Source organism: Streptomyces sp. NPDC059092 (assembly GCF_042756365.1).
Classification (GTDB): Bacteria; Actinomycetota; Actinomycetes; order Streptomycetales; family Streptomycetaceae; genus Streptomyces.
Map to the genome: position 1 here is coordinate 1 of NZ_JBHZEJ010000054.1, position 57,463 is coordinate 57,463.

The window sequence follows — 57,463 nt, forward strand, 5'->3', positions numbered from 1 at the left end:
CGTACGGCCCGTACGCGCCGCAGGCGCCTCTCGTACGCACGGGAAACCGGTGCCCGGGCATGCGGGAGAATGGCGGCATGAGTCTGTTCCGGGACGACGGCGTCGTGCTGCGCACCCAGAAGCTCGGTGAGGCCGACCGCATCATCACGCTTCTGACCCGCGGCCACGGCCGCGTCCGCGCCGTCGCCCGGGGGGTGCGCAGGACCAAGTCCAAGTTCGGGGCGAGGCTGGAGCCGTTCTCCCATGTCGACGTGCAGTTCTTCGCGCGCGGCAGCGAGCTGATCGGGCGCGGCCTGCCGCTGTGCACCCAGAGCGAGACCATCGCTCCGTACGGTGGCGGCATCGTCTCCGACTACGCCCGCTACACCGCCGGCACCGCGATGCTGGAGACCGCGGAGCGGTTCACCGACCACGAGGGTGAGCCGGCCGTCCAGCAGTACCTGCTGCTCGTCGGCGGGCTGCGGACCCTCGCCAGGGGGGAGCACGCGCCCCATCTCATCCTGGACGCCTTCCTGCTCCGTTCCCTCGCCGTCAACGGGTACGCGCCGAGCTTCGACGACTGCGCGAAGTGCGGGCTGCACGGTCCCAACCGGTTCTTCTCCGTCGCGGCGGGCGGGATCATCTGCGGCGACTGCCGGGTGCCCGGCAGCGTCGTACCCTCTGCTGAGGCCGTCGGGCTGCTCAGCGCGCTGCTGACCGGGGACTGGGCGACGGCCGACGCGTGCGAGGCGCGCCACGTCAGGGAGGGCAGCGGGCTGGTGTCCGCCTATCTGCACTGGCATCTGGAGCGCGGCCTGCGCTCCCTCAGGTACGTGGAGAAGAACTAGCTCGGACAGCGAAGAGCTGAGCGAGGAACGAGGAGACGAGAAGCGCATGGCACGACGCGGAATCCTGGGACGCTCCCGCCGCGAGTACAAGACGCCGGAGCCGCATCCGTCGGGGGCGGTGCCGCCGAAGATCCCCGGCGATCTGGTGCCGAAGCACGTGGCCTGCGTCATGGACGGGAACGGCCGCTGGGCCAAGGAGCGCGGGCTGCCGCGCACCGAGGGCCACAAGGTGGGCGAGGGCGTCGTCCTCGACGTGCTCAAGGGCTGCCTGGAGATGGGGGTCAAGAACCTCTCCCTGTTCGCCTTCTCGACCGAGAACTGGAAGCGCACGCCCGACGAGGTGCGCTTCCTGATGAACTTCAACCGCGATGTCATCCGGCGCCGCCGCGACGAGATGGACGAGCTGGGGATCCGGATCCGCTGGGTCGGCCGGATGCCCAAGATGTGGAAGTCGGTCGTCCAGGAGCTCCAGGTCGCGCAGGAGCAGACCAAGGACAACGACGCCATGACGCTCTACTTCTGCGTCAACTACGGTGGCCGCGCGGAGATCGCCGACGCGGCGCAGGCGCTCGCGGCCGATGTCGCGGCCGGCAAGCTCGACCCGTCCAAGGTCAACGAGAAGACCTTCGCCAAGTACCTGTACTACCCGGACATGCCGGACGTGGATGTCTTCCTGCGGCCGAGCGGTGAGCAGCGTACGTCCAACTACCTGATCTGGCAGAGCAGTTACGCGGAGATGGTCTTCCAGGACGTGCTGTGGCCGGACTTCGACCGGCGCGACCTGTGGCGCGCCTGCCTGGAGTACGCCTCCCGGGACCGCCGCTTCGGCGGGGCGCTGCCCAACGCGGGGGCCGACGCGGACATTCCGGTCCAGGCCGAGCAGGTTTAGCGGCTGCGGCGGACGGACGGACGGGTGGGGCTCCGGTGACCACCGGAGCCCCACCCGTCCGCGCGGTTCAGTTCTTGGCGGCGGCTGCCGCGCACTCCGCGCAGGTGCCGAAGATCTCCACCGTGTGCGCCACGCTCACATAGCCGTGCTGGGCCGCGATCGTCTCCGCCCACTGCTCGACGGCGGGCCCCTCGACCTCGACCGCCTTGCCGCAGATCCGGCAGACGAGATGGTGGTGGTGGTCGCCGGTCGAGCAGCGCCGGTAGACCGATTCGCCGTCGTTCGTGCGCAGCACGTCGACCTCGCCCGCGTCGGCGAGCGACTGGAGTGTGCGGTAGACGGTGGTCAGTCCCACCGAGTCGCCCCGGTGTTTGAGCATGTCGTGGAGATCCTGAGCGCTGCGGAACTCGTCCACCTCGTCGAGCGCCGCCGCCACCGCGGCGCGCTGGCGGGTCGATCGGCCGCGCACGGGGGCCGCGCTCGGTCCGCCGCTGGGCGCAGTCGTCACAGGTGCCTCCTTGCCTCTGCCCGTGTCCTCCGGGCGTTGCCCGCTTGTCTACGGGCCCCATTCTGCCAGTCCGGTCACCGGCTCGCGGTCACGCCGTGGCGTCCTCCGCGGGCCGCCGGGCGCCGGGAACGTTCCGTACGTCCGTCGTCGCCGGTCCGGCTCCGTCCGCCTGTACGAGGTCCGCCTCCGCGTTCCTCGGCGCGCGGGCCCGGCGTCTGGCCAGCGGTGTCGCGAGCGCGGTCAGGAGCACGAAGACCCCGATCGCGATCAGCACGATCGTCGCGCCCGGCGGTACGTCCTGGTAGTACGAGGTGACCGTGCCGGCCAGCGTCACCGCCGTACCGATCACGACGGAGAGCACGAACGTGACCACGAACGAACGCGTGACCTGCTGCGCCGCCGCCACCGGCACCACCATCAGCGCGCTGACCAGCAGCAGCCCCACCACCCGCATGGCGACCGTGACCGTCACGGCGGCGGTCACCGCGATCAGCAGGTTCAGGGCGCGTACGGGCAGCCCGGTGACCCGGGCGAACTCCTCGTCCTGGCTGACGGCGAAGAGCTGCCGCCGCAGACCCACGGTGACCAGCACCACGAAACCGGCGAGTACGGAGATCGCGGTGATGTCGGAGGGCGAGACCGTCGAGAGCGAGCCGAAGAGGTACGAACTGAGGTTGGCGTTGGAACCGTTCGGCGCGAGGTTGATCAGCAGCACGCCGCCCGCCATGCCCCCGTAGAAGAGCATCGCCAGCGCGATGTCGCCGCGGGTGCGGCCGTACGCCCTGATCAGCTCCATCGTGACGGCGCCGATGACCGCGACGAGCGTGGCCATCCACACGGGGCTGGTGGAGAGCAGGAAGCCGAGGCCGACCCCGGTCATCGCCACATGGCCGATTCCGTCGCCCATCAGGGCCTGGCGGCGCTGGACGAGGTAGATGCCGACGGCGGGCGCGGTGACGCCGACCAGGACGGCGGCGAGCAGCGCCCGCTGCATGAGGGCGGTCTCAAGGATTTCCATGGTCAGGTCAGCAGTCCTGTACGGAGCGGCTCGCCGGCCGCGTGGGGGTGGACGTGGTCGTGGCCGGGCAGGGCGTGCTGGCCGACGGCCTTGGGCGGCGGTCCGTCGTGCATCACGCAGCCGTCGCGCAGCACCACCGCGCGGTCGATCAGCGGCTCCAGCGGGCCGAGTTCGTGCAGCACGAGCAGGACGGTCGCGCCGGCCGCGACCTGCTCGCGCAGGGTCGCCGCGAGGATGTCCTGACTGGCCAGGTCGACGCCCGCCATCGGCTCGTCCATGATCAGCAGCTCGGGCTCGGAGGCGAGCGCCCTGGCGATCAGTACGCGCTGGTGCTGGCCGCCCGACAGGGCGCCCACGGAGTCCTTGGCGCGGTCAGCGAGGCCCACCAGCTCGATGGCCCGCTGAACGGCCGCACGATCGGCCTTGGTGGGCCATCCCAGCCGCAGGGGGCTCGTACGGGAGAGCCGGCCGGAGGAGACGACCTCGCGGACGGTCGCGGGCACGCCGCTCGCGGCGGTGGTGCGCTGCGGTACGTAGCCGACGCGCCGCCAGTCGCGGAAGCGGCGCAGCGGGGTGCCGAAGAGCGATATCTCGCCGTCGCCCAGGGGTACCTGGCCGATCACGGAGCGTACGGCGGTGGACTTGCCGGAGCCGTTGGCGCCGAGCAGGGCGACGACCTCACCGCGGCGCACGGTGAGGTCGATGCCGCGCAGCACGGGGCGTGAGCCGAGCGTGGCGGTGGCGCCGCGGACGGTGATGACGGGCGGCGGTCCGCCGTCGGTACCGGGGTGCGCCCCGGCGCGCTCCGCCGCCCTGGCGTGATCGCTCTCCACCGTCGCCATGTCAGGCGCCTCCGTTGCTGGTCTCGTCGCTGTCGCCGCTGTCAGGGGAATCGTTTCGCCCGCTCCGTGTCACGTCACCTCATTTCGCGCCGAGCGCGGTGCGCAGGGCGTCGAGGTTGGACCGCATGACCTCGATGTAGTCACGGCCCTTGGTCTTGTCCGTGATTCCCTCGATCGGGTCGAGGACGTCCGTCTTGAGCCCGGAGTCCCCGGCCACCGTCCTGGCGGTCTTGTCGCTGGCGAGTGTCTCGAAGAATACGGTGGTGACCTTGTCCCGCTTCGCGATGGTCTCCAGTTCCTTCACCCGGGCGGGGCTCGGCTCCGACTCGGGGTCGATGCCGGCGATGGCCTCCTGCTCCAGACCGTAGCGCTCGGCGAGGTAGCCGAAGGCGGCGTGGGTGGTGATGAACGTCCTGGTGCCGGTGTCGGCGAGGCCCTCCTTGAACGACGTGTTCAGGCCGTCCAGCTTGGTGACCAGCGCGCTGGTGTTCTTCTTGTACGCGGCGGCGTGGTCGGGGTCGGCCTTCTCCAGGGAGGCGCCGACGCCCTTGGCGACCTCGGCGAACCGCACCGGGTCGAGCCAGATGTGCGGGTCCTTGCCGTCGGTGGTGGACTCCTCGTGTGCGTGGTCCGCGTCGTCGGCGGCCTCACCGGCGTGGTCGTCGTGACCGTGGTCGTGGCCGGTCTCCGTGCCGTGGTTCTCCAGGGTCGTGAGGGTCGTCGCGTCGATGACCGTCTTCGCCCCGGACTGGCCGATGGCCTTGTCCACGGCGGGCTGGATGCCCTTGAGGTAGAGGATGACGCCGGCCTCGCCGAGCTGGGCGGCCTGCCGGGGCTTCAGCTCCAGGTCGTGCGGCTCGACGCCGGGCTTGGTGAGGGTGGTGACGGAGACGTGGTCGCCGCCGATCTGCCGGGCCAGGTATTCCATGGGGTAGAACGACGCGACCACCGCGAGCTTGCCGTCAGCGCTCTTCCCCGTGGCGTCGGTGGAGGAAGAGCAGGCGGACAGCGCGACCATGCCGAGGGTGACGGTACCGGCGAGAGTGGCGGTGGGTATGAGGCGTCGTACGTTCATGACACTCATTTTCAACAAAAGTGGAAACGATTGTCAACAAGGGTCGGGTAACGGGTCGGAATGTCGCTTGCTCCGCACCGATTTGATCGAAGGGGTGCGCGCGCCGCTAATCTGAAGCATTCGCCGTTCGTCGTCGTCGTAATGAAGAGAGACCCGTGGCCGCCGACAAGATCGACAGCATCGTCAACCTGAGCAAGCGCCGTGGCTTCGTCTACCCGTGCAGTGAGATCTACGGTGGTCAGCGAGCCGCCTGGGACTACGGGCCGCTCGGAGTCGAGCTGAAGGAAAACCTCAAGCGTCAGTGGTGGCGCTACATGGTCACCTCGCGCGAGGACGTTGTCGGCATCGACTCGTCGGTGATCCTCGCCACGGAGGTCTGGGAGGCGTCCGGCCACGTCGCGACCTTCACCGACCCGCTCACCGAGTGCACCTCCTGCCACAAGCGCTTCCGCGCCGACCACCTGGAGGAGGCGTACGAGGCGAAGCACGGCAAGGCCCCCGCGAGCCTCGCGGAGCTGAACTGCCCGAACTGCGGAAACAAGGGCACCTTCACCGAGCCCAAGCAGTTCTCCGGTCTGCTCTCCACCCACCTCGGCCCGACGCAGGACTCCGGTTCGGTCGCCTACCTGCGCCCCGAGACCGCGCAGGGCATCTTCACCAACTTCGCCCAGGTGCAGCAGACCTCGCGCAAGAAGCCGCCGTTCGGCATCGCGCAGATGGGCAAGTCCTTCCGGAACGAGATCACTCCGGGCAACTTCATCTTCCGCACGCGTGAGTTCGAGCAGATGGAGATGGAGTTCTTCGTCAAGCCGGGCGAGGACGAGGAGTGGCAGGAATACTGGATGGAGCAGCGCTGGAACTGGTACCGCGACCTGGGTCTCCGTGAGGAGAACATGCGCTGGTACGACCACCCGGCCGAGAAGCTCTCGCACTACTCCAAGCGCACCGCCGACATCGAGTACCGCTTCCAGTTCGGCGGCAGCGAGTGGGGCGAGCTGGAGGGTGTCGCCAACCGCACGGACTACGACCTCTCCGCGCACTCCAAGGCGTCGGGCCACGACCTGTCGTACTTCGACCAGGAGGCCGGCGAGCGCTGGACCCCGTACGTCATCGAGCCCGCCGCCGGTGTCGGCCGCGCGATGCTCGCCTTCCTCCTCGACGCGTACAACGAGGACGAGGCGCCCAACGCGAAGGGCGTGCTGGAGAAGCGCACCGTGATGCGGCTCGACCCGCGCCTCGCGCCGGTCAAGGTCGCCGTGCTGCCGCTCTCCCGCAACCCGCAGCTCTCGCCGAAGGCCAAGGGCCTCGCGACGGACCTGCGGCGCAACTGGAACATCGAGTTCGACGACGCGGGCGCCATCGGCCGCCGTTACCGCCGCCAGGACGAGATCGGCACGCCGTTCTGCGTGACCGTCGACTTCGACACCCTGGACGACAACGCGGTGACGGTGCGCGAGCGCGACACGATGAAGCAGGAGCGCGTCTCGCTGGACCGGATCCAGAGCTACCTGGGTGAGCACCTGCTCGGCTGCTGAACCCCGAAGTACCCGATAATCCAAGAGAGTTACGGGCAGGCCCCCGGTTCCGAGGCGGAACCGGGGGCCTGCCCGCGCTCCACGGCGGATCCTTGCGGCACACTGGGCGCTCCCCGACAAGAGAGGAACGGATCATGCCGTCCTCCACCACCAGCAAGGTCAGCCGATGGGATCAGCACGGACGGGAACATGTCGTCCGTGTGCAGAAGACAGGTGTGCAGCGGTCGTTGATATGTGACACCTGCGGCTGGCGGAAGGGGGCCCAGTTCCTCCCCTGGCTCAAGGCCGAGGAACACCTCACCGAGGCCCACCAGGCCACGGTGGACCCGGCGACGAGCTGACATCGGCAGGCCGGCAGGCAGCCGGGCGGGCAGCCGCGCGGGAGGGACGGAGGCGGGCGCCGTCTCCAGCCGTCAGGGCTTCAGGCCACGCAGCAGCAGATCGGACACGGCGGTGAACTCGGCGTCGATCGTGGGCTTCCGCCACTCCGGGGCGTAGCACGGATCGTGGAAGCGCGCCGTCGCCACGAAGAGCGCCCCGGCCGCGCCCGCCGGGTCGGGCGCCACGAACTCGCCCGCCCGCACGCCCTCTTCGACGATCCGCGTGAGCTGTCCGGTCAGCTTCGTCAGATGCGCGTCCACCGCGTCGCTCTGCTCCTCGGCGAGCACGGAGTACGTGGCGAACAGCTCGGGGTCGCCCCCCGCCTTGAGGCGCTTGGCGTCGAACAGCGCCAGCAGCCAGCCGCGCAGCTTCTCCGGGCCCGGCTCTCCGGCCCCGTCGGCGATCTCCTGGAGCACCCGCTCCGTACCGCTCAGCCAGCGCGCCGTGACCGCCTCGCGCAGCACCGCCTTCGTCCTGAAGTGCCGGTAGACACTGCCGTGACTGACCCCGAGCAGCCGTGCCACATCGACCACCGTCGCCTTCGCCGGCCCGTAACGGCGCAGCACCTCCTCGGTGGCTTCGAGGATGCGCTCGGCGGTCAGGGGCTCGGGGGACATGGATGCCCGACCTCTCATGGCTCATGCGGCTCGTGCGGCTCCTGGGGCCCGTACGGCGGTACGTGGCCCGGCGTGCCTGGTGACACTACCTGTCACGCCAGGCGTGGCGACCCGACGGGTGAGCCGCCCGTGCCGCCCGCCAGGGCCGTGCGCGGTCCTGCCGCGCCGCCGTCACCGCTCGCTGTCCAGGGACGACATCTGCGCGGCCGGATAGCGGTCGCCCGCCGCGACGCCCGCAGGGAAGGCCCGGTCGAGGGCGGTGAGATCGGCGGCGTCGAGCGTGACGTCCAGGGCGCCCAGGGCCTCGCTCAGCCGGTCACGGCGCCGGGCGCCGATGAGCGGGACGATGTCCTCGCCCTGGGCGAGCACCCAGGCGATGGCGATCTGCGCGACCGTGACGCCCTTCTGCTCGGCGATCTCGCGCAGGGACTCGACCAGCGCCAGGTTGTGGTCGAGGTTCTCCCCCTGGAAGCGCGGGCTGGCCGCCCGGAAGTCGCCCGGGCTCAGCTCGCGGTCACGGGTGAAGTGGCCGCTGATCAGCCCGCGCGAGAGCACCCCGTACGCCGTGATGCCGATGCCCAGCTCGCGGACCGTCGCCAGGATGTTGTCCTCGATGGAGCGCGAGATCAGTCCGTACTCGATCTGGAGGTCCGCGATCGGGGCGACGGAAGCGGCCCGCCGGATGGTGTCGCTGCCCGCCTCGGAGAGGCCGATGTGGCGTACGTGGCCGGCCTGGACCAGCTCGGCGATGGCGCCGACGGTCTCCTCGATCGGGACGCCGGGGTCGACGCGGGCGATCCGGTAGATGTCGATGTGGTCGGTGCCCAGCCGCTGGAGGGAGTACGCGGCGAAGTTCTTGACGGCGGCCGGGCGTCCGTCGTACCCGCTCCAGCCGTTGTCGGGGTCGCGCAGAGCGCCGAACTTGACGCTGGTGAGCGCCCGTTCGCGGGCCGCCGCGGGCGCGGTGCGCAGCGCCTCCGCGATCAGCAGCTCGTTGTGCCCCATCGCGTAGAAGTCGCCGGTGTCGAGCAGGGTGACGCCCGCGTCGAGCGCGGCGTGCAGGGTGGCGATGGACTCGGCGCGGTCCACCTCTCCGTACAGCGGGGACATGCCCATGCAGCCGAGGCCGAGGGCGGAGACCTGGGGGCCGGTGGCGCCGAGGCGGCGGGCGGGGATGGCGTGGGTGGTCATGGCGGCTTCCTCCGTACGTGAATCCGGACATCTCAACGATGGCATGACGGATGACAGATTTCAATATCTGTCATCCGTTCGGGTGTTCGGCGAGTCGTCCGCCGCCCCAGGGCCGCCCGGGCCCACGGAAAACGCGTTACCTCCCGGTCGCGGCCGGTGGTAGCGTCACGGGCATGTTCTTCCAGATCTACGAGTGAGAGCGCGGCGGTCACCGCACCGCCCCCCACCGACGATTCCGCAGATCACTTCTCATCACTTCGGGAGAACCCCGTGGCAAAGAGCCGCAACAACCTTCTCGGCGTGGGCGGACAGCGCACGAAGCTGAGCCGCACGGACCCGCAGTCCAGCGGCCCCGCCCGCGACGCCAACCGCAAGGCCGCCGCCGACCAGAAGCAGGAGCTGCTGCGCAAGATGCGGGAGCGCGCGGGAGCCCAGGAGCAGGGCGACCACGACGGCACGACCCCGGCGGGCGACACGGCCCCGGCGGCCGGCGAGGGCACGCCGCAGGCCTGACGGCGCCCGCACCCCTCCGCCACGGAACAGCGCGTGTGGGCCCGGATCACGAGGTGATCCGGGCCCACACCCATGTCTGCCTCGGTCCCGGCGACCGGCTCATGTCTCCCGGGACCCGGTGGGCGACTGGCTCATGTCTCCCGGGACCCGGTGGGCGACTGGCTCATGTCTCCCCGGACCCGGTGCGCGACCGGGCCAAGCGGTTCGTCGCCGCGTGGCCGTCGGCTCAGGAGTCGGCTCTCGTCTCCGCCCGCGTCCGCGCCCCGGACGTCGCCAGGCCCGCCGCAGGGGAGGGCTCGGACTCCAGACGTCGCGCCGTACGCAGCGCCGTTCCGCGCGCCCACGCGCCGCTGGTCAGCGCGCCCACCAGCAGGACGCAGAGCCCGCACGCCGTGATGATCCACCACGCGGTGCCGCTCACGTCGTCGAACCCGGTACGGTACGCGGCCGAACCGGCCCCGCCCGCCGCCGCGCTCGCGGCCACCCCGCCCGCCAGGACCGCGCCGATCACCGCGACCCCCAGCGTCTGGCCGATCTGGCGACTCGTGGAGGCGACGGCCGCCGCCACACCCGCCTGGGCACGGGGCATCCCGGAGACGGCGGTGTTGGTGATGGGGGCGTTCAGCATGCCGAAGCCGAGCCCGAAGAGCACGTACCCGGTGAACATCAGCCCGGTCGTCGCCTCGGCGTCCAGCGCGGCGAAGAGCAGCCCGCTCGCCGTCATCGCCGTACCCGCGGCCAGCAGGGACAGCCGGGGGCCACGGCTGCCGACCAGCCGGCCCGACAGCGGGGCGCAGAGGAAGGTCAGGGCCGCCATGGGCAGCATGTAGAGGCCCGCGTGGAGTGCGGACAGGCCACGCACGTTCTGGAGGTAGAGCGTGTTCAGGAAGAGGAAACCGCCCAGCGCGGCGAAGCCGCACACGGCGATCACGGTCGCCCCGCTGAACGGCGCGCTGTGGAAGAAGCGCAGGTCGATCAGGGGTTCGGCACGCCTCGGCTCGTACAGGACCAGCCCCACCAGACAGAGCGCGGAGAAGGCGGCGAACGACACGATCAGCGGCGAGGTCCACCCCTTCGCGGGCGCCTCGATGATCGCGTACGTCAGCGCCCCGAGGACGCCCATGACCAGGAGCTGCCCCACGGGGTCGGGGCGACGCGGCTTCGGCGCCCGGGACTCGGGGACGTACCGCCAGGTCAGCAGCAGCGCCGCCAGCCCGATCGGCAGGTTGACCCAGAAGATGGACCGCCAGCCGACCGTGTCCACCAGCACCCCGCCGACCAGCGGCCCCGCCGCCATCGAGATGCCCACGACGGCGCCCCAGACGCCGATGGCGCGGGCGCGCTCGCGCGGTCCCGTGAACGTGTTGGTGATGATCGACATCGCGACGGGGTTGAGCATCGAGCCGCCGATGGCCTGAACCATCCGGAACGCGACGAGCGAGGTGAGGTTCGGGGCGAGGGAGCAGAGCGCCGAACCGAGCGTGAAGAGGACGAGCCCGGTCTGGAAGACCCGGCGGCGGCCGATCCGGTCGGCGGTGGAGCCCGAGAGCATCAGCAGCGAGGCGAGGACGAGGGTGTAGGCGTCGATCGTCCACTGCATCCCGGAGACCGAGGCGTGGAGCTCTCGCTGCATGGAGGGGAGGGCGACATTGAGGACGGTGTTGTCCAGGCTGACGATCAGAAGACTCATGCAACAGATCGCCAGCACCAGTATTTTCCGCCTGGGGCTCAGCTCGGGCATACCTCCGATGGTACGACTGACTAGTACGGCTAACTAATGAATGTCTCCGTGCGCGACAATGGCCGGATGACCGCCCCACTCGCCATCGGCCCGTACCCCGTGACCCCGCCCGTCGTGCTCGCCCCCATGGCCGGAATCACCAACGCCCCCTTCCGCACGCTGTGCCGGGAATTCAGCGGAGGGAAGGGGCTGTTCGTCAGCGAGATGATCACGACCAGGGCCCTGGTCGAGCGCAACGAGAAGACCATGCAGCTCATCCACTTCGACGCGACCGAGACACCGCGCTCGATCCAGCTCTACGGAGTGGACCCGGTCACCGTCGGCAAGGCGGTCCGCATGATCGTGGACGAGGATCTGGCCGACCACATCGACCTCAACTTCGGCTGCCCGGTGCCCAAGGTGACCCGCAGGGGCGGCGGCTCCGCCCTGCCGTACAAGCGGCCCCTGCTGCGCGCGATCCTGCGCGAGGCCGTCTCCAACGCGGGCGATCTGCCCGTCACGATGAAGATGCGCAAGGGCATCGACGATGACCACCTCACCTGCATGGACGCGGGGCGGATCGCTGTCGAGGAGGGCGTGACAGCCATCGCGCTGCACGGCAGGACCGCCGCGCAGCACTACGGCGGCACCGCCGACTGGGAGGCGATCGCGCGCCTCAAGGAGCACGTACCGGAGATCCCGGTGCTCGGCAACGGCGACATCTGGTCGGCCGAGGACGCGCTGCGCATGGTGCGCGAGACCGGCTGTGACGGGGTGGTCGTGGGGCGCGGCTGCCTGGGGCGGCCGTGGCTCTTCGGCGACCTGGTGGCCGCGTTCGAGGGCACCGGGACGGTCGCGGCGCCGACACTGCGCGAGGTGGGGACCGTCATGCGGCGCCACGCCCAGCTCCTGGGGGAGTGGATCGGCGACGAGGCCCGCGGGGTGATCGACTTCCGCAAGCACGTGGCCTGGTACCTGAAGGGATTCTCGGTCGGCTCGCAGCTGCGCAAGCAGCTCGCGATCACCTCGTCGCTCGCGGAGCTGGACGAGCTGATGGCAGGGCTCGACCTGGAGCAGCCGTGGCCGGACGGCGCGGACGGGCCGCGCGGGCGTACGTCGGGGAACAACCGGGTCGTCCTGCCGGACGGCTGGCTGAAGGACCCGTACGACCGCGCGGGCATCGGCGCGGACGCGGAGCTGGACACCTCCGGCGGCTGACCGACCGCACAGGGTCCGGCGCGTGCCCGGAACGCGTTATGGAAACGTTGTCCTACGGTCCTCCGGTGATCACACCGGCGCAGCAGCGTTCGTCTTTCTCTGACTCTCCGACGAGAAGGATGGGCAGCTTCGATGCGCAGACCCAGCAGACCCGCTGGATACAGGACGGGCGCCGTCGCCGTCGCGGTGGCGCTCGCCGCCGGGCTGGCGACCACGGCCGGCGCCGCGACACCGGGGGCACCGGGAACACCCGGCGGGGGCCAGGCCTTAGGCCCGGATTCCGCGCCCCGCGCGGCCACGGTCACGCTGATCACCGGTGACCGGGTCGACGTGGACGGCCGTGGCGACGTGGCCCGGGTGCGTCCCGCCGCGGGCCGCGAGCACCTCCGGATGTCGGTCCGCCGGGAGGGCGACCGTACGTACGTGATCCCGACCGACGCCCTGCGGCTCGTCGGGCAGGGCACGGTGGACCGGCGGCTGTTCGACGTGACCGGCCTGGTCCGGGCCGAGTACGACGACGCCCACCGCGACACGCTCCCGCTGATCGTCTCCTACCGGAGCGCGGGCGCCGGTACGGCGAAGTCGCGCGTCGCCGCGTCGGGCGCGAAGGCCGGGCGGAACCTCCCCGCCGTCGACGGTCAGGCCGTCTCGGCGGCCAAGGACGGCACCGACGACGTGTGGCAGGCACTGACCGCCGACGCGGGCAGGTCCGAGGCCCGCGTCGCGGCCTCCGGCATCAGCCGCGTGTGGCTCGACGGCAAGCGCCGGGTGGACCTGGACAGGAGCGTCCCTCAGATCGGCGCGCCCACCGCCTGGGAGGCCGGGTACGAGGGCGACGGGGTGAAGGTCGCCGTCATCGACACCGGCGTGGACCAGACCCACCCGGATCTGGCGGGCGTGGAGGTCGAGGAGAAGGACTTCTCCGGCTCCGTCGACGCCGTGGACCGCGTCGGGCACGGCACCCACGTGGCCTCGACCATCGCCGGCAGCGGCGCCAAGGCGGGCGGGAAGTACCGGGGCGTCGCCCCCAAGGCCCGGATCCTGGACGCCAAGGTCTTCGACGACGACGGGTACGGCTCCGACTCGGCCATCCTGGGCGCGATGCAGTGGGCGGCCGACGAGGGCGCCAAGGTCGCGAACATGAGCCTCGGCGGCTACGACGGCGCCGAGATCGACCCGCTGGAGGAGGCCGTCGACTCGCTCTCCGAGAGCAGCGGCATCCTCTTCGTCGTCTCGGCGGGCAACGCGGGACCCGGCGCGGGCACCATCGGATCGCCCGGCAGCGCGGCGTCGGCCCTCACGGTCGGGGCGGTGGACCGGGAGGACGCCCTCGCCGGCTTCTCCTCCGTGGGACCGTCCGCCGACGGATCGCTGAAGCCCGACATCACCGCGCCCGGCGTGGACATCGTCGCGGCCGAGGCGGCCGAGGGCACCCTCGGCTCCCCGGCGGGCGACGGCTACGTCGCCATGAGCGGTACGTCGATGGCGGCGCCGCACGTCGCGGGCGCCGCGGCGATCCTCGCGCAGCGGCACCCGGACTGGAGCGGCGAGCGGCTCAAGCGGGCCCTCACCGCCTCGGCCGTCGCCACCGAGGGGCTGACGGCGTTCCAGCAGGGCACGGGCCGTACCGACGTGGCGAAGGCGATCACCCAGACCGTCGTCACCGAGGAGACCTCGATCGGCTTCGGCACCCAGCGCTGGTCGGCGGAGGGCGCGGAACCCGTCACCAAGGAGGTCACGTACCGCAACGAGGGGACCGAGGCCGTCACCCTCGATGTGGCGACGGAGGCCGTCGCCCCCGACGGGAAGCCCGCACCCGGCGGCCTGGCCACGACCGGGACGCGGCGGGTCACCGTGCCCGCCGGTGGCACGGCGAAGGTCGCGCTGACCCTGGACACCCGCGTCAGCGACGCGTACGGCGCCTTCTCCGGCGCGCTGGTGGCGACGGAGGCCGGGGCTGCGAAGGGCGGTGGGGCGAAGGCGGGCGGTCAGAGCCTGCGGACGGCCTTCGGCATCACACGCGAGGCCGAGTCGTACGACGTCACGGTGAACCTGCTGAACAGGAACGGTGACCCGGGCGAGGCATTCGTCGCGTTCGTCGACCGTGCCACCGGCGCGCAGTCTTCGCAGTGGACCGGCGACGGCAAGGTCACGGTCCGCCTGCCCAAGGGCGACTACCTGGTGGACGCGCCGATCATCACCCCCAAGGGCGGCCAGGAGAGCGAATTCTCGCAGTTGGTCCAGCAGAAGCTGAGCGTCACCGAGGACCTGAGCGTCGTCTTCGACGGGCGCGACGCCAAGCCGCTCGCCGTCACGGCCCCCGTGGCCGCGGAGCCGACGCACGCGTCGGTGTCGTGGAAACTCGCCATCGGCGACGGAGGCGCCTACGGCCTCTTCCACATGGACTCGCTGGACGGCTTCTCGACCGGCTCGGTCGGCGGGACGGTGTCGGGCAAGGAGTTCCAGGCCCAGGTCAGCACCACGCTGGCGGCCGGCGGGGACACGTACAGCCTGCTCTACACGCGTGACGGCAGCATGTACGACGGCTTCACCCACCGGGCCGACCGGAGTGAACTCGCCGAGATCGAGGCGCGGGTGGGCGCCCCGGCGCCGGGCAAGCTGGGCTCGGTCCACCCCATGTGGTGGAACGACTTCATGGGGGTCGGCGGAGGCGGCAACGAGGTTCCCCTCCCCAACACCTCGAAGCAGTACGTCACCACGCCGCCCGGCTACCGCTGGTCCTTCGGCATGGGGCAGACGCCCGCCGACGTGCCTTTCGAGGGCTGGTACGAGGTGCTCTTCGACCGGAACGAGGGCCTGCGGTACGAGGCGGGCCGGAACTACGGCGTCACCCTGAACGTCGGCGTCTTCGCCCCGGACATCCGGGCCGGGGATCTGGCGCGCGTCCAGGACTTCGCGGTCGTGTGCCAGCCGGTGTTCTCCGACACCTCGGGCCGTCCCGGCCACACGGCGGGGGCCGTGGTGAAGGCGAAGGTGACGGTGGACGGGAAGACGTTCCAGGAGCAGGACAACCCCTGCATCCAGGTCTCCGGGCTGCCGGCGAAGGAGTCCGCGTACACGGTGAGCATCGACGCGTCGCGCGAGCCCGGGGTCGCCCGGGTCTCCACGCACGTCAGCGCCGAGTGGACGTTCACCTCGGCCTCGCCCGGCGATGAGGTGGTCGTACTGCCGCTGTCCACCCTCGGCTTCGCCCCGGAGCTGAGTCTGGCCAGCACCGCCGAGGCGGGCACGACGCTGAGGGTCCCGCTCGTCGTCAAGGGCAACGCGGCCGAGAAGGGCGTCGCGTCCCTGACGGTCGAGGCGTCCTACGACGGCGGTGCCACCTGGCGGAAGGCGCCCGTCACCACCGAGAACGGTGAGCGCGGCGTCACGCTGGACCACCCCGCTTCGGCCACATCGGTCTCGCTCAAGGGCGCGCTGAAGGACACCGAGGGCAACGGTTACCAGGTGACGGTCACGGACGCGTACCTGCTGACCCCGCAGGCTTCCTGACACCCTGTCCGCACCATCCTTGTGCCCCCGGAGCCCCTTCACCTCCGGGGGCACATCCATCACATCCGTCATGCGCGTCACGCCCGCCCGGCCCGCCGCCGTGCCGCGCGGCACGGCGCGCCGAAGGGGTGATTCTCGCCACGTTTGATGATGGAGAAGCTCAGATGAGCGGATCTTGCGTGGTTGTACCTCTGGAAGGGTGGCACGCCGTGCCACCCCTTCCGGCCTTCAAGAAGTGAACTCAGACGTCGATGTCATTGCTCATGTGAGCGCAAGAGGTCATGCTCGGGTCATGCCCGCTTCGAGGCGTGAAGGAGCGGCGCGCGCCCCGTCGCCGCCGGGGTGCTTTCGATCCGGTGGCGGACGGGCGGTTAAGGCCGTATGACAGTTAAGTGGCCGTACCCAGGCACCTTCGATCTGGGTATGTTCCTCGCCAGCCAGGTCAGCCACCGCGTCGTCGAGGAGTCGAGACCGTGCCGGAAAACAGTGATTCCCACGTAGCCGTCCCCGAGGGAAACTCCGGGAAGACCTCCGAGCCGCACGTCAAGTACGTCTACGACTTCACCGAGGGCAACAAAGACCTGAAGCATCTCCTCGGCGGCAAGGGCGCCAACCTCGCCGAGATGACCAACCTCGGGCTGCCCGTCCCGCCCGGCTTCACCATCACCACGGAAGCCTGCAACATCTACCTCGGCAGCGGTACGGAACCGGCCGCCCTGCGCGACGAGGTCGGCGTCCATCTCGACGCCCTCGAAACCCGGATGGGCAAGAAGCTCGGCCAGTCCGACGACCCGCTGCTCGTCTCCGTACGCTCCGGCGCCAAGTTCTCCATGCCCGGCATGATGGACACCGTCCTCAACGTCGGCCTCTCCGACGCCTCGGTCACCGGGCTCGCCGCGCAGGCGGGCGACGAGCGCTTCGCCTGGGACTCGTACCGCAGGCTGATCCAGATGTTCGGCAGGACCGTGCTCGGTGTCGACGGCGCGCTCTTCGAGGACGCGCTCGACGAGGCCAAGCGGGCCAGGCGGGCCGCCACCGACGTCGATCTGCCCGTGGCCGACCTGAAGAAGCTGGTCGAGCACTTCAAGAAGATCGTCACGCGCGAGGCGGGCCGCGACTTCCCGCAGGACCCGCGCGAGCAGATGGACCTCGCGATCCGCTCGGTCTTCGAGTCCTGGAACACCGACCGCGCCAAGCTCTACCGCCGCCAGGAGCGCATCCCCGGCGACCTCGGCACGGCCGTCACCATCTGCTCCATGGTCTTCGGCAACCTCGGCCCGACGGAGACGTCCAAAGGCGGGGGCACCGGCGTCGCCTTCACCCGCGACCCGGCCACCGGCCGCCAGGGCGTGTACGGCGACTACCTCCAGAACGCGCAGGGCGAGGACGTCGTCGCGGGCATCCGCAACACCGTCCCCCTCGCCGAACTCGCCACCATCGACAAGGAGTCGTACGACCGGCTCCTGGCCATCATGGAGACCCTGGAGACCCACTACCGGGACCTGTGCGACATCGAGTTCACCATCGAGCGCGGCCAGTTGTGGATGCTCCAGACCCGCGTCGGCAAGCGCACCGCCGGCGCCGCCTTCCGGATCGCCACCCAGCTCGTGGACCAGGGGCTGATCGACGAGGCCGAGGCGCTCCAGCGCGTCACCGGTGCCCAGCTCGCGCAGCTCATGTTCCCGCGCTTCGACGAGGACGCCAAGCGCGAGCTGCTGGGCCGGGGCATCGCCGCCTCGCCGGGCGCCGCCGTGGGCAAGGCGGTCTTCGACTCGTACACCGCCATCAAGTGGTCGCGCTCCGGCGAGAAGGTCATCCTCATCCGCCGCGAGACCAACCCCGACGACCTCGAAGGCATGATCGCCGCCGAGGGCATCCTCACCTCGCGCGGCGGCAAGACCTCGCACGCCGCCGTCGTCGCCCGCGGCATGGGCAAGACCTGTGTCTGCGGCGCCGAGGAACTGGAGGTCGACACGAAGGCGCGCCGGCTGACCACGGGCTCCACGGTCATCGAGGAGGGCGACATCGTCTCCATCGACGGCTCGACCGGCAAGGTCTACCTCGGCGAGGTCCCCGTCGTGCCGTCGCCCGTCGTGGAGTACTTCGAGGGCCGGATGCACGCGGGCGCCGACGACGCCGACGAACTGGTCGAGGCCGTCCACCGGATCATGGCGTACGCGGACCGCCGCCGCCGGCTGCGCGTACGCGCCAACGCCGACAACGCCGAGGACGCGCTGCGCGCCCGCCGCTTCGGCGCCCAGGGCATCGGGCTCTGCCGCACGGAGCACATGTTCCTCGGCGAGCGGCGCGAGATGGTCGAGAAGTTGATCCTGGCCGACACCGAGGACGAGCGTGAGACGGCACTCGGTGCCCTGCTCCCGCTCCAGAAGAAGGACTTCATCGAGCTGTTCGAGGCGATGGACGGCCTGCCGGTGACGGTCAGGCTCCTCGACCCGCCGCTCCACGAGTTCCTGCCCGACATCACCGAACTGTCGGTACGGGTCGCCCTCGCCGAGGCCCGCAAGGACCACAACGAGAACGATCTGCGCCTCCTCCAGGCCGTGCACAAGCTCCACGAGCAGAACCCGATGCTCGGGCTGCGCGGGGTACGGCTCGGCCTGGTCATCCCCGGCCTCTTCGCCATGCAGGTACGGGCCATCGCCGAGGCCGCCGCCGAGCGGAAGAACGCCAAGGGCGACCCGCGCGCGGAGATCATGATCCCGCTCGTCGGCACGGTCCAGGAGCTGGAGATCGTCCGGGAGGAGGCGGAACAGGTCATCTGCGAGGTCGAGCGCGCGAGCGGCTGCGAACTCAAGCTGGCGCTCGGCACGATGATCGAACTGCCGCGCGCCGCGCTGACCGCCGGGCAGATCGCGGAGGCCGCCGAGTTCTTCTCGTTCGGCACGAACGACCTCACCCAGACCGTCTGGGGCTTCTCCCGCGACGACGTGGAGGCCAGCTTCTTCACGGCGTACCTGGAGAAGGGCATCTTCGGGGTCTCGCCGTTCGAGACCATCGACCGCGACGGCGTGGGCTCGCTGGTACGGAGCGCGGTCGAGGCGGGCCGCGCCACGCGCCCCGGGCTCAAGCTGGGCGTCTGCGGGGAGCACGGCGGCGACCCGGAGTCGGTGCACTTCTTCCACGAGGTCGGCCTCGACTACGTCTCCTGCTCGCCGTTCCGGATCCCGGTGGCGCGGCTGGAGGCGGGGCGCGCGGCGGCGGAGTCGGCCGGCAGCGACTCGCGGTAGCGACCGGGGGGCCTCTGATTCCGGGGCCCCGTACCGGACACCGGGGCCGCTCCCGCGGTTCACCCCTCACCCTCGCCGAGCCGGCGGGGCGGCCCCGGGTACAGAGGGGGCGGGCGTGCTGTGCGGTGCGCCCGCCCCTGTCACGTCTCCGTATGCGTATGCGTATGTGTACGGAGACGTGTCCGGAGACGTGTGCGTGTCCGCGTGCGCGGAATGCGGCAGTGGCTCTCCGCGGGGCCGGTGAACGCGGACTCGGAGTCGAATGAGAATCAACGGAGAGGGGCACGGCCGGAGGATCCCCACCCACCGGCCGTGCCCATTACGCGAGCCGGGCACGGAGCCGCAACCCGTACCGACCGCCGCCAAGCGCACAAAGCCCCCCACGGCCTTCGTCACGCCTTTTCGGTCGCTCAGGTTTCATGCCCGACGAGGTACAGCCTTTCGCCGGACGAGGGGCCCCGGCGACCCGTTTCAACTGTGGCTGAAACACCGTGGTAACAGCAGGTGATGGCATGCATACTCAGTGATGGGGGCGCGATGGTGGACGCAACAGGTGGGGATGAGAAGTGCTGCGTATTCATTTCACCGGCAAAGACCTGGGTGGGGTCAGGATGGCTGCCGGGCCCGATCCGCTGTGGGAGACGATTCTCAGTTTTCACCGAATACGGGATCGGCGCGGACCGCTTGTCTTCGGAGAATGGCGCGGGGAAACGCGCACCAGGTTGAAAGGTGAAACAAGCCTGCTCTCGGCGCTCGTTCCGCAGCGCGGCTATTTCCCGGATTTCCTCACCCCCGCGCAAGGACGCCTCGGTATGGCGGCGGGGCTCGAAGCGCTGCGCGCGACCCCGCAGGAGCGGATCCGCGCCGAACTGGCCCTGCTCGCCGTCGGCGGCGCCCGCCCGGAGCGCAGGGACCCCGGTGGCCGCCTCGCCCCGCTCGCCGACGGAGGCCCCGGCTGTCTCGCCCGGCTCGTGGAGGTGGTGCGTACGTACTACCGCGTCGCCGTGGAGCCGTACTGGCCGCAGATACGTGCCAGGGTCGACGGCGACCGCGCGCTGCGCGGCCGGGCCCTGCTCGACGGCGGCGCGGGCCGGCTGCTCGCCACGCTCCCGCCGATGCTGCGCTGGAGCGGCCCGGTGCTGGAGGCCGACTATCCCGTACAGCGTGAACTGCACCTGCGCGGAAGGGGCCTGCTGCTCCAGCCGTCCTTCTTCTGCCGCTCCACCGCGGTGGTCCCCCGGGACCCCGCGCTGCCGCCCGTGCTGGTCTACCCGGTCACGCACTCCGACGCGCCCGCCGTCGCGGAGCGCGGCGGCCCCACCCTCGGCCGGCTCCTCGGCCACACCCGCTCCGCGGTCCTCCAGGCCATCGAGCAGGGCGCGACCACCAGCGAACTCGCCCGCAGGACAGGCGTCTCGCTCGCCTCGGCCAGTCAGCATGCCTGTGTCTTAAGAGAGTCGGGCCTGGTGGTCACCCTGCGCCACGGCAACGCCGTGCTGCACACGCTGACCCCGCTGGGCACGGCCCTGCTGCGCGGCCGTGCCGCGACGGACGGGCTCTACGCCGGGGGAGCGGTCGGCTCGTAGACGATCCCGCGGGAGGGAGGGCCGCCGGGGCGCGGGGGCAGGACGGCCATCCCCTCCTGCGGGGGCGAGCCGCTGACCGGGGGAGGGGATGGCCGGTGGAGCACCGGCTTCACCGCCAACGTGCCCTCGATACCAGCCGCGACGCGGCGATCGCGGTGGGCGGTTCGACCTCCCTCGGCTTCAACGGCGCCTGGAGCGGCGGCAACACCGCCCCGAGCGGCTTCACGCTCAACGGCACCGCCCGCGCTACGTCGTGGCGGGCACCCGCACCTCGTCCCGTACCCGCTCCTCGTCCCGCGCCCTTACCCGTACCTCGTACGCCTGGACGGCGGCCTCGTCGTCGTCCAGGCAGCGGCCGGTCGCCAGCTCGAAGCGCTGCTTGAGCAGCGGGGACGCCACGAAGAACCGTCCCTCGTGCGTGCCGGTCAGGCCGCGGGAGAGGACGTACGCCCCGGAGAACGGATCCCGGTTGGAGACGGCGTACGGCCGCCCCGACCGGTCCAGGAACAGCGCCACCTGGCGGCCGTCCGGGAGCAGCGCGGCCACCCCGCGCCCCGGGGTGAGCGCGGGCAGCTCGCAGACGGGGAACCACTCGTCGTCCCCGAGCAGCACTTCCAGCGTGTCTGATGCGGTCATCGGGCGGTCGCCCCTTCCAGGGTGAGGAAAACCAGGTCCGGCTTGACCTGATCGCGTTCCGGTACGAACTTCACCGACGGGTCCGGCGCGTCGGGCGCGTTGACGAACGAGACGAACCGCCGCAGCCGCTCGGGGTCGTTGATGGTCTCGGCCCACTCGTCGCGGTACCCGGCGACATGCGCCGCCATCAGCGACTCCAGCTCCGCGCAGAGCCCCAGCGAGTCATCGACCACCACGTCCCGCACATGGTCGAGACCGCCCTCGATCCGCTCCAGCCACGCGGACGTACGCTCCAGCCGGTCGGCGGTCCGGATGTAGAACATCAGGAACCGGTCGATCAGCCGCACCAGTCCGTCGTCGTCCAGGTCCTGCGCCAGCAGATCCGCGTGGCGCGGGTCGGCGCCGCCGTTGCCGCCGACGTAGAGGTTCCAGCCGTTGGCCGTGGCGATGATCCCGAAGTCCTTGCCACGCGCCTCCGCGCACTCGCGCGCGCACCCCGACACCGCCGACTTCAGCTTGTGCGGCGAGCGCAGCCCCCGGTAGCGCAGCTCCAGGTCGATCGCCATCTTCACCGAGTCCTGCACGCCGTAGCGGCACCAGGTCTGCCCCACACAGGACTTGACCGTCCGCAGCGACTTCCCGTACGCGTGCCCCGACTCGAATCCCGCGTCCACCAGCCGCGTCCAGATCAGCGGCAGCTGATCGACGCGGGCACCGAACAGGTCGATCCGCTGGCCGCCCGTGATCTTCGTGTAGAGACCGAAGTCCCGGGCCACCTCACCGATCACGATCAGCTTCTCCGGGGTGACCTCGCCGCCGGGGATCCGCGGCACGATCGAATACGACCCGTTGCGCTGGATGTTGGCGAGGAAGTGGTCGTTGGTGTCCTGGAGTGCGGCCTGCTCGCCGTCCAGCACATAGCCGCTCACCCCCAGCGCGGGGGCGAGCGAGGCGATGATCGAGCCGACGGTCGGCTTGCAGACCTCGCAGCCGTCACCGCCGCGCGCGCCCTCGCGGCCGTGCGAGTCGAGCAGCCCGGCGTACGAGGTGAAGCGCAGGGTGCGGACGATCTCGTACAACTCGCTCCGGGTGTACGGGAAGCAGCCGCACAGCCCCTTGTCGGCAGGCCCGTTGCCGCTCGCGGCCAGCAACTGGCCGATCACCTTGACGCAACTGCCGCAGCCCGTACCCGCCTTGGTGCACTTCTTCACCTCGGGCAGCGACGAGCAGGCGCAGACGGCGCCCTTGCTGACGTTGTGGCAGCTACAGATGACGGCCTCGTCCGGCAGCGACTCCGGACCCATCGCCGGTGGCGCGCCGAGCCCGGCCGGCACCACCAACTGGGCCGCGGGGACCGGCGGTACGCTCCCGGTGAGGGGGCGCAGCATGCCGTACGCGTCGGCGTCCCCGACGAGCACACCGCCGAGCAGCGTGCCTTCGCCGTCCACCACGAGCTTCTTGTAGACACCGGCCTGCGGGTCGGAGTAGACGACGTCCAGCGAGCCGGGCGCGGCCCCGTGCGCGTCACCGAACGACGCCACGTCCACGCCCAGCAGCTTCAGCTTGGTCGACAGATCGGCGCCGGTGAAGCCGGCCCCGTCCGCGTGGGCCCCGTCCGCCGCGAGGACGTCCGCGACCGTCGTCGCCATCTCGTACCCGGGGGCCACCAGCCCGTACACCCGGCCGTCCGACGCCAGCGCGCACTCGCCGATCGCGAAGACGTCGGGGTCGGACGTACGGCACTGCGCGTCCACCGCCACACCGCCGCGCTCGCCGACCGTCAGCCCGGCGTCGCGGGCGAGCTGGTCGCGCGGGCGCACGCCCGCCGAGAAGACGACGAGATCGGTGTCGAGCACGGAACCGTCCGACAGCGCCATGCCCGTGACGGTCCCGTCGGCGTCCGTCGTCACCTCCCGCGTCCCCACGCCCGTGTGGACGGTCAGCCCCATCGACTCGATCGTGCGCAGCAGGGCCGCGCCACCGCCGTCGTCGATCTGCACGGGCATCAGCCGGGGGGCGAACTCCACGACGTGCGTGGCGAGCCCGAGCCCCTTCAGCGCACCCGCCGCCTCCAGACCGAGCAGCCCGCCGCCGACGACCGCGCCGGTGCGGGCCGTCATCGCGTACTCCTCGATCGCGAGCAGATCCTCGATCGTGCGGTAGACGAAACAGCCCGTCGCGTCCTTGCCCGGCACGGGCGGTACGAAGGGGTACGAGCCTGTGGCCAGCACGAGCGAGTCGTAGGCGAAGACCCGCCCGGCCCGCGAGGTGACCGTGCGGGCGGCGCGGTCCACGGTCTCGGCCGGGTCACCGACGTACAGCTCGATGGAGTGGCGCGCCATGAAGTCCGGCTCGCCGAGGGTGAGGTCCTCGGGCGTACGGCCGTCGAAGTACGAGCTGAGCCGCACCCGGTCGTAGGCGGGGCGCGGCTCCTCGCAGAGCACGACGACCCGGGCCCGCCCGGTCACGCCGCGTTCGGCCAGGGCCTCCAGGAACCGCTGGCCGACCATTCCGTGGCCGACGACCACGATCGTGGGGGTGGACATCTCGGGGGCCTCCATCGGTAGGTCGTGGCTGGAAGCCTGCGCGGTGGCTGTTACCCGGCCGCATCGCCGCCGTTTCCCGGACGGAACGCTGCGCTCAGCGCGCCCGGCGCGCGGGTGTGAGGGGGCGCGGGAGGGGGAGCGGGCGGGAGCGCGCCGGCGGGCCGGAGGGCGGCGTCAGCGGGCCGGCTATGTCGTTGGACAGGCCATGTATTCCGTCCATAAGGTCGCGAGCATGCCCGACATACCGCTGACCGTGCTGCTCCTGCTCTGTCTCGCCGCCGCCGCGGCGGGCTGGATCGACGCCGTGGTCGGCGGGGGAGGGCTGCTGCTCCTGCCCGCGCTGCTGCTCGGGCTGCCGCACGTCCCCGCCGCACACATCCTCGGCACCAACAAGGCGGTGGCCATCGTCGGCACGACGGGCGCGGCGGTCACGTACGCGCGCCGGGCGCCGGTGGACGTGGGGACGGCCGTACGGATCGGCCTCATGGCCCTTGCCGGGTCGATGACCGGCGCGTTCTTCGCGGCCGGGATCAGCAGCGAGACGCTGCGCCCGGTGATCATGGTGGTGCTGCTGGGGGTGGCCGCCTTCGTGATGCTGCGGCCGTCGTTCGGCCGGGCGCAGGCGGGCGGCCCGGTGGGGCGGCGGCGTACGGTGCTCGCGATCGTGCTGGTGGGCGGCGGGATCGGCTTCTACGACGGGCTCTTCGGGCCGGGCACGGGAACGTTTCTCGTACTGGGGCTCACCGCCGTGCTCCACCTGGATCTGGTGACGGCGTCCGCCACCGCGAAGATCGTGAACGTCTGCACGAACGCCGGCGCGCTCGCGATGTTCGCGTACCACGGCACGGTCCTGTGGCAGCTCGCCGGGCTGATGGCGGTCTTCAACCTGGCGGGCGGGATGTTCGGCGCGCGGATGGCGCTCAGGAAGGGCAGCGAGTTCGTCCGCGGGGTGCTGCTGGTGGTGGTGTTCTCGCTGGTCGCGAAGCTCGCGTTCGACCAGTGGACGGCGTGACGACCCTTGCTTCGCCCCGGCCGCCCGCCGTGCCTCAGATCCGGTCCCACGCCACGCCCTCGTACACCTCGCGCACCGTCTTGAGCAGTGCCTCGTCACCCGGCAGGACCGTTCCGTCGATCCGGGCGACCGGTGCGATCCCGATCGAGTTGGTGACGAAGGCGGCCCGGTACGAGGAGAGCCCCGCGAGAGTGACCTCACGGCGCTCGGAGGGGAGCCCGGTGCCGAACAGCTCCCGGGTCGCGGAATCCAGCCGGGCGAGTTGCTGGGCGAGGCCGCGGGTCCTGCCGTTCCTGACCTGGAGGGCGGTGAAGTGCCCGTACGAGTCGAGCGCGCGCAACCGCAGGTCGTCGGCGGTGGCGGGCCGCCCGTCGACCTCGGTCACAAGCAGCGGTGAGGGGGGCGTCATACCCTCACCGTATGCCGGACGGCCTTGCGGGGGAGAGATGGGAGGTGCGGGCGGGGCCGGAGGTGTGGTACCACCGGTGGGTGTGTCAGGTACGTACCGTACGGGGCGGCTGACGCCACGGAACGTGCCGGAATGTACCGGAACACGCCGGCCGATCCACGCCCGTGCCCGCGCCCGCGAAGGAGTCCCGTCCGTGCCCTTGCCCCCTTCACCTTCGTCTCCCGAGTATCTGACCGTGCTGACCACGACCGACGGCGCCGGCAAGGCGGAGGAGCTGGCCCGTGGCGTGATCGAGGCGCGGCTCGCCGCCTGCGCGCAGATCTCCGCGCCGGTCACCTCCGTCTACCGCTGGCGGGGCACGGTCGAGACCGCTGAGGAGTGGCAGATCCTCTTCAAGACGACCGCGGACCGCTACGACGCGCTGGAAGGGCATCTCCGGGCCGCCCACGACTACGACACGCCCGAGATCATCGCCACGCCGGTGGTGCGGGGGAGCGCGGAGTATCTGGCGTGGCTCACAGCGGAGACCACCGGAGCGTGACGGCGGTCGCACCGGACCCGTGCGGCGATGTCCCGTTCGGCGGCGCGTCCGAGGGGCGGCTGCCGTTCTTCGTCTACGGCACGCTGCGGTGCGGCGAGCACAACCACGGCCTGTTCCCGCGCGGCCGTACGGTCCGCGAGGAGCTGGCCCGGCTGACGGGGGCGCTGCTGTACGAAGGGCCCGGCTACCCGTACGCGGTCGAGGACCCAGGCCCCGTGAACGGCCCAGGCCCGGTCGTCGTGGGTGAGCTGGTGACGGCGGAGGACGACGTGTACGGCGAACTGCTCGCGGTGCTGGACGAGTTGGAGGGGTTCGGGGCGCCGGGTGATCCGCGTAATCTGTACGAGCGGACCGCCCGCGACGTCCTGCGCGCCGACGGCACCACGGCCCGGGCCTGGGTGTACTGCGCGGCGCCCCGGGTGGCGCGCGAACTGCGGCGCCGGGGGCGGCTCATCGCCGGCGGCGACTGGATCGCGCACCTCACTGTGGATCCGTGACGTCCCCTCCTGTCCTCTTGGGGCCCGTTCTCGTAGCGCCTGTTTCCGTGGCGGGCGCCCCCGTGGCGCCGCTCCGGGTCCGGGCGTGGTCCAGGGCCTCCGCCACCCCCGGCTCGACCGGCCCGAGGAACGTGGGCTGCCGGTCCGTGACGGCGTCGGCCGCCGCCTTCCCGGCGGCGAAGATCTCCCGTACCGCGCCGTAGTACCACGTCGTGTCGCGGGGCTCCGCGACCCCGACGCCGTACGCCTCGATCCCCGCCGTCCCGCAGAGCGCCACCGCGCGCCGGACATGGAAGCCCTGCGTCACCAACAGCGCACGCTCGACCCCGAAGATCTTCTTGGCCCGTACGCACGAGTCCCAGGTGTCGAACCCCGCGTAGTCGCTGACGATCCGCCGGTCGGGCACGCCGCGCGCCACGAGGTAGCCGCGCATGGCGTCGGGCTCGTCGTACTCCACCCTGCTGTTGTCACCGGTGACCAGCACGACCTTCACCTTGCCCGCGCGGTACAACGCGGCGGCCGCGTCCAGCCGGTGGGCGAGATACGGCGTCGGCCGGCCCTCCCGCAGCCCGGCGCCGAAGACCATGGCGACGTCCCTGGCCGGGGCGTCCGCCACCGTACGGACCCGGCCGTCCGCGACCGCGTACGTCCAGCTCGCCGGGGCCAGCGCGAACACGCAGACGAGCATGGCAGCCTGCACGGCACGCCGTCGCCGCAGGCGCGGCTCACCCAGCAGAGCCTTCCACCGTCTCAGCGCCTTCGGCGCCCACGCCGTCAGTGGTTTCGGCGCCTTCGCAGGTCTGGGCAGCGGCATGGTCCCTCCCGAGTGGTCCCGGCCCGGTGGGTCCGAGCGGCCACCTTCCTGTACGACGATCAGCGGCGCCGAATGGTTCGCGTACCGCCCTGATGTCCCGGTGCGGGTCCGGTGGCCGGTGGCGGAGGTGTGCGGAAGCGCTCCCGGCCTGATCAGCCGACGGGTATCTCCGGCGGTGACCAGGCCGCCAGCAGCAGCGCCTCGGTCGCCGCCGCCGTGTAGACCGACGCCGCGAGCCAGGCCAGGGCGAAGCCCTCGGGATCGGCGGGGAGCAGCCGGCCCAGCACGTCATGGCGGCGGTCCGCCGCGGCCTCGGCCAGGGCGAGGGCGCGCTCCGCGCCGGTGGTCAGGCCCACGGCCCGCAGCCGGCGGGGGAGTTCGTCCTCCACCGCGGCGGCGGACACCGCGCGCCCGCCCGCCACCGCGCGGTCCACGGCCCGGCGCAGCAGATCCAGCTCGACGGGGAGCGCCGGCCGCGCGGCCGGCGAGGACGGCCCGGGCCGCGCGTCCCTTACGGCGGGGAGATGCGAGCGGTTGAGCCGACGCAGCCCCAGATCCGCGCGGACGGGCTCCCCGTCGTGGCCCGTCCAGGACGCGGCCAGTACGTGCACGAGGTCCGGGCGGTCCGGTACGACCCGGGCGACGAGCCGCAGCGCGAGCCCGGGGCGCGTGGCGAACAGCGCCAGGTTCTCCGCGTACGGCAGCTCCGGTCGCTCGTCCGGGGCCGCCAGCCGCAGGACGGGCCCACCGGACACGGCGAACCCCGCGCCCGCGCCGCGGTGCTCCGGGCCGGTGACGGTACCGTCGAGGAAGAGCAGATCGCCGCCCGCGCCACGGGAGTCGAGAGGCTCGGCCAACCAGGCCAGCGCCGCAGCCAGTTGCGCCGCCGGTGCCCGCTCCCAGAGTGCGGCGAGCGGCGCCTCCCGCCACCCCGCCCCCTCGGCCCGTACGGAACGCACCTGCCCGCCCCCGCCGATCCGCCCGTCCGGCGAGACGGTCGGCGAGGTCAGGATCACCCCGCCGCCGTCGCCCAGCTCCCGCAGGGTGATGGCGCAGCCGCCGGGCAGTGGGGTCCCCGACGCCTGGAGGGCCCGGCCGGGCCCTCCAGGCGCCACGTCCGAGCGGGTACGGAGCGAGCCGTCCGGGGCGAGCGCGTACACGGTCGCGCCCGCGTATCCGGACGCCGTGACGACGGGCTCGGTGAACAGCCCGTACAGCCGCAGCGGCCCCTCGGACCGGTAGTCGCGGCGGGCGGGCGCCGTCGCGTCGGCGGGGCGGCGCACCAGATCGAGCAGTTCGGCGAGTTCGCCGGAGAGCGCGGAGAGCCGGAACGCCGGATCGTCGGAGCGGGCCTCACCGAGCTGCCGCGCGATCCGGACGGCGGTCGCGGCGGGCCGGGACAGCCCGGCCAGGCGCGCGGAGTGCGCGGCGTGCAGCAACTCGGCGCGGTGCACGGCGCCGGACCCGGCGACACCCGAGACGAGCACGGCGGTCGCGGCATCGCGGAGGGCCCGCAGCGCCCCGGCCTGGACGGCGGTGAGCGGAGACCCACCTGCCTCACCGGCCCCGCCTGCCGCACCGCTGTCACCTACGCCACCGGCCCCGCCTGCCGCATCGCCCGTGCCTGTCGCACTGACCCTGACCGCCTCACCGGCCCCGCCTGCCGCACCGGCCTTCGCCGCCTCGGCCACCTCCGCCCCTGTTCCCTCTGCTCCCGCCGTCTCGCCGTCCAGGGCGAGGGGGGCTCTGGACAGAACAGCCGCGCGGTGCAGACAGGCCGGGGCCAGCAGGCAGTCGCACACCGCGCTCTCCGCGTCGGCGACGATCCCGCCCGTCATCCGCAGCGTGACGGCGGTGTCCTCCGCGACCCGGACGAGGACACCTTCAAGGGTGGCCTCCACCGGCCAGCCGGCCGACTTCGCGACCGCCCCGTCCACCCGTTTGCGCAGCCGGGCGGGCAGCAGATCGAGCGCCCCGGCCGCCACCTCGGCGGCCACGGGCGGCAGTACGGCCGCGGGTGCCGGTACGGCCGCGGCCGTCGCGGGGCCAGTGGCGGAGTCCGTCATCGGTGTGTCCCTCCTACTTGTTCGCCGACCCAGCGGGCCAGCTCCAGGGGGCTCAGCGCCGCGACCGGCATGCCCGCCCCCACCAACTGGCCCGCCACGCCGGCCGAATAGCGCGGCCGTCCCTCGTCGTCCAGCGAGGCGCAGCCCAGGACACGACAGCCGGAGTCGACCAGCGCCCGTACCTCGGCGAGCAGCGGGGAGACCGGGCCGCCCTCCTCGAAATCGCTGATCAGCACGGTCAGCGTGCGGGACGGCACGGTCATCAGCTCACGGGCGTGCCGCAGTCCGCGCGCGATGTTCGTGCCCCCGCCGACCCGGACCTCCAGCAGCAGGTTCAGCGGGTCCTCCACCTGGTCGGTCAGATCGATCACTTCGGTGGAGAACGCGATGAAATGGGTACTGACCGCCGGGACCCCGGCCAGGACGGAGGCGGTGAGCGCGGCCCAGATCGTGGACGCCTCCATCGAACCCGAGACGTCCACGACCAGGATCAGCCGCCAGTCCGCCGACCTACGGGCCCGGGTACGGAAGACGGGCCGTTCGGGCAGGACCGTCACGGCGCCGGTCTCCGCGTCCCGGCGGGCCGTCGCCAGATTGGCGCGCAGCGTACGGGAGAGATCCAGCGGGCCACCGGGACGGCGGGTCGGGCGCGGATGCGCCAGCCCGGTCAGCGCGGGGCGCATCCTGGTGGCGAGCGCCTCGGTCAACTCGGCGACCAGCCGCGCCACCAGCGGCCGCAGCCGGGCGAGCTGTTGCTCGGGGAGACCGCCCGCGTACGACAGGACCGTACGCAGCAGCTCCACCGAGGGCCGGGCCGCCGCCGGGTCGAGTTCGAGGGCGGCGTCGAGCCGGCCCGCGTCGGCGGCCGCGGCGAGCACCTCCTCGCGTACGCCGGGCCCGAACAGCGCGGACAGCTCCTCCGACCAGGACCGCACATCGGGGTACGAGCTCCCGTTCCCGCCCCCGTTGCCTTCTCCGCCCCCGGTCCGCTCCTCACTCCGGGAGCCCTCGCCGCGCCCGTACCCGTACAACTCGTCGAGCGCCCCGGCGATCCGTCCGGCGTGACCGCCCAGCCCCCGCCCCTTGCCGAGCAGCAACCGCCACCGGTCACCGGCGCCAAGAGCCGGCTCCGCACCCGCTGCGGCGCCCTCCGAGGGGCCCACCGCGGCGAGCCCCGTGGCCACGGAAGACCCTCGCCCCGGCATCCCGGTCGCCGCGCCCTGTTCCGCCGCCGGCACCCCGGTCTCCGTAGTCGTACCGCCCCATCCCCTTGCAGCCAGGGCCTCCCGGCCCGCCAGGTCGGCCGAGGCGAGGAGGGCGAGCGCCGCAGGGTCGGAGAAGGCCGACGGGAGGGTGCCCGTGGCGAGGCCCGTACGGTCCCGTACCGCGCCCAGCAGACGGGACCTGGCGGCGGGGGAGAGGATGTCGAACCCCGCCCGCAGCGCGGGAAGCCGGTCGAGGAAGGCGCGGTCGGGCAGCGACTCGACCCGCTCCAGCAGCGGGTCCAGCGCACGGCCCGTCTCCAGCAGCGGGCCCGCCGCGAGCAGCGTTCCGCGCAGGAAACCCGCCAGATCGGCGCGGAGCGAGGGCGTGGTCGCGCCGTCCACCCGGGACGCCACGCGCACGCCGAACTCCGTCACCCCCCGCAGTCCCAGCAGCACCCGGGCCGCCCCCGCCGCGCCCCGGATCAGCGGTGTTCCCTCGGTGTCGAGCCGCCGCAGTGCCGCGTCGAGCCGCAGTCCCCCACCGCCTCCCGGTGCGCCGGCGCCGAGCGTCGCGGTCGCCCGGTCCGCCAGGGACACCAACGCGCGCGCGTCCGCCGGGTCCGTGGAGCCCGCCAGTCCGTCGAGCGCCCGCACTCCGGCCGTGGCCAGCTCCTCGTACGCCGCGTCGAGCGCCGCCCGCTCCCACCCGGTCGGCAGCCCCGGCAGATGGCCCGACCTGATCCGGTCCAACAGAGCGAGACCCGCCAGCAGTTCGGGCAGGGTGCCGGACTCCGGCAGCAGACCGGCCGTCTCCGCCAGCCGCTCCGACGCCAACCCGGGCAGGCCGCAGCGCGCCGCCTCCGTCAGACCGGCCAGCACCTCGGCCGCCGTCGGCCCGCCCGCGCTCCGTTCCGCCGCACGCCGTCTGCGCAGCACCCCGGCAGCCGCCTGATCGAGGGTCACCCCGTGCACGCCCGCCAGGTCGAGCACCGCGGCCGTCGACGGAGTCCAGGCCACCACCCAGCGTGTGGTCAGCGGGGCCGCCTCGCCCACGCCCGCCACCTCGCCCTCCTCGCCGTACGGGACCCGGCAGGCGGCCAGCCGGCGCAGACACACCTCCCGGCGCCGGTCCAGCGCGCCGCGGTGCCCGTCGAGGCGCAGCTCACGGCGGCCCGGGTCGCCCGGGGCCGGCAGCGACAACGCGCCGAGCAGCGCCTCGACAGCCGGCCCCAGCCCCGAGCGCGGAGTGCCGGGGGCCGTCCTGCCCTGCCGTGAGCCGACCAGGACCTTCTCCATGGCGGCGGCCACGGCCCTGCCCCGCCCGAGCAGTCGCCCCTGGGTGAGCACGGTCTGCACCGCCTCCACCAGCTCCCCGCGCCCGGCGGCGGGCAGCCCGCGCAACGCCGCCAGATCCCTGGCGACCCGGACGACCTCACGGGTGTCCACCGGCCCGCTCGGATGCCCGGCGTCCCGTACGGCCGCACAGATCCGTACCGCGCTCGCCGTCAGCAGGTCATCCAGCAGCGCCCGGTCCCCGCCGGCGAGAAACACCCCGCGCTGCCACTCCGGATCCCGGATCCCCGCCGGGTAACCGGACCGCTCGTCCAGCAGCGCGTACGTGTACGGCACGAGCGAGGTGACCACTTCCCCGGCGCCCGCGCCCCCCGCCGCGCCCTCCACGGCCCCATCGGTGTCCGCTCCGTACGCCCCGTTCGCCCCGGCGCCGCCCGGCAGCAGCGCGGGCGCGTGGAACGCGCCGATCACGGCGGCCGTACGGCGGCCCCCGTGCTCGGCCAGCCGACGCCGCATGTTCGCCTCACGCCGCAGGTCGTACGGGTCCACCGCGCCCGCGTCGGCCCGCAGCGCCCAGCCGGCCAGCAGCGCGGCCCGGCGCAGCGCCTCCGCGCCGGAGCCGGGGGCCGCGGCCTCGACGAGCCGGTCCCACAGGTCGTCGCCAGGCCGTCCCCCGGCCCGCGCCCGCAACGCGGCGGTGAGCGTACCGGGAACCGGACCGGCTCCCCGTTCACGCTCCCCCGTCTCTGCTTCTTCCGCTGCCCCTTCCGCCTTCCGGCCGTGTCCCGGTACGCGCGCCGTCAGCGGCAGGTCGAAGGCGACGACCTCCACCCCCGCCTCCCGAGCCCAGCGGATCGCCGCCAGCTCCGGCGAGAACTCCGCGAACGGCAGGAACACCAGGCCCTCGCCCACCCCGTCGCCCGAGCCACCCGGTGTGCCCGAACGGCCCGTGGCGCCCGCCAGCGCGACCGGCGGCACCGTCTCCGGATCGGCGAGATACGGCAGCCACGGCCCGAACTCCTCCGGCAGCTCCACGAACAGCACCTCCGGCGCCGCCTCCGCCAGCATCGCCGGCACGGCCGCCGCCAGCGCCGGGGAGTGGTGCCGTACCCCGACCAGATACGGCTCCCGGCACCCGGCGAGCGCGTCCAGCGCGCCCCTGACCCCCGCCTCAGCCCAGCTCATCGCGCAGCTCCCACAGCGTCCGCCACAGCGGAGCCCCCGCCTCCGCACGGCGCCGGACGGGGCCGTCCCAGTACCCCAGCAGTCGCGCGTGGTCGGCCGGGTCGTCCTTGCGTACGGTGCCGAGCAGATGGCCCGGCAGGGTCCGTACGACATCCCGGCCCTCGCCGAGGTAGGCCGCGCCCAGCCCCATCGACGTGGCCACGTGGACCGCTTCCGCCGTCGACATCACCGTCGAGGGGCGCTCGATCTCCCACCCCTCCGCGCTCCGGCCGGTCCGCAGCTCCCGGAACGCCGTCACCAGCGCTTCGAGCACCGTGTCGTCCACCAGCAGCTCCGCGCCGCCGCGCTCCAGCGCCGCCGTCGCCTGGGCGCGCACCAACGCCGTCTCGGCCTCCGGATCGTCGATCGGGCCGACCGTCTCGAAGTTGAACCGCCGCTTCAGCGCGGCGGACATCTCGGAGACTCCCTTGTCACGGAGGTTGGCCGTGCCGATCAGGGCGAAGCCGGGCACCGCGTGCACCGTCCCCTCCGCGCCGTCCCCGCCCGCCAGTTCGGGCACCGACATCCGGCGCTCGGAGAGCAGCGACACCAGGGCGTCCTGCACCTCCGGCAGCATGCGGGTGACCTCCTCGACCCGGGCCACCGCGCCCCGCGTCATGGCCATGAGGACCGGGGAGGGCACCAGGGCGTCCCTGCTCGGGCCCTTGGCCAGCAGCATCGCGTAGTTCCAGCCGTACCGGAGCTGGTCCTCGGTGGTGCCCGCGGTGCCCTGCACGGTGAGCGTGCTGGAGCCGCAGACGGCGGCGGCCAGCAGTTCGGAGAGCATCGACTTGGCCGTGCCCGGTTCACCGACGAGCAGCAGCCCGCGCTCGCCCGCCAGCGTCACCACGCACCGCTCCACCAGCGACCGGTCGCCCACGAACTTGCCCGGGACGACGAGCTGTTCGCCGTCCGGGGACCGCAGCGGCTCGCCGCCCGAGCCGCAGACGAACAGCACCACCGCGCGCGGCGTCAGCCGCCAGCTCGGCGGTCGCGGTCCGGTGTCGTACGCCGCCAGGAACGCCAGCTCCGCCGCGTAACGGTCCTCCGGAAGCTCCACCTGCCGCCCCGCCCGAGGACCCGGCACCGCCTGCCGCACGCCCCCGGCCCCCACGGTCACGCCGCTCTCCGTACCCATCTCCCCGCCGTCCCTCTCCGTGCCCTTGTCCGAACCCACGCCGCCCGTCGCCGCGTCCGTCATCGCCGGCCTCCCCGGCGGCCGCGGCCGCCGCGGCCCTGGAACTCCTCGTAACCCGGCACGTCCCCCTCGGTGACCCGCCGCCACGCCGCCTCGAACATCCGCTCCACCGGCCGGTGGCCGACCACGAACCCCGATATGTCCGAGGCCGACAGCGCCGTCTTCCAGCTCTCCGAGGGCAGCCGCGGCGCGTGCGCCTCCAGCCAGCCCCCGGGCAGGAACAACGACCGCCCCGCCCTGGCCCTCTTGGCCTCCACCACCAGGTCGGTGGCGGCCAGTTCGGCCCGCGCCTTCTTCATCCGGGCGGGCTTCCAGCCGGTCCAGGCGGTCTGATTCCGGTCGGTCGGATCGGGCAGCGCGAGCAGCATCAGATAGAGCGCCGCGGCGTCCTGCGAGAGTCCGAACCGCTCGACCGCCTCCGCGACCAGCTCCGGCACGCTGTGGCAGGGATTCTGCTGCGCCCCCGGCGCGCCGTCGGCCGAGGCCAGCTCCATGAACTCCTCGCTCAGCACCGCCCGCAGCGCCGCCAGCCCGGGCGCGTGGTCCGCCGTCGCCGCCAGCAGCTTCAGATCGGGATGGTCGGGCCCGCCCACCTCCGTATCGCCGGACCCGCCCGCCGCCCAGGCCGCCGGGAGGACGGCCGCCGGGCGCACCCAGATCTCATCCCCGCCCCTGCTGTACCGCTCCGGTGTCAGCACCAGCGCCGGGGTCAGCTCGAACAGCTCCTTCTCGTCCGCCCCGCGTTTCGGTGCCACCCCGTGGGCCTCGCGCAGCCGCGGCGCGACCGGATCCCACGCCGAGTCCCGGTCGACGCCCAGGCGCAGCAGCAGACCCGGGTCGGCGAGCCGTTGGCGCACCATGCGTACCGTCGTCGGCAGGACGGCGCGCAGCGGGTCCCCGTACGGCAGCCGGTACGCCAGCCAGCGCACCGCGTCGACCAACTCGTGCAACACCTTGCCCGTCAGCAGCCGGTGCGGCTCGGTCGCTTTCAGCTCGCCGTCCACCATGCGCTGTTCGGTACGGCCCGACAGCGCGTCCAGCAGCTCCGGGTTGAGCGCGTCGCTCACCGCCGCGCCGCCGCCGTCCTCGGCCACCATCCGCCGGATCAGCGACGCCGGCATCGCCCGCCGCCGGCCGCGCGCGGCGATCCACGCGTCCGCCGCCGGCTCCGCCGCGAAGCCGTCCGTCCACAGCTCCGCCACCCGCGCCGGATCGCCTGGCAGCAGCAGCGCGGTGTACGCGCTCAGCTCCTCCGTGCTCAGCGCGCCCAGCGCGGCGCGCCCCACCTGGGCCTCGGCGCTTTTCGCGGCCAGCGGCTCCAGATACTCGGCGGTCAGGATGCCGTTGCCCTGGTAGCCGCCCAGCCCGGGGGAGCCGAGCTGGAACAGAGCGGCGGCGACGCTGGTCGTCCCCACCCGGTCCGCGAAGTCCAGGGCCCACTCCGGCCGGTACGGCAGCGGCCCGCGCTCCCGCACCAGCTCCACCAGACGACGTATCACGGGCGCCCGCGCCGGGTCGTCGGCCGTGCCCAGCACTTCGGACGCCGCGATCGTGGAGCCGTCCCAGCCGCCGAAGGCCCCCGAAGGGTCGTACTCGACGGCATGCCAGAACGCGTTCTCGCCGTCGTCGCGCACATGGCCGAGGACCAGCAGCCGCCTCGCCCCCGCGTGCCGTACCTCTCCGCGGGTCGCCTTCCCGTCCCCCTTCGCCGGGGTACGCAGTTCGGCGGTGCGCAACCGGCCGCGCGGGTCGATCAGCAGGGCGTCACCAGCGTCCTCGCCTCCGGCGGTTCCGGGGGCCGAGGAGCCCGCGGCCTCCACGGAGAGTGCCGCGTCCAGGAACTCCAGCAGCGCGGCGCGCTGTTTCTCGTCCGTACGGGGCGAGGCGGCGCGCACCGCGAGTGCGGCCATGCCCACCCCGCCCAGCGTCGCCCACCCCACGTTGGTCTCCTTCAGAGCGGTACGCCCCGGGGCCGCCTCCGGCGCAGTCATCTCGCGCATGAGCCGGACCTGTTCGAGGACCGCCGCGTTCTCCCGCGACGTGAACCAGTAGTGGGAGTACGGGTTCAGGACGAAACCGCTGAACGCCTCGTTCAGCACCGCGTCGAAAGCGTGCAGCACCTCCGGCTTCCGCCGCGCGTCCGAGCCGTCCTTCGCGGCCCGCGCCGCGAGGGTCCGTACGCGCCTGCCCTGGCGCGCCGCCTCCACCAGCAGCCCGGCGACGCCCGCCGCCAGCGCCGGGTGGGTGATTCCGGGCAGCAGTTCGCGCACGGCCACCTCGGCCTTCGTCTCCGTCTCGGCGTGCGTTCCCTCACCGACCGCGGCCAGCAGCGCCGCCGCGTCCTCGTCGGTCACCACGCGCAGCGCGGCCGAGCCCCGTTCGTCACGGGGGCGCAGGGCGTGCCAGTGGTCCAGCGGCGGCACCAGCGGGGTCCCGGCGGCGTGGACACCGCCCCGGCCGCCCGCTTCCACCTTGGCGAGATGGACGCCCCCGGCGTCGTACAGATCGATCCGGGAGTGGTATCCGGTCGTCTCCCGAGGGTGCAGTACGGCGCCACCGGGCAGCCGCAGCGGCGGCACAGGAAGTCCGGCGCGGGCATACCCGGGGAGCGTGCCCGTCGGCAGCGGCACGGCCGGGCTGCGGCTGCCGTCCACCGAACAGGCCGTCACCGTCCCCGCCTTGGGGTCGTAGGCCACCCGCCACCCCAGCAGCCCGTCCTTGGTGCCGAACGGCGAGGACTCCTGACCGGGCTGCACGGGAAGCAGCCGGCACGCGTGCTCCACCAGCTGTACACCGCCGCCCGTGAGCGCCCCGTCGAAGAAGCCCGGCACCGAGATCCGGCCCCTGCGGGCCGACTCCGGGTCGTACTCCCACCACTGGTTCGCGTGCAGCACCCAGACGGAGATGCCGTCCGAGGCGACCGGGCGGCGCTCCGACGCGAACGAGGTGTCGCCCACGTACACCGGCCGGCCGCCGTAGCAGCGCCCGCCGTCGGGCAGTTCGAACGACGGTTGGCTGTCCGACCAGTGGTCGGACAGCCCGCCCGCGGGCTTGAAGGCTTCGGCCGGACGCCCTGACCACACGGCCCGCCGGTCGTCGCCGTGCCCGTGGACGACCAGCCACTGGCCGCCCACGTAGTGGACCGTCGCCCCGTTCCAGGCGCGGGACGACGCGGTCGGCAGGGTGAGGGTCCGCCGGTCGACGACCTCGGTGGGCCCCACCGCCACGGCCTCCGAGTTGAGGCGCACCACCAGGGCGGGCCACGCGTCCCCCACCCGGTACCAGGTGTCCGCCCCGTAGCTGTACCGCCGGCCCGACGTCTTCGGTTCGACCTTGCCGAGTCCCGGCAGGGCCTCCTCCAGCGCGGGCCAGCCCAACTCGTCCAGAATGCCCGCGCGCAGCGTCCTCGCCAGGGCGGGGGCGGGCGAGACCGCCGTGATCCGGGCGACCGCCTCCGGCGCGGTGGCCAGCACCTGGTGCGACGAGAAGCGGCTCAGCCGCCCCAACAGGTCGTCCAGCTCCGGCAGTCCGAAGGGCCGCGAGAGATCGTCGGCCCGGTCACCGAGCCACCCCGCCAGCGCCGTGCGCAACGCCGGGTGGGCGGCGATCCCGGCGAGCCGCTCCGTGGCGTCCCCAGTCTCCGCGGCCTCCTCCACACCGGCCCGCAGCAGCGGGGCGAACCGGGGGTCGGCGGCCAGCGCCGCCAGGTCCCTGGCCCCTTCGGACCGGTCGGACAGCCACTCGCCGAGGTGGAGGCGGCGGTCGTCCTCGGTGGGACCGGTGACGGGCACACCCCACGCCAGACACGCGTCGAGCAGATCCAGGTCCGCCCTGACACGCCGTCCGTGGTTCCTCAGCAGCCGCACCGGCGTGCCGTCCGCCACCAGCCGGTCCACCAGCCGCTCCACCAGGGCCAGTTCGGCGGGAATCCGCCGCGTGTCACGCCAGCCGCGCCCGCGGTGCCCGGCCCACGCCGACAGCCACTCGGCGGCCGGAACCGTCCCGTGCACCAGGAGGCCGACCGCGCCGCAGCGGTCCAGCAACTCCAGCCAGGAGGCGTCGAACTCCTCCGGACGGTCACCGCCCGAGGTGGGCGTCAGCGCCAGTAGCCGTTCCCGCACCGAGCGGTCCTCGGCCGCGACGGCGGCCAGCGCGGGCAGCGCCGACTTCCAGAAGCTCGCGGCCGCCCTGTTCATCGGGCCCGTGTGGATGATCTCCTGGAGCAGCGACCGCTCCTCGGCCGCCGCGTCCAGTCCCGCGCCCTTCGCGAGCCGCCGCAGATCCTCCAGCATCCCCGCGTACGGGGGCAGTCCTGCCGCGCACCGCTCCAGCGAGACCGCCCGGAACTGTCCGTACGCCTCCGCGGGCGACAGCCGGACCGTCAGCGCCCTCGCGTGCTCACGCAGCGCCTTGCCACTCAGCGCGCCCGCCCCCGCGAACTCCAGGAACACCTCACGCAGCCGCTTCTCGTCCACCTCCAGCGCGTGCCGCTGCTCCGCCGCCCGCGCCTTGCCGAAGAACACCGAGGCGTGCTGACGGGACTCGACGCCCAGGAAGAGCCGCGCCACTTGCTCGTAGTAGGTGGGCAGGAAGTGCGGGACGGACCGGTCGAGCCGCTCGCCGATCTCGTCGAACCCCTCCTTCGCCAGCCCGGGTTTGGTGGCGACGAGCCGGGTCAGCCGCTCCATCTCCTTGACCACGGCGAGCGCGTGGTGCCCGTTGCCCGGGTCGTTGACCAGCGCCCAGGCGGGGAAGCCCAGCGACTGCCGCCTGACCCGGCCGACCGGCTCCGCCTCCGCCGCGCCGAACCCCAGGTACTCCAGCGACAGATCCTCTGCGGCCCCGATCGCCTCGGGCACCAGCCGGACCACCGCGCGCCCGTCCAGCGCCGGGTGTTCGTACGCCCGCGCCGTGAGCACATCGCCCTCCGCGCTGCCCCCGTACGGCAAGACCCCTCCGGCGTCCAGCAGCACCTTGGCCGGCTTCCCGGCCGGACCGGCCGACCCGTCCGGCTCGCCCGGAGCCTGATTCTCCGGCGGTCGTACGTCGCTCACAGCGCCTTCTCCTCGTCGCTCTCGACCACGCGGCCCGCGTACACCAGCGCGGCCATCCGCTCGCCCTCGGACCAGGCGACCGGCCCCACCTCGGCGAGCGGCAGCCGCCGTCCCGCCGTGTCACGCCACTCCAGCGCCCCCGTCACGGTCTCCCCGTCGGGGTAGTCGTCCCCCAGCCAGTACGCCGCCTCCAGAGCGCGGCCGTCCTCCACCAGCGGACAGATCGCCTGGCCGCCCCGCACCCGGTAGCCGAGCTGGACCGCGCGGGCCGTGGCGTGCCGGAGCTGCGCGAACCTCCCGTCGGCGTACGCGCGCCACACCTCCGCCCCGGTCGCCCCGGTCGCGACGGGACGCCCTCCGCCCTCCGAGAGGTCCGGCCGCCGCCACACCTCGCGGAAGAGCTGCTCCGCCCCCTGCTCGACGCCCAGCTCCGCGGCGAACTCCCGCAGCTCCGACAGGTCGTCGAGGAGCACCGGATGGGGGAGCAGCACCGTCTCCGTCTCCGCCGGGTCCAGCCGCACCGAGTCCCCGTCCAGATCGACGATCCCCAGCCCCCGCACCGGATCCGCGTCCCGCAGGAAACCGGCGCGCGCGGTGTCCGCCGAACCGTCCGCGGCCACCGGCGCCACCACCAGATCGCGCAGCACCGCCTGCCACGCCGTGTCCGGCCATACCCGCGCCAGCAACGCCACCGGCACCGGCAGCGACCGCACCAGCCAGCCGTCCACCTGCTCCCGGCACTCCCGCTCGTGCCGCTCCAGCCACTCGGCGAGCTGCCGCAGCCGTACCACCTCGGCATCGTCCCTGAGCTTGGGCGGCACCTGCTTCAACGCCCGCCCCGCGGCATTGCGGCACACCACCTTCGTGCCGTCCAGCGCGACGGCGTACCCGCCCGTCGTCTCGATCCAGCCCACGGCAGGACCCCCTCCCCGACCTCTGGTTTCCGAACTGAGATCACAGTAGGTGACGGGTCTGACAACGCCCGCCGGGTGCCTGTGAGGTGGTGGAAAACCCCCGTCACCGCCACGCAACCGCCCGGCAATCCCGGCCCGGCAGTATCGGCTCATGACGGAATGTGCGCACCACCGCATGCCACCGCCACCGCCACCGCCACAGCCGCACCCCGGCAGCCCACCGGGCCCGCATCCCGCCGGCCTCGCGCGGGCCGCGCCACTGCCCGACAGCGCGGCGCAGCTCTTCGGCCGGATCACCGCCCGGCTCGGTCACCAGCTCAGCCACGTCGCACGGAACGGAGCCCGCAGGAGCATGGAAGACCCCACCCTCGTCGTCGTGGCCCACGGCAGCCGCGACCCGCGCGCCCTGCGCACCGCCACGGCGCTGCTGGACCGGGTACGCGAACTGCGCCCCGGCGTGGACGTACGCCTCGGGCACATCGAGATCGAGGCACCGCTCCTGTCCGACACCCTCGCTTCCCTCGCCACCGGCCGGGCCGTCCTCGTACCGCTGCTGCTCAGCCGCGGCGTCCACATCAAGCGCGACCTGCCGGCGTTCGCCGCCACTGCCGCGCCCCGGCTGCGGGCCCGCGTAGCGGCCCCGCTCGGCCCGCATCCGCTGCTCGTCGAGACGTTGTACGACCGACTCCTCGAAGCCGGCTGGTATACGGACCCCGGCCACCCCGGCGCGCACGACCGCGCAGCCGGTGTCGTCCTGGCCGCCGCAGGGTCCCGCGACCCGCAATCCGCCGTCGACACCCGCCGTACGGCCGACCTGCTCAGCGAGCGGCTCGGCGGCGTCCCGGTCCTGCCCGCGTACGCCTCCGCCGCCTCGCCCACGGTTCCCGAGGCGCTGCGCGCCCTCGCCGCCCGGGGCCGCCACCGGACCGCGATCGCGTCGTACTTCACCGCGCCCGGGCACTTCGCCACCCGCAGCGCCGCCGACGCGCCCTGGATCTCCGCCGCCCCGCTCGGCGCGCACCCCGCGATGGCCCGGCTGCTGCTGCACCGCTACGACGAGGCGCTGGCGACGGCGAACGGCACGACGGCGAACGGCACGACGGCGCACCGTCTCCTCGCCCCCGCGTAGCGAGCGGGCCGGTTACCGTCGGTGCATGGCAGGAACAGGCACAGGCGCAGGCACGGACACGGGCACGGGCACCGAAGCAGGCGTGAGCACCGGAACGGGCACCGGTGCCGGGACGGGTACGGGTACCACCGGAATCACCCCGCCGCACCTCTCGGCCCTGGCAGGCGCGTACGACGACCACGCCACCCAACGCTGGGACGCCGAGCCCGACAAACGCCCCGGCCGCACCGCGTTCCAGCGTGACCGCGCGCGCGTGCTGCACTCCGCCGCCCTGCGCCGGCTCGCCGGAAAGACCCAGGTGGTCACCCCCGGCTCGCGCAGCCAGGAGTGGGACGCCAGCCCCCGCACCCGCCTCACCCATTCCTTGGAGTGCGCCCAGGTGGGCCGCGAGCTGGGCGCCGCCCTCGGCTGCGATCCCGATCTCGTCGAGACCGCGTGTCTCGCCCATGACATGGGCCATCCGCCGTTCGGCCACAACGGCGAGCAGGCGCTCAACGACTTCGCCGCCGACTGCGGCGGCTTCGAGGGCAACGCCCAGTCGCTCAGACTGCTGACCCGGATCGAGCCGAAGCGTTTCGTCCGGTCCCCGGAGAGCGGCGAACTCGTCAGCGTCGGCCTCAACCTCACCCGCGCCGCACTCGACGCCGCCACCAAATACCCGTGGCCGCGTGGGGCGCACCCCACCCAGCCCGGTTCGGCGAAGTTCGGGGTGTACGAGGACGACCTGCCGGTCTTCCGCTGGGCCCGCGCGGGCGCCCCGGCGGACCGGATCTGCTTCGAGGCACAGGTCATGGACTGGTCCGACGACGTGGCCTACTCCGTCCACGACTTCGAGGACGCCCTGCAAGCCGGCCACGTCGACCCCGTCGCGCTCTCCTCCGAGGCGGAGCGGAGCGGCATCTGGGCGGTCGCGATCGGCCGCTACGTACCGGCGGACACCGACCCGGGCGAGCTGGCCGCCGCCCTCGACCGGCTCACGGCACAGGAGTGGTGGCCGCACGGCCACGACGGCTCCGCCCTCGCCCAGTCCCGCCTCAAGGACGCCACCAGCCAGCTCATCGGCCGCTTCTGCGAGGCCGCCGAGGGCGCCACCCGGCAGACGTACGGCCTGGGCCCGCTCACGCGTTACGCCGCCGAACTCGTCGTCCCGCGCGCCGCCCGCCACGAGTGCGCCGTCCTCAAGGCCGTCGCCGACCGCTACGTCATGCAGCGCGCCGAACAGGAGGTGCTCCGCGCCGACCAGCGCGTCGTCCTCGCGGAGCTGGCCCAGGCGCTGACGGACCGCGCCCCGCGCGGCCTCGACCCGCAGTTCCGCGCGCTGTTCGCCGCCGCCGGCGACGACCGGGCGCGTCAACGCGTCATCGTCGACCAGATCGCCTCGCTCACGGACGCGGCGGCCCGTTCCCTCCACGCCGAACTGACCCGTCCCGCCTGAGGCGAATGAGCGACCCGCGCCCCTCATGGCGCACGCCTTCCGACGCGGGCGTGTACGAAAGGCGTGTACGAAGTAACCGGATCACGACACCAACCGGATCACGTCGATCCGGTCGGATCCGGCCGAGAGTCAGGCCCGTGGAGCGCTCCCTCTTTCGCCATCACGCTCCGTGCGGGACGCTCACAGATGGCGGCAGCGCGAAGAGGAGGCATCAAGTGGTCGACGCACATCGGACATTTGTCATCGTCGGCGGAGGGCTGGCCGGAGCGAAGGCCGCGGAAACCCTCCGTAAGGAGGGATTCACCGGCCGGGTGATCCTCATCGGTGACGAGCGCGACCACCCCTATGAACGCCCGCCCCTGTCCAAGGGGTATCTGGCCGGCAAGGAGGAGCGCGACAGCGTCTTCGTCCACGAGCCCGGCTGGTACGCACAGGCACAGGTGGAGCTGCACCTCGGTCAGAGCGTCACCTCCGTGGACCGCGACACCAAGTGCGTGCATCTCGGTGACGGCACCTCCCTGCGGTACGACAAACTGCTCCTGGCGACCGGCGCCGAGCCGCACCGGCTGGACGTCCCCGGTACGGATCTGGCGGGCGTCCACCATCTGCGCCGGCTCGCCCACGCGGACCGGCTGCGCCAGGTCCTGACGGCCCTCGGCCGGGACAACGGCCATCTCGTGATCGCGGGCGCCGGCTGGATCGGCCTGGAGGTCGCCGCGGCGGCTCGCGCCTACGGGGCCGAGGTCACCGTCGTCGAACCCGAGGCGACCCCGCTCCACCGCGTCATCGGCCCCGAGCTGGGCCAGCTCTTCACCGATCTGCACCAGGAGCACGGCGTACGGTTCCACTTCGGCGCCCGGCTCACCGAGATCGTCGGCCAGGACGGCATGGTCCTGGCGGCCCGCACGGACGACGGTGAGGAGCACCTGGCGCACGACGTGCTCGCCGCGATCGGCGCGGCCCCGCGCACCGCCCTCGCCGAGGCCGCCGGGCTCACGCTCGCGGGCCGGTCCACGGGCGGCGGCATCGCGGTGGACGCCTCCCTGCGCACCTCCGACCCCGACATCTTCGCGGCCGGGGACGTGGCCGCCGTCCCGCTGCCGGGATGGGGAGCCCAGCTCCCCGTCGACCGGGTGCGCGTCGAGCACTGGGCGAACGCGCTCAACGGAGGCCCGGCCGCCGCGCGCGCGATGCTCGGCCTGGACGTCCGTTACGACCGTGTGCCGTACTTCTTCTCCGACCAGTACGACCTCGGCCTGGAGTACTCGGGCTGGGCGCCGCCCGGCTCGTACGACCAGGTGGTCGTACGCGGCGACGCGGGAAAGCGGGAGTTCGTCGCCTTCTGGCTGAAGGACCGCAAGGTGCTCGCCGGGATGAACGTCAACGTCTGGGACGTCACCGAGGACATCCAGCGCCTGATCCGCTCGGGCGCCCGCCAGGATCTGGAGGCCCTCGCCGACCCGGGCGTCCCACTCGCCTCCCTGGGCACCTGACGCCCGATACCGGCTGGTACCGTCCGATCTCCGACACCTGACGCCCGATATCGGCCGATACCGTCCGATCTCCGACACCTGGCACCTGGCGTCCGATACCCGACATCCGGCGGGGGAGAGGCCGACGGGTGTCCGGGGCTGTCGGTGGGTCCCCGTAGAATTCACGCGTGGCTGGCAGGATCAACGATGACGACGTGAAGGCGGTTCGGGACGCGGTCCCGATCGACGCCGTCGTGTCCGAGTACCTCCAGCTACGCAACGCGGGCGGCGGCAATCTGAAGGGGCTCTGCCCCTTCCACGACGAGAAGTCCCCCTCCTTCCAGGTCAGTCCGAGCAAGGGTCTCTTCCACTGCTTCGGCTGCCAGGAGGGCGGGGACACCATCGCCTTCGTGATGAAGATCGACCATCTCTCCTTCTCCGAGACGGTCGAGCGGCTCGCCGCCCAGGCGGGCGTCACGCTGCGGTACGAGGAGGGCGGGTACAACCCGTCGAGCCAGCGCGGCGAGCGTACGCGGCTGGTCGAGGCCCACAAGATCGCCGCGCGGTTCTACGCCGAACAGCTCTCCGGGGACGAGGCCGCCGTCGGCCGGACGTTCCTCGCCGAGCGCGGCTTCGATCAGGCGGCCGCCGAACACTTCGGCGTCGGCTACAGCCCCGTCGGCTGGGACCACCTCACCCGCTTCCTGCGCGGCCAGGGCTTCACCGACAAGGAGCTGATGCTCTCCGGGCTCTCCCAGGACGGCCGCCGCGGCCCCATCGACCGCTTCCGGGGCCGGCTGATGTGGCCGATCCGCGACATCTCCGGCGAGGTCGTCGGCTTCGGGGCGCGCAAGCTCCGCGAGGACGACAACGGGCCGAAGTACCTGAACACCCCCGAGACGGCGATCTACAAGAAGTCCCAGGTGCTGTACGGCGTGGACCTGGCCAAGAAGGACATCGCCAAGTCCAGCCGCGCCGTCGTCGTCGAGGGGTACACGGACGTGATGGCCTGCCATCTCGCCGGCGTCACCACCGCCATCGCCACCTGCGGCACGGCCTTCGGCGGCGACCACATCAAGATCCTCCGGCGGCTCCTGATGGACAACGGCAGCGCCCGGGTGATCTTCACCTTCGACGGGGACGCGGCCGGCCAGAAGGCCGCTCTGCGTGCCTTCGAGGACGACCAGAAGTTCGCCGCCGAGACCTACATCGCCATCGCCCCCGACGGCATGGACCCGTGCGACCTGCGGCTCGCCAAGGGCGACGCCGCCGTCCAGGACCTGGCCGAACCGCGCACACCGCTCTTCGAGTTCGCGATCCGCCAGATCGTCTCCCGGTACGACCTGGAGACCCCGGCGGGCCGGGCCGCCGCGCTCGACGAGGCTGCGCCGATCGTGGCCCGTATCAAGAACGGCTCTTCGCAGCACGAGGTCGCCGTCCAGCTCGCCGGCATCCTCGGGATCCTCGACACCCAGTTCGTCGTCAAGCGCGTCGCCCAGGTGGCCCGCTGGGCGCGCGACCGCGGCGGCCGGGGCCCGTCGGCCGGGCCCGAGCAGCGCACGCGGCAGCCGTACGAGACCGAGGGGCGGCAGGCCCCCTCCGGCCCCGCACTCACCCTCCGCAGCCCGGCCCACCGCACCGAGCGCGAACTGCTCAAGCTCGCCCTCCAGCGCCCCGAGCTGGTCTCCCCGGCCTTCGACGCCTACGGGGAGGACGAGTTCACCGCCCCGCCGTACGCCGCCGTGCGCCGCGCGGTGGAGGACGCGGGCGGCGCCGAGTCGGGCCTCCAGTCCGCCTCCGAGTATCTGGCCCGGGTCCGTGAGGCCGCACCGAACGACACGGTGCGAGCCATGGTCACCGAGCTCGCGGTGGAGGTCTTCCGGGGCAGGACCATCGACGAGGTGTACGCGGGGCAGCAGCTCGTCCACGTCAGGCTGCGCGCCGTGGACGGCCGTATCCAGGACGTCACGGGCACGCTGACCCGACTGGGCAGCCAGGGCGACCCGGAGCGGTACGAGGCCGTACAGAAGGAGCTGTGGGTGCTCCAGCAGTACGGTCAGGCGCTGCGCGCCCGCGGCGCGGAAGCCCTCTGACGGCCGCGCCGCGTCCCGCCGCGGGAGGGCCCGGAGCCACCCCGGCCGTACGCCTGTAACGGCCCGGTTACGGACCGGACTCAGAAAGTCGCCGCACGCCCCTCGTGGCAGCGATATCCCGTGCCCCACACTGGGGTCCGGTGCCTGAGTCCTCGGAGCGCGGCCCGTCCATCGCTGTGGACACCTCACCCCCGCGGATCCGCTCATCGTGTACGGGACGGAAGGCGGCCCGGCCGCCCCCGTCCCGCTGCCGTACGCCCCCGAACCGGCAGCGATCACCCTGGAGGTCGCCCCCCGTGCAGACCCAGACCCTGACCGAGACGCCGGCCGAGGCGCCGGACGTGTCCACCGCCGGACGCGTCGGCGCCGTACCGACACAGAGCCGCGCGGCACACCACCCCGAGACCGCCCTCCCCGAGGAGGTCCTCCCGGTGACGGCCGTTCCCGGGACGCCCGTGGCGCCCGGCGAACCCGAGCACCCCGGGTCCCGTGATTCCCTCGGACCCCTCACCGAACATCCCGTGGAGGTGGTGCCCCCCGTGCCCGAGCCCACGGCACGGCGGGGCAGCCGCGCCGACACCGGCGGGCCCTCGTCCGATCTCTTCCGGCAGTACCTGCGGGAGATCGGCCGCATCCCGCTGCTCACCGCCGCCGACGAGGTCGAGCTCGCCCGCCGCGTCGAGGCCGGTCTCTTCGCCGAGGAGAAGCTGAGCGCCGCCAGCGACCTCGACACGGAACTGGACTCGGAACTCGCCCTTGACCTCGACCGGCTCGTCGTCCTCGGCCGAATGGCCAAGCGCCGCCTCATCGAGGCGAACCTGCGCCTCGTCGTCTCCGTCGCCAAACGCTACGTCGGCCGCGGACTGACCATGCTCGACCTCGTCCAGGAGGGAAACCTGGGCCTGATCAGGGCCGTCGAGAAGTTCGACTACGCGCGCGGCTACAAGTTCTCCACGTACGCGACCTGGTGGATCCGCCAGGCGATGTCCCGGGCCCTCGCAGACCAGGCCCGCACGATCCGGGTGCCGGTCCATGTGGTCGAGCTGATCAACCGCGTCGTCCGGGTCCAGCGCCGGATGCTCCAGGAGCGCGGCTACGAGCCGGCCCCCGAGGAGGTGGCCGCCCAGCTCGAACTGACCCCGGACCGCGTCAGGGAGGTGCTGAGACTCGCCCAGGAGCCCGTCTCCCTGCACGCCCCGGTGGGGGAGGAGGACGACGTCGCCCTCGGGGACCTGATCGAGGACGGCGACGCCGCGTCCCCCGTCGAGTCGGCGGCCTTCCTGCTGCTCCGCGAGCACCTGGAAGCCGTGCTCTCCACGCTCGGCGAGCGCGAACGCAAGGTCGTGCAGTTACGTTACGGACTGGACGACGGCCGGCCGCGCACCCTGGAGGAGATCGGCCGGATCTTCGGCGTGACCAGGGAGCGCATCCGCCAGATCGAGTCGAAGACCCTCAGCAAGCTCCGCGACCACGCCTACGCCGACCAGCTCCGCGGCTACCTGGACTGATCTGTACGGTCGGTACGGATCCGTACCGACCGTACAGATCAGCCCCGCGGCGGCCCCGGCGCCGCGGTCGCCGACGTCAGTCGACCTCGACCACCGCCTGGGCGAACTGCGCCTGGTAGAGGCGGGCGTAGGCGCCGTCCGAGGCCAGGAGCTCTTCGTGCGTGCCCTGTTCGACGATGCTGCCCGCTTCCATGACGAGGATGACGTCCGCGTCACGGATGGTGGAGAGGCGGTGCGCGATGACGAAGCTGGTCCGGCCATGGGCCAGCCGTGCCATGGCCTTCTGGATCAGCACCTCGGTACGGGTGTCGACCGAGCTGGTCGCCTCGTCCAGGACCAGGATCACCGGGTCCGACAGGAAGGCGCGGGCTATGGTGATGAGCTGCTTCTCGCCCGCGCTGACGCCCGAACCCTCGTCGTCGATGACGGTGTCGTAGCCGTCCGCGAGGGTCCGTACGAACCGGTCCGCGTGCGCCGCCCGTGCCGCCTCCTCGATCTCCTCCCGTGACACCTCACGCGAGGCCCCGTACGCGATGTTCTCCGCGATCGTCCCGCCGAACAGCCAGGTGTCCTGAAGGACCATGCCTATCCCGGACCGCAGCTCCTCCCGCGACATCCGGGCCACGGACACGCCGTCCAGGAGGATCCGGCCGCCCGTCACCTCGTAGAACCGCATCAGCAGATTCACCAGCGTCGTCTTGCCCGCCCCCGTCGGACCCACGATCGCCACCGTCTGCCCCGGCTCCACGGCCAGCGACAGGTCCTCGATCAGCGGCTTGTCGGCCTCGTACCGGAACGACACGCCCTCCAGCACCACCTGGCCCCGCGCCCCGCGCAGCCGCTCCACCGCCGGGGCGTCCGCCTCCTGCTCCTCCGCGTCCAGCAGCTCGAAGATCCGCTCGGCGGAGGCGACCCCGGACTGCACGAGGTTGGCCATGGAGGCGACCTGGGTCAGGGGCATCGAGAACTGCCGCGAGTACTGGATGAACGCCTGGATGTCACCGATCGACAGCGTGCCGGAGGCGACCCGCAGCCCGCCGACCACCGCGACCAGCACATAGTTGAGGTTGGAGATGAAGAACATCAGCGGCTGCATGATCCCGCTGTTGAACTGCGCCTTGAACCCGGCCTCGTACAGCTTGTCGTTCTGCTCGCGGAACATCTCGGCCGATTCGTCCTGCCGCCCGAAGACCTTCACCAGGGAGTGCCCGGTGTACATCTCCTCCACATGGGCGTTGAGCGAGCCGGTGACCTTCCACTGCTCGACGAAGTGGGGCTGCGACCGCTTGCCGACCTTCGCCGCCACGAACACCGACAGCGGCACCGTCACCAGCGCGACCAGCGCCAGCAGCGGCGAGATCCAGAACATCATCACCAGCACGCCGACGATCGTCAGCAGCGAGTTGACGAGCTGGCCCATCGTCTGCTGAAGGGTCTGCGAGATGTTGTCGACGTCGTTCGTCGCCCGGCTGAGGACCTCACCGCGCGGCTGCTGGTCGAAGTAGGACAGCGGCAGCCGCGACAGCTTCGCCTGGATGTCCTCGCGCATCCGGTACACGGTGTTGTTGATGACGCGGATCGAGAGCCGGCTCGACACCAGCATCAGCAGCCCGGCACCGACGTACACGGCCAGCGCCGTCAGCAGCACGGTGCCGACCGCGCCGAAGTCGATGCCGTGCCCGGGGCGGAAGTCCACCCCGGAGAGCAGATCCGCGAGCCCGTCGTCCCCCTTGGCCCGCAGCCCGTCGAGGGTCTGCTCCTTGGTGACACCCGCCGGGCTCTGCCGGCCGATCACCCCCGCGAAGATCAGGTTGGTGGCCTGCCCGAGGATCTTGGGCCCCCACACGGAGAGCCCGACGCTGAGCACGCCCGCCCCGACCATCCACCACAGCGTGGTCTTCTCCACCGACAGCCGCCGCAGCAGCCGCTTGCCCGACCCCTTGAAATCCATCGACCGCTGCGTCGACGCGGCCATCGTCATGCGTCCGCCAGGACCGCTCATCAGGCAGCCTCCGCCTCGGTCAGTTGGGAGAGCACGATCTCCCGGTATGTCTCATTGCCCGCCATCAGCTCGTGGTGCTTTCCCTCGCCCACGACCCGGCCCTCGTCCAGGACCACGATCCGGTCGGCGTCCCGGATGGTGGAGACCCGCTGGGCGACGATCAGTACGGTCGCCTCGGCGGTCTCCCGCGCCAGCGCGGCCCGCAGCGCCGAATCCGTCGCGTAGTCCAGTGCCGAGAACGAGTCGTCGAAGAGATAGATCTCCGGTCGCTGCACCAGCGTCCGCGCGATGGAGAGGCGCTGCCGCTGCCCGCCGGAGACATTGGTGCCGCCCTGCGCGATCGGCGCGTTCAGCCCGCCCTCCAGCGACGCGACGAACTCCCTGGCCTGCGCCACCTCCAGCGCGTGCCACAGCTCCTCGTCGGTCGCGTCCGGGTTGCCGTACCGCAGGTTCGTCGCGACCGTCCCGGAGAACAGATACGGCTTCTGCGGCACCAGACTCACCGTTTTCGCCAGCAGCGCGGGGTCGAGCCCGCGTACGTCCGAACCGTCCACCAGCACCTCCCCGCCCGTCGTGTCGAACAGCCGGGGGACGAGCCCGAGCAGCGTCGACTTCCCGCTGCCCGTCGACCCGATGACCGCCGTCGTCTCGCCGGGCCGCGCGGTCAGCGAGACCTCCCGCAGGACGGACTCCTCGGCACCCGGGAACCGGAACTCGGCGCTCCGTATCTCCAGGTGTCCGTGCCGGCGCAGCTCCCGCACCGGGTTCTCGGGCGGTACGACGCTCGACCGGGTGTCCAGCACCTCCTCGATGCGCTCGGCGCACACCTCGGCACGCGGCACCATCATGAACATGAAGGTGGCCATCATCACGGCCATCACGATCTGCATCAGATACGCGAGGAACGCGGTCAGCGCCCCGATCTGCATCCCGCCGCTCTCGATCCGGTGCGCGCCGAACCAGACAACGGCGATCGACGACAGGTTCACCACCGTCATCACGGTCGGGAACATCAGCGCCATCAGCCGGCCGGTCGACAGCGCGACATCGGTCAGCTCGGTGTTGGCGCCCTTGAAGCGCCCCTTCTCGTACTCGTCCCGGACGAACGCCCTGATCACCCGGTTACCGGTGATCTGCTCACGCAGCACCCGGTTGACCGTGTCCAGCCGCGTCTGCATCGTACGGAACAGCGGCCGCATCCTCTTGACGATCAGACTCACGGAGATCCCGAGGACCGGCACCACCGCCAGCAGCACCGCCGACAGCGGCACGTCCTGGCCGAGCGCCATGACGATCCCGCCCACACACATGATCGGCGCGGACACCATCAGCGTGAACGACATCAGGACCAGCATCTGCACCTGCTGGACATCGTTGCTGGTACGAGTGATCAGCGAAGGCGCCCCGAAGCGCGCCATCTCACGGGCGGAGAAGCTCTGCACCTGCCCGAAGACGGCGGCCCGCACGTCCCGGCCGAGGGCGGAAGCGGTCCGCGCGCCGTAGTACACGGCGCCGATGTTGCAGATCACCTGGACGACACTGACGGCGATCATGACGCCGCCGAACTGCAGGATGTAGCCGGAATCCCCCTTCACCACACCGTTGTCGATGATGTCGGCGTTGAGGGTCGGCAGGTAAAGGGTGGCGATCGTCTGCAGAAGCTGGAACGCCACCAGCAGGGCTATCGGTTTCTTGTACGGGGCGAGACGGGCTCGCAGAAGTCGTAGCAGCACACGCAGTCTCTCGGGCTCGGCTCGGATTCGGCTGGCCGAACGGCGAAGACCGGTCGGCGAAGATCAGGGGGAGATCCCGACCCTCCATCTTGCGGCACGCCACCCGCCGAACCCCAAGGGTTTAAGTCCAAGGACGGGTCAAGAACGCCCCGGACCGGCACCCCGCCCCCGCGACCCGCTCACCCCGTTCCCCCTGGGAACAGTCTCCCCGCGCGGGCCCGCGCTCAGCCCCCGGGATCCCCCGGACTCGGCCCCGAAGATCCCCGGACTCAGCCCCCGAGAGGCCCCTGCCCGAGCGCCCCGGGCCCGAACGCCCCCGGGTGCACCTGCTCCCGCGTCGCCCGGTACTGATGCCGTACGGCCGCCCCCACCGCCGTGTCGTCACCCGGCTCGAAGACCTGCGCCGCCGCGCCCTGCCAGGCCGGCGGGTGCTGTGGCGAGTGCGTCCCCCGTGCGACCCCGAGCGCCCATGCCGCCTGTCGCGCCGCGCCCAGCGCCGCGTAGTCCGCCGGCTGCGGCACGACGACCTGCGCGCCGAAGATCGACGGCGCCAGGGCCTGTACGGCGGGCAACTCGGCGGCGGCGCCCAGCAGGAACACCCGGCGCACCTCCACCCCGCGCCCGCGCAACACGTCCATCGCGTCGGCGAGCGAGCAGAGCATCCCCTCGAACGCGGCCCGCGCGAGATGCTCCGGCTTCATCGACTCGCGCCGCAGACCGGTCAGCGTGCCCGCCGTGTGCGGGAGCTGCGGGGTCCGCTCGCCCTCCAGATACGGCAGGAACACCAGCCCCGAGGAGCCCGGAGTGGACTTCAGCGCCAGTGCCGACAGCTCACCCAGATCCGCCGTCCCCAGCAGCTCCGCCGTACCGCGCAGCGCTCTGACCGCGTTCAGCGTGTGGACCACCGGCAGGTGCATGCCCGTGGCGTCCGCGAAGGAGGTGATCAGCCCGGACGGATCGGCCGCCGCCTCGTGGTGCACGGCCATCACGGAACCCGAGGCACCCAGCGACACCACCGCGTCCCCGATCCCGACCCCGAGCCCGAAGGCCGCGGCCATCGTCTCGCCGGTCCCCGCGGAGATCAGCAGCCCCTCCGGCGTGGTCCCCGCCGCGTCGGCGGGACCGAGCACCTCCGGCAGCGCCGCCTGGTGCCCGAGCGCCAGCTCCACCAGATCCGGCCGGTACGCCCCCGTACGGGCCGACCAGTAGCCGGTCCCCGAGGCCGCGCCCCGGTCGGTCGTCCGGCGCGCGGGACGGCCGAGCAACTGCCAGACGAGCCAGTCGTGCGGCTGAAGCACCAGCGCGGTCCGGTGCGCCGCCTCCGGCTCGGCCCGCGCCATCCAGCGCAGCTTCGCCACGAGCCGGCTCGACTGCGGTACGGACCCGACAGCCTCGGCCCACGCCTGCCGCCCGCCCAGCGCGTCGACCAGATCGGCGGCGGCGACCTGCGCGCGCTTGTCGTTGCCGATGAGCGCGGCCCGTACGGGGTGTCCGTGCCGGTCCAGCGCCACCATGCCGTCCTGCTGCGCCGCCACACCGATGGCCTGCACGCCCTCCAGCAGCCCGCCCGAGGCCGCCTCACCGAGGGACAGCAGCCACACCTCGGGGTCGACCTCGGTGGCTTTGGGCTCGACCGGATGCTGCGCGTACCCCTGACGCAGTACGGCACCTGTGTCCGCGTCGCAGACGACGACACGCGTGAACCCGGACGAACTGTCCAACCCGGCGACTATTCCCATGACATCCGATTCTGCCCCACGCGCGCCATGAACAGCGCGCGGCCGGGGTGATCAGGTATTGCTGGTACCCCAGTCGTCGAGACCGTTCTGGCTCCGTTCCCGCAGCGAGCGGACGCGCTGGGCGACGGACTCGGGCACCTTGTCCCCGAGTTTCTCCCCGACCACGCCGTTCACGGAGTGATACGCCCGCCCCGCGACCTCACGGCCGGTCCGCGCGGCCGACTCGGCGGCGTTGCGCACCGCAGGATTCTGCGAGACCTGCCGCGCGGACTTCTTGATCTGCTCGTAGCGCTCCCGGCCCGCCCGCGTTCCGAGAACGTATCCGCAAGCGAGTCCGGCGATGAACGTGAGGCGGTACCGCATGGCTGCCCAGCCTTCCTTGATGTCGGCGTCCCGTGCGCCGGCGTCGGACCGTTGGTCTGTGCCCTCCGCCTACCCCGTCCCGGCCAGTGACACCCGAGGTGACCCGGCTCGATACCGATTGGCGGAGCACCCCCCTGCTTGCGCTAATGTATGTGTCGCAGCGAACGTGCGCCGCTCGGGAGGACCCGGGTAGGTGCGTTCGGTGCACACGCAGCAATCCCCTGTAGCTCAATTGGCAGAGCAGCCGGCTGTTAACCGGCAGGTTACTGGTTCGAGTCCAGTCGGGGGAGCGCGATCCCCTGTAGCTCAATTGGCAGAGCATTCGGCTGTTAACCGGAGGGTTGCTGGTTCGAGTCCAGCCGGGGGAGCGGGAAAGACGGAAGGGACCCTTAGGGGTCCTTTTTCGTTATGTCCGCTTTCGCTGGGCCCGCCCCACGGCCACACCCGCAACGGCGTCCACGCGACGCCCCCGTGTCCCTCGTACGGCTGTACCCACACGTTCCTGGAACCGGGCAGGGCGCGGCGAAGTCTTCATGGTCAAGTGATGCCGACCATCCGAAGCAGGAGATCGTATGAGCGGCTATGCTGCGGCAGACGGCGCGCACAAATGTGCGCGACGCGCCGTTAGGGGCGGTAGCTCAGCCGGTTAGAGCAGCGGACTCATAATCCGTCGGCCGTGGGTTCGAGTCCCACTCGCCCCACCACGAAAAACGTTTTGACCTGCGGAAACACCCTTGGAGGGGTGGTTTCGCGTGTGGCGACTGCCTCGCATTGGTGAGGCGAGGCGGCGTGCCGCTGGTTCGTCTCACCACGCCTTGGCTTCTTGACCTGGTGTTTTAGGCGGAATGGGCCCTGGGGCTCACGATGATGATCCCACGGCGAACCCCCGGCTCCTTCGTGTGACACGCCGCACACCCCACCGAATATCCGAGCCGTTGTCGACGCCCCATCGGTCAGGCATATCGGTAGGGATTCCGGGGTCCCTCGACGTGCGAAGCGGGTTACTGTCGGCGTACGGACTCAACTCCCCAGTCGCGTACGGTTGAACGTTCCCAGCTGTGAGGCCACTTCGGTCTCCCGCTCGATGCTTTGAGGCGGTTCTTCCAGCCGGTAGCTGAGGCCGTTGATGGACACGGCCTCGCAGTGGTGCGAGAGGCGGTCAGGGATCGCGGTGGCGGAGCTGGCTAGGGCGTTGAGCTGCGTTGATGTCTGATGACTCCTGTGCACGACCGTGTGCTGCTCGGCCGGTTGCCGGTCCTGAGGAAGGACGGGTCCGGGAGCGGAAGGTGCGGCGGTAGGTGTCCGGTGGCACGCCGAGGGTGCGGTTGAAGTGTCGGCGCAGCGTTGTGGCAGTGCCCATGCCGGTGGCCGCTGCGATGGTGTCGATGCTCTCGTCGGTCTTCTCCAGCAGTTCCTGGGCGTGGCGGATCCGTTGGGTCAGCAGCCATTGCAGGGGGGTGGTGCCGGTCGCCGCGTGGAAGTGGCGGCCCAGGTGGCGTGAGCTCATCCGTGCGTGGCGGGCCAGGTCCTCCACGGTCAGCGGCTGGTCGAGCCGTTCGATGATCCAGGGGAGCAGGGCGGCGAGCGGGTGGTCGTCCTGGGTGGGCACCGGGGCGGTGACGAACTGGGCTTGGCCGCCGGCCCGGTGCGGTGGTACGACGAGGCGGCGGGCGACGGTGTTGGCGATCGACGAGCCGTGGTCGAGGCGGACGAGATGCAGGCACAGGTCGAGCGCGGCAGCCTTGCCCGCGGAGGTGAGCACGCTGCCGTTGTCCACGTAGAGGACGTCCGGGTCGACCTCCACGTTGGGGTAGCGGGAGGCCAGGTCGTCGGTGTGCGCCCAATGGGTGGTGGCTCGCCTGCCGTTCAGTACGCCCGCGGCGGCCAGCACGAACGCGCCCGTGCACAGGGAGACTACGCGGGCGCCCGCGTCGTGGGCCGCGCGTACCGCCTCAACCAGTTCGGCGGGCGGGGCCACGTCGACGTCGGCCCAGCCGGGGACGATCACGGTGTCGGCGCCCTGGAGCCGGTCGAGGCCGTGGTCGGGCTCCAGCAGGAACTGGCCGAACCGCACCGTGTCCGACCCGCAGACCGAGATGTCGTACCAGGGGACGGTGACTCCGTCCGGGGCGGAGCCGAAGACTTCATGGGCCACGGACAGTTCGAAGTGCAGCATCCCGTCGGTGACGGCCAGCGCGACAGTTTTCATGTCCGGAATTGTATGGGAGATGTCGTTCCAGACACTCACGGGTGAGGCTTCAACCGCGCCAGGATCGTCGCAGTTGATCGGTTCAAGCACCGGGGAGAAGTCATGGCAGCGGGGCAGATGGTGACGGTGTACGGCGCGTATGGGCACACCGGCCGGTTCGTGGTGGCACACCTGCGGGAGCGCGGATTGGTCCCGGTCCTGTCCGGGCGCGATGCCCACAAGCTGAAGGTGTTGGCGGATGAGTACCCCGGAGTCGAGGTTCGCCCTGCTTCGGTCGACAACCCGGCGTCGCTCGACCGCGCGCTGGCAGGTGCGGCAGCCGCCGTCAACTGCGCGGGTCCCTTCGCCACGACGGCTGCCCCGGTGATCGAGGCGGCCCTGCGGGCCGGGATCCCGTACGTCGATGTGGCGGCCGAGATCGAGGCCAACGCCGATACGTTCGCGCGGTTCGCGGACCGTGCCCGCGACGCGGGCACGGCGATCGTCCCCGCGATGGCCTTCTACGGTGGTCTCGGCGACCTGCTGGCCACCGCGGCGATGGGCGACTGGACCGAGGCGAACGAGGCGCACATCGCGTACGGGCTGAACAGCTGGGCCCCCACGGAAGGGACGCGCGCCGCAGGCAAGGTCTCCGTCGAGCGGCGAAACGGGCGCCGTGTCCGCTTCACGAAGGGGCGGCTGGAGTACCACAACGATGACCTGCCCACCCTGAAGTGGCCCTTCCCTGACCCGTTGGGACTCCGGGCCGTCATCGGCGAGTTCACCATGGCCGACGTCGTCACCATCCCCAGCCACCTGTCCATCCCCGAAGTACGCACCTACATGACGACCGAAGCGGCCAGGGGCGTGTCGGCCCCGGACACGCCGACTCCCACTGCGGTCGACGAGCACGGGCGGTCCGCACAGACCTTCCTCGTCGACGTCGTCGTGCGCTTGGGCGGCACCGAACGGCGCGCCGTGGCCAGAGGCCAGGACATCTATGCCGTCACCGCACCGCTCGCGGTCGAAGCGGTCGACCGCATCCTCACGGGCCGGACCAGGGCAGTCGGCGTCGCCTCCGCGGGCAAGATGTTCGACGCGCCCGGCTTCCTCCGCGCACTGTCCTCGCACATCTCCTTGGTACTGCACCCTTAGACCGTGTCCTATGTGGCGGGTTGGGGTAGAGCTGGGTCATGGGGAGTGGTCAGTGGGGATGGATCGTTCCTGATGGGTTGTGGGAGATCGCGCGGCCGTTGATTCCGGAGTACCGGGTGCGGTCGCGGCGAGTCTCCCTCGTCGGCAGCCCGCCCACACGGGTGATGCGCTTCAGCCCTGCTTCCAGGACCTCGCCACACCGGTGGGTGGTGACGACCAGCTACGGTGCTCGGCACGCCCTGACGATGGACCGCCACGAACTCTCTCCTCGCGCCAGGATGGGCTCGGCCAAGCTTTGGTGAGATCAGAAACCGCCCTCCTTCGCCCACCTCAGTAATGGCTTTGAACAGGAAGCTCCGCGGGCTTTCGTCAGTTGCTGGACCGCCGAAGAGTACGAAGACGTACTGGCTGAGGCACGGGGCAGTGCGTTGATGGTCGGGGAGAGCTCGGAGCGCTGCGGTTCCACCGCGGTGTGCTGGTGCGTCATGGTGGGGGGTGTGGAGACCGTACGCGCCCGCGGCAGGTGGCCTGCGGGCGCGTTCGGTCTCCACGCCGG

Annotated in this window: 39 protein-coding genes, 3 tRNA genes and 1 pseudogene; 22 read left to right on the forward strand and 21 right to left on the reverse strand. The window is 72.1% G+C overall.

Annotated features, from left to right (window positions below; all coding sequences use genetic code 11):
- The first annotated feature begins 77 nt into the window (after positions 1–77).
- Positions 78–827, forward strand: coding sequence for a DNA repair protein RecO (gene recO / locus ACFXPL_RS26445; protein WP_384924178.1), 750 nt, complete (start codon positions 78–80; stop codon positions 825–827).
- Positions 828–873: 46 nt separating this feature from the next.
- On the forward strand, positions 874–1,716 hold the full coding sequence (locus ACFXPL_RS26450; protein ID WP_384924180.1) for an isoprenyl transferase: 843 nt from the start codon (positions 874–876) through the stop codon (positions 1,714–1,716).
- 67 nt (positions 1,717–1,783) lie between these two features.
- Here ACFXPL_RS26450 and ACFXPL_RS26455 read toward each other — a convergent pair whose 3' ends face one another.
- The 4 genes from ACFXPL_RS26455 to ACFXPL_RS26470 form a co-directional block, all read right to left on the reverse strand.
- Complete coding sequence (locus ACFXPL_RS26455; RefSeq protein ID WP_384924182.1) at positions 1,784–2,224, reverse strand: Fur family transcriptional regulator; 441 nt, start codon at positions 2,222–2,224, stop codon at positions 1,784–1,786.
- 88 nt (positions 2,225–2,312) lie between these two features.
- Positions 2,313–3,242 carry a metal ABC transporter permease gene (locus ACFXPL_RS26460; protein WP_384924184.1) on the reverse strand — a complete coding sequence of 310 codons (930 nt, stop codon included), beginning with the start codon at positions 3,240–3,242 and terminating at the stop codon, positions 2,313–2,315.
- Between the two features lie 2 nt (positions 3,243–3,244).
- Positions 3,245–4,084 (reverse strand): metal ABC transporter ATP-binding protein, encoded by an 840-nt coding sequence (locus tag ACFXPL_RS26465; protein WP_384924186.1) that lies wholly within the window; start codon positions 4,082–4,084, stop codon positions 3,245–3,247.
- 79 nt (positions 4,085–4,163) lie between these two features.
- Positions 4,164–5,159 carry a metal ABC transporter substrate-binding protein gene (locus ACFXPL_RS26470; protein WP_384924188.1) on the reverse strand — a complete coding sequence of 332 codons (996 nt, stop codon included), beginning with the start codon at positions 5,157–5,159 and terminating at the stop codon, positions 4,164–4,166.
- A 155-nt stretch (positions 5,160–5,314) separates the two neighbouring features.
- Here ACFXPL_RS26470 and ACFXPL_RS26475 point away from each other — a divergent pair, with 155 nt between their 5' ends.
- Both ACFXPL_RS26475 and ACFXPL_RS26480 read left to right on the forward strand, forming a co-directional pair.
- Positions 5,315–6,694, forward strand: a complete 1,380-nt coding sequence (locus tag ACFXPL_RS26475; protein ID WP_384924190.1) for a glycine--tRNA ligase — start codon at positions 5,315–5,317, stop codon at positions 6,692–6,694.
- Positions 6,695–6,828: 134 nt separating this feature from the next.
- The gene (locus tag ACFXPL_RS26480; protein WP_384924192.1) at positions 6,829–7,035 is read left to right on the forward strand and encodes a hypothetical protein; all 207 of its coding nucleotides are present in this window, start codon (positions 6,829–6,831) and stop codon (positions 7,033–7,035) included.
- A 72-nt stretch (positions 7,036–7,107) separates the two neighbouring features.
- On the opposite strand, the gene ACFXPL_RS26485 is transcribed toward ACFXPL_RS26480, so the two are convergent.
- On the reverse strand, positions 7,108–7,692 hold the full coding sequence (locus tag ACFXPL_RS26485; protein WP_384924194.1) for a TetR/AcrR family transcriptional regulator: 585 nt from the start codon (positions 7,690–7,692) through the stop codon (positions 7,108–7,110).
- Positions 7,693–7,863: 171 nt separating this feature from the next.
- A complete protein-coding gene (locus ACFXPL_RS26490; RefSeq protein WP_384924196.1) occupies positions 7,864–8,883 on the reverse strand; it encodes an aldo/keto reductase in 1,020 nt (339 codons plus the stop codon).
- Positions 8,884–9,153: 270 nt separating this feature from the next.
- Between ACFXPL_RS26490 and ACFXPL_RS26495 the strand changes: the two genes are divergently transcribed.
- Positions 9,154–9,396 (forward strand): DUF6243 family protein, encoded by a 243-nt coding sequence (locus ACFXPL_RS26495; RefSeq protein ID WP_384924198.1) that lies wholly within the window; start codon positions 9,154–9,156, stop codon positions 9,394–9,396.
- Positions 9,397–9,622: 226 nt separating this feature from the next.
- On the opposite strand, the gene ACFXPL_RS26500 is transcribed toward ACFXPL_RS26495, so the two are convergent.
- A complete protein-coding gene (locus ACFXPL_RS26500; protein ID WP_384924200.1) occupies positions 9,623–11,137 on the reverse strand; it encodes an MFS transporter in 1,515 nt (504 codons plus the stop codon).
- Between the two features lie 66 nt (positions 11,138–11,203).
- On the opposite strand from ACFXPL_RS26500, the gene dusB reads away from it, so the two are divergent.
- From dusB to ACFXPL_RS26520, 4 genes are all read left to right on the forward strand, one after another.
- Positions 11,204–12,334 (forward strand): tRNA dihydrouridine synthase DusB, encoded by a 1,131-nt coding sequence (gene dusB / locus ACFXPL_RS26505; RefSeq protein WP_384924202.1) that lies wholly within the window; start codon positions 11,204–11,206, stop codon positions 12,332–12,334.
- 132 nt (positions 12,335–12,466) lie between these two features.
- Positions 12,467–15,847 (forward strand): S8 family serine peptidase, encoded by a 3,381-nt coding sequence (locus tag ACFXPL_RS26510; protein WP_384924204.1) that lies wholly within the window; start codon positions 12,467–12,469, stop codon positions 15,845–15,847.
- 581 nt (positions 15,848–16,428) lie between these two features.
- Positions 16,429–19,095, forward strand: a complete 2,667-nt coding sequence (gene ppdK / locus ACFXPL_RS26515) for a pyruvate, phosphate dikinase (RefSeq protein WP_384924249.1) — start codon at positions 16,429–16,431, stop codon at positions 19,093–19,095.
- 566 nt (positions 19,096–19,661) lie between these two features.
- On the forward strand, positions 19,662–20,681 hold the full coding sequence (locus tag ACFXPL_RS26520) for an ArsR/SmtB family transcription factor (RefSeq protein WP_384924206.1): 1,020 nt from the start codon (positions 19,662–19,664) through the stop codon (positions 20,679–20,681).
- 246 nt (positions 20,682–20,927) lie between these two features.
- Here ACFXPL_RS26520 and nirD read toward each other — a convergent pair whose 3' ends face one another.
- Both nirD and nirB read right to left on the reverse strand, forming a co-directional pair.
- Positions 20,928–21,317: a nitrite reductase small subunit NirD gene (nirD, locus tag ACFXPL_RS26525; protein WP_384924208.1), complete on the reverse strand. Its 390-nt coding sequence runs from the start codon at positions 21,315–21,317 to the stop codon at positions 20,928–20,930.
- On the reverse strand, positions 21,314–23,863 hold the full coding sequence (gene nirB / locus ACFXPL_RS26530; RefSeq protein WP_384924210.1) for a nitrite reductase large subunit NirB: 2,550 nt from the start codon (positions 23,861–23,863) through the stop codon (positions 21,314–21,316). Before nirB ends, nirD begins: the two co-directional genes overlap by 4 nt.
- A 232-nt stretch (positions 23,864–24,095) precedes the next feature.
- Here nirB and ACFXPL_RS26535 point away from each other — a divergent pair, with 232 nt between their 5' ends.
- Positions 24,096–24,875, forward strand: coding sequence for a sulfite exporter TauE/SafE family protein (locus tag ACFXPL_RS26535; protein ID WP_384924212.1), 780 nt, complete (start codon positions 24,096–24,098; stop codon positions 24,873–24,875).
- Between the two features lie 34 nt (positions 24,876–24,909).
- Here the strand turns inward: ACFXPL_RS26535 and ACFXPL_RS26540 are convergent, their stop codons facing one another.
- Positions 24,910–25,284 (reverse strand): hypothetical protein, encoded by a 375-nt coding sequence (locus ACFXPL_RS26540; protein ID WP_384924214.1) that lies wholly within the window; start codon positions 25,282–25,284, stop codon positions 24,910–24,912.
- Positions 25,285–25,477: 193 nt separating this feature from the next.
- On the opposite strand from ACFXPL_RS26540, the gene cutA reads away from it, so the two are divergent.
- Together cutA and ACFXPL_RS26550 are read left to right on the forward strand one after the other, a co-directional pair.
- Positions 25,478–25,825, forward strand: a complete 348-nt coding sequence (gene cutA / locus ACFXPL_RS26545; protein ID WP_384924216.1) for a divalent-cation tolerance protein CutA — start codon at positions 25,478–25,480, stop codon at positions 25,823–25,825.
- Positions 25,826–25,884: 59 nt separating this feature from the next.
- Positions 25,885–26,322 carry a gamma-glutamylcyclotransferase family protein gene (locus ACFXPL_RS26550; RefSeq protein WP_384924251.1) on the forward strand — a complete coding sequence of 146 codons (438 nt, stop codon included), beginning with the start codon at positions 25,885–25,887 and terminating at the stop codon, positions 26,320–26,322.
- Here ACFXPL_RS26550 and ACFXPL_RS26555 read toward each other — a convergent pair.
- The 6 genes from ACFXPL_RS26555 to ACFXPL_RS26580 form a co-directional block, all read right to left on the reverse strand.
- Positions 26,306–27,136 (reverse strand): vancomycin high temperature exclusion protein, encoded by an 831-nt coding sequence (locus ACFXPL_RS26555; RefSeq protein WP_384924217.1) that lies wholly within the window; start codon positions 27,134–27,136, stop codon positions 26,306–26,308. The genes ACFXPL_RS26550 and ACFXPL_RS26555 overlap by 17 nt on opposite strands.
- A gap of 152 nt (positions 27,137–27,288) precedes the next feature.
- Positions 27,289–29,202, reverse strand: coding sequence for a hypothetical protein (locus ACFXPL_RS26560; protein ID WP_384924219.1), 1,914 nt, complete (start codon positions 29,200–29,202; stop codon positions 27,289–27,291).
- Positions 29,199–32,885, reverse strand: coding sequence for a DUF5682 family protein (locus ACFXPL_RS26565; RefSeq protein WP_384924221.1), 3,687 nt, complete (start codon positions 32,883–32,885; stop codon positions 29,199–29,201). Before ACFXPL_RS26565 ends, ACFXPL_RS26560 begins: the two co-directional genes overlap by 4 nt.
- Positions 32,872–34,062: an AAA family ATPase gene (locus ACFXPL_RS26570; RefSeq protein ID WP_384924253.1), complete on the reverse strand. Its 1,191-nt coding sequence runs from the start codon at positions 34,060–34,062 to the stop codon at positions 32,872–32,874. The genes ACFXPL_RS26565 and ACFXPL_RS26570 overlap by 14 nt, the downstream gene beginning before the upstream one ends.
- Positions 34,063–34,121: 59 nt before the next feature.
- A complete protein-coding gene (locus ACFXPL_RS26575; RefSeq protein WP_384924223.1) occupies positions 34,122–39,176 on the reverse strand; it encodes a hypothetical protein in 5,055 nt (1,684 codons plus the stop codon).
- Positions 39,173–40,090, reverse strand: a complete 918-nt coding sequence (locus ACFXPL_RS26580; protein ID WP_384924225.1) for a DUF4132 domain-containing protein — start codon at positions 40,088–40,090, stop codon at positions 39,173–39,175. Before ACFXPL_RS26580 ends, ACFXPL_RS26575 begins: the two co-directional genes overlap by 4 nt.
- Positions 40,091–40,265: 175 nt before the next feature.
- On the opposite strand from ACFXPL_RS26580, the gene ACFXPL_RS26585 reads away from it, so the two are divergent.
- The 5 genes from ACFXPL_RS26585 to ACFXPL_RS26605 all read left to right on the forward strand — a co-directional run bounded on the left by ACFXPL_RS26585 (position 40,266) and on the right by ACFXPL_RS26605 (position 47,727).
- Positions 40,266–41,219, forward strand: coding sequence for a sirohydrochlorin chelatase (locus tag ACFXPL_RS26585; protein ID WP_384924227.1), 954 nt, complete (start codon positions 40,266–40,268; stop codon positions 41,217–41,219).
- A gap of 25 nt (positions 41,220–41,244) precedes the next feature.
- Positions 41,245–42,654, forward strand: a complete 1,410-nt coding sequence (locus ACFXPL_RS26590; RefSeq protein ID WP_384924229.1) for a deoxyguanosinetriphosphate triphosphohydrolase — start codon at positions 41,245–41,247, stop codon at positions 42,652–42,654.
- 215 nt (positions 42,655–42,869) lie between these two features.
- A complete protein-coding gene (locus ACFXPL_RS26595) occupies positions 42,870–44,147 on the forward strand; it encodes an NAD(P)/FAD-dependent oxidoreductase (RefSeq protein ID WP_384924231.1) in 1,278 nt (425 codons plus the stop codon).
- A gap of 167 nt (positions 44,148–44,314) precedes the next feature.
- The gene (gene dnaG, locus ACFXPL_RS26600) at positions 44,315–46,219 is read left to right on the forward strand and encodes a DNA primase (RefSeq protein ID WP_384924233.1); all 1,905 of its coding nucleotides are present in this window, start codon (positions 44,315–44,317) and stop codon (positions 46,217–46,219) included.
- 296 nt (positions 46,220–46,515) lie between these two features.
- Positions 46,516–47,727 carry an RNA polymerase sigma factor gene (locus ACFXPL_RS26605; RefSeq protein WP_384924235.1) on the forward strand — a complete coding sequence of 404 codons (1,212 nt, stop codon included), beginning with the start codon at positions 46,516–46,518 and terminating at the stop codon, positions 47,725–47,727.
- 76 nt (positions 47,728–47,803) lie between these two features.
- On the opposite strand, the gene ACFXPL_RS26610 is transcribed toward ACFXPL_RS26605, so the two are convergent.
- From ACFXPL_RS26610 to ACFXPL_RS26625, 4 genes are all read right to left on the reverse strand, one after another.
- Positions 47,804–49,729, reverse strand: coding sequence for an ABC transporter ATP-binding protein (locus ACFXPL_RS26610; protein ID WP_384924237.1), 1,926 nt, complete (start codon positions 49,727–49,729; stop codon positions 47,804–47,806).
- A complete protein-coding gene (locus tag ACFXPL_RS26615; RefSeq protein ID WP_384924239.1) occupies positions 49,729–51,462 on the reverse strand; it encodes an ABC transporter ATP-binding protein in 1,734 nt (577 codons plus the stop codon). Before ACFXPL_RS26615 ends, ACFXPL_RS26610 begins: the two co-directional genes overlap by 1 nt.
- 269 nt (positions 51,463–51,731) lie before the next feature.
- Positions 51,732–53,201, reverse strand: coding sequence for an FGGY family carbohydrate kinase (locus ACFXPL_RS26620; RefSeq protein WP_384924241.1), 1,470 nt, complete (start codon positions 53,199–53,201; stop codon positions 51,732–51,734).
- 51 nt (positions 53,202–53,252) lie between these two features.
- Positions 53,253–53,564 carry a YtxH domain-containing protein gene (locus tag ACFXPL_RS26625; RefSeq protein ID WP_384924243.1) on the reverse strand — a complete coding sequence of 104 codons (312 nt, stop codon included), beginning with the start codon at positions 53,562–53,564 and terminating at the stop codon, positions 53,253–53,255.
- A gap of 217 nt (positions 53,565–53,781) precedes the next feature.
- Here ACFXPL_RS26625 and ACFXPL_RS26630 point away from each other — a divergent pair.
- The 3 genes from ACFXPL_RS26630 (at position 53,782) to ACFXPL_RS26640 (ending at position 54,268) form a co-directional block, all read left to right on the forward strand.
- A tRNA-Asn gene (locus tag ACFXPL_RS26630) sits at positions 53,782–53,854 on the forward strand.
- 5 nt (positions 53,855–53,859) lie between these two features.
- Positions 53,860–53,932 (forward strand) — tRNA-Asn (locus tag ACFXPL_RS26635).
- A gap of 259 nt (positions 53,933–54,191) precedes the next feature.
- Positions 54,192–54,268, forward strand: a tRNA-Ile gene (locus ACFXPL_RS26640).
- A gap of 455 nt (positions 54,269–54,723) precedes the next feature.
- Here ACFXPL_RS26640 and ACFXPL_RS26645 read toward each other — a convergent pair.
- Positions 54,724–55,773 (reverse strand): helix-turn-helix domain-containing protein, encoded by a 1,050-nt coding sequence (locus tag ACFXPL_RS26645; protein WP_384924245.1) that lies wholly within the window; start codon positions 55,771–55,773, stop codon positions 54,724–54,726.
- A gap of 102 nt (positions 55,774–55,875) precedes the next feature.
- Between ACFXPL_RS26645 and ACFXPL_RS26650 the strand changes: the two genes are divergently transcribed.
- Both ACFXPL_RS26650 and ACFXPL_RS26655 read left to right on the forward strand, forming a co-directional pair.
- Positions 55,876–56,907, forward strand: coding sequence for a saccharopine dehydrogenase family protein (locus tag ACFXPL_RS26650; protein WP_384924247.1), 1,032 nt, complete (start codon positions 55,876–55,878; stop codon positions 56,905–56,907).
- 38 nt (positions 56,908–56,945) lie between these two features.
- Positions 56,946–57,029, forward strand: a pseudogene (locus tag ACFXPL_RS26655) (IS5/IS1182 family transposase); the annotation flags it as partial.
- Positions 57,030–57,463: the final 434 nt, after the last annotated feature.

What these genes read in the sequence shown, in the direction of transcription:
- nirB (WP_384924210.1), bottom strand. Translation starts at nt 23,863, where the DNA reads ATGTCCACCCCCACGATCGTGGTCGTCGGCCACGGAATGGTCGGCCAG.
- dusB (WP_384924202.1), top strand. Translation starts at nt 11,204, where the DNA reads ATGACCGCCCCACTCGCCATCGGCCCGTACCCCGTGACCCCGCCCGTC.
- ACFXPL_RS26470 (WP_384924188.1), bottom strand. Translation starts at nt 5,159, where the DNA reads ATGAACGTACGACGCCTCATACCCACCGCCACTCTCGCCGGTACCGTC.
- ACFXPL_RS26565 (WP_384924221.1), bottom strand. Translation starts at nt 32,885, where the DNA reads ATGAGCTGGGCTGAGGCGGGGGTCAGGGGCGCGCTGGACGCGCTCGCC.
- ACFXPL_RS26485 (WP_384924194.1), bottom strand. Translation starts at nt 7,692, where the DNA reads ATGTCCCCCGAGCCCCTGACCGCCGAGCGCATCCTCGAAGCCACCGAG.
- ACFXPL_RS26500 (WP_384924200.1), bottom strand. Translation starts at nt 11,137, where the DNA reads ATGCCCGAGCTGAGCCCCAGGCGGAAAATACTGGTGCTGGCGATCTGT.
- recO (WP_384924178.1), top strand. Translation starts at nt 78, where the DNA reads ATGAGTCTGTTCCGGGACGACGGCGTCGTGCTGCGCACCCAGAAGCTC.
- ACFXPL_RS26590 (WP_384924229.1), top strand. Translation starts at nt 41,245, where the DNA reads ATGGCAGGAACAGGCACAGGCGCAGGCACGGACACGGGCACGGGCACC.
- ACFXPL_RS26625 (WP_384924243.1), bottom strand. Translation starts at nt 53,564, where the DNA reads ATGCGGTACCGCCTCACGTTCATCGCCGGACTCGCTTGCGGATACGTT.
- nirD (WP_384924208.1), bottom strand. Translation starts at nt 21,317, where the DNA reads ATGACCGCATCAGACACGCTGGAAGTGCTGCTCGGGGACGACGAGTGG.
- ACFXPL_RS26560 (WP_384924219.1), bottom strand. Translation starts at nt 29,202, where the DNA reads ATGACGGACTCCGCCACTGGCCCCGCGACGGCCGCGGCCGTACCGGCA.
- ACFXPL_RS26570 (WP_384924253.1), bottom strand. Translation starts at nt 34,062, where the DNA reads ATGGGTACGGAGAGCGGCGTGACCGTGGGGGCCGGGGGCGTGCGGCAG.
- ACFXPL_RS26490 (WP_384924196.1), bottom strand. Translation starts at nt 8,883, where the DNA reads ATGACCACCCACGCCATCCCCGCCCGCCGCCTCGGCGCCACCGGCCCC.
- ACFXPL_RS26465 (WP_384924186.1), bottom strand. Translation starts at nt 4,084, where the DNA reads ATGGCGACGGTGGAGAGCGATCACGCCAGGGCGGCGGAGCGCGCCGGG.
- ACFXPL_RS26480 (WP_384924192.1), top strand. Translation starts at nt 6,829, where the DNA reads ATGCCGTCCTCCACCACCAGCAAGGTCAGCCGATGGGATCAGCACGGA.
- ACFXPL_RS26645 (WP_384924245.1), bottom strand. Translation starts at nt 55,773, where the DNA reads ATGAAAACTGTCGCGCTGGCCGTCACCGACGGGATGCTGCACTTCGAA.
- ACFXPL_RS26585 (WP_384924227.1), top strand. Translation starts at nt 40,266, where the DNA reads ATGCCACCGCCACCGCCACCGCCACAGCCGCACCCCGGCAGCCCACCG.
- ACFXPL_RS26650 (WP_384924247.1), top strand. Translation starts at nt 55,876, where the DNA reads ATGGCAGCGGGGCAGATGGTGACGGTGTACGGCGCGTATGGGCACACC.
- ACFXPL_RS26535 (WP_384924212.1), top strand. Translation starts at nt 24,096, where the DNA reads ATGCCCGACATACCGCTGACCGTGCTGCTCCTGCTCTGTCTCGCCGCC.
- ACFXPL_RS26460 (WP_384924184.1), bottom strand. Translation starts at nt 3,242, where the DNA reads ATGGAAATCCTTGAGACCGCCCTCATGCAGCGGGCGCTGCTCGCCGCC.
- ACFXPL_RS26610 (WP_384924237.1), bottom strand. Translation starts at nt 49,729, where the DNA reads ATGAGCGGTCCTGGCGGACGCATGACGATGGCCGCGTCGACGCAGCGG.
- ACFXPL_RS26540 (WP_384924214.1), bottom strand. Translation starts at nt 25,284, where the DNA reads ATGACGCCCCCCTCACCGCTGCTTGTGACCGAGGTCGACGGGCGGCCC.
- ACFXPL_RS26620 (WP_384924241.1), bottom strand. Translation starts at nt 53,201, where the DNA reads ATGGGAATAGTCGCCGGGTTGGACAGTTCGTCCGGGTTCACGCGTGTC.
- ACFXPL_RS26555 (WP_384924217.1), bottom strand. Translation starts at nt 27,136, where the DNA reads ATGCCGCTGCCCAGACCTGCGAAGGCGCCGAAACCACTGACGGCGTGG.
- ACFXPL_RS26510 (WP_384924204.1), top strand. Translation starts at nt 12,467, where the DNA reads ATGCGCAGACCCAGCAGACCCGCTGGATACAGGACGGGCGCCGTCGCC.
- ACFXPL_RS26450 (WP_384924180.1), top strand. Translation starts at nt 874, where the DNA reads ATGGCACGACGCGGAATCCTGGGACGCTCCCGCCGCGAGTACAAGACG.